The sequence below is a fragment of the Streptomyces sp. M-16 genome (assembly GCF_052114405.1).
Taxonomy (GTDB): domain Bacteria; phylum Actinomycetota; class Actinomycetes; order Streptomycetales; family Streptomycetaceae; genus Streptomyces.
Genome location: NZ_JBFRER010000001.1, coordinates 1 through 57,237, shown reverse-complemented (window position 1 = coordinate 57,237; position 57,237 = coordinate 1). Strand labels below are relative to the sequence as shown.

General features: G+C 74.5%; 50 protein-coding genes (1 of these 50 only partly in view). 23 read left to right on the top strand and 27 right to left on the bottom strand.

The annotated features are described in order from the left end of the window. From AB4039_RS00250 to AB4039_RS00235, 4 genes are all read left to right on the top strand, one after another. Positions 1-1,476: the 3' portion of a helix-turn-helix domain-containing protein gene (locus AB4039_RS00250; protein WP_442269662.1), read on the top strand. Its footprint begins 453 nt before the window's first position; only the last 1,476 of its 1,929 coding nucleotides appear in the window; the start codon falls outside the window, past its left edge; it ends in the stop codon at positions 1,474-1,476. A 108-nt stretch (positions 1,477-1,584) separates the two neighbouring features. Further along, on the top strand, positions 1,585-2,529 hold the full coding sequence (locus tag AB4039_RS00245) for an ABC transporter ATP-binding protein (protein ID WP_442269661.1): 945 nt from the start codon (positions 1,585-1,587) through the stop codon (positions 2,527-2,529). Then, positions 2,526-3,512: an ABC transporter permease gene (locus AB4039_RS00240; protein ID WP_442269660.1), complete on the top strand. Its 987-nt coding sequence runs from the start codon at positions 2,526-2,528 to the stop codon at positions 3,510-3,512. Before AB4039_RS00245 ends, AB4039_RS00240 begins: the two co-directional genes overlap by 4 nt. A gap of 125 nt (positions 3,513-3,637) precedes the next feature. After that, a complete protein-coding gene (locus AB4039_RS00235) occupies positions 3,638-4,021 on the top strand; it encodes a GntR family transcriptional regulator (protein ID WP_266841426.1) in 384 nt (127 codons plus the stop codon). A 142-nt stretch (positions 4,022-4,163) separates the two neighbouring features. Here the strand turns inward: AB4039_RS00235 and AB4039_RS00230 are convergent, their stop codons facing one another. Further along, positions 4,164-4,541 carry a hypothetical protein gene (locus AB4039_RS00230; RefSeq protein WP_371680328.1) on the bottom strand — a complete coding sequence of 126 codons (378 nt, stop codon included), beginning with the start codon at positions 4,539-4,541 and terminating at the stop codon, positions 4,164-4,166. 154 nt (positions 4,542-4,695) lie between these two features. Beyond that, complete coding sequence (locus AB4039_RS00225) at positions 4,696-5,487, bottom strand: class I SAM-dependent methyltransferase (RefSeq protein WP_266836477.1); 792 nt, start codon at positions 5,485-5,487, stop codon at positions 4,696-4,698. A gap of 513 nt (positions 5,488-6,000) precedes the next feature. Between AB4039_RS00225 and AB4039_RS00220 the strand changes: the two genes are divergently transcribed. Then, positions 6,001-7,122 carry a sulfite oxidase gene (locus tag AB4039_RS00220; RefSeq protein WP_442269659.1) on the top strand — a complete coding sequence of 374 codons (1,122 nt, stop codon included), beginning with the start codon at positions 6,001-6,003 and terminating at the stop codon, positions 7,120-7,122. A 20-nt stretch (positions 7,123-7,142) separates the two neighbouring features. Here the strand turns inward: AB4039_RS00220 and AB4039_RS00215 are convergent, their stop codons facing one another. The 3 genes from AB4039_RS00215 to AB4039_RS00205 all read right to left on the bottom strand — a co-directional run bounded on the left by AB4039_RS00215 (position 7,143) and on the right by AB4039_RS00205 (position 9,567). Continuing rightward, positions 7,143-7,553, bottom strand: coding sequence for a GNAT family N-acetyltransferase (locus AB4039_RS00215; protein ID WP_442269658.1), 411 nt, complete (start codon positions 7,551-7,553; stop codon positions 7,143-7,145). 173 nt (positions 7,554-7,726) lie between these two features. Then, entirely contained in the window at positions 7,727-8,467 is a 741-nt protein-coding gene (locus tag AB4039_RS00210) for a class I SAM-dependent methyltransferase (protein ID WP_442269657.1), read from the bottom strand. A gap of 32 nt (positions 8,468-8,499) precedes the next feature. Beyond that, positions 8,500-9,567 (bottom strand): hypothetical protein, encoded by a 1,068-nt coding sequence (locus tag AB4039_RS00205; protein ID WP_442269656.1) that lies wholly within the window; start codon positions 9,565-9,567, stop codon positions 8,500-8,502. 110 nt (positions 9,568-9,677) lie between these two features. On the opposite strand from AB4039_RS00205, the gene AB4039_RS00200 reads away from it, so the two are divergent. Next, on the top strand, positions 9,678-10,325 hold the full coding sequence (locus tag AB4039_RS00200) for a MerR family transcriptional regulator (RefSeq protein WP_266836485.1): 648 nt from the start codon (positions 9,678-9,680) through the stop codon (positions 10,323-10,325). Here the strand turns inward: AB4039_RS00200 and AB4039_RS00195 are convergent. From AB4039_RS00195 to AB4039_RS00180, 4 genes are all read right to left on the bottom strand, one after another. Then, positions 10,309-11,055 carry an SOS response-associated peptidase gene (locus AB4039_RS00195; protein ID WP_266836487.1) on the bottom strand — a complete coding sequence of 249 codons (747 nt, stop codon included), beginning with the start codon at positions 11,053-11,055 and terminating at the stop codon, positions 10,309-10,311. The two genes, AB4039_RS00200 and AB4039_RS00195, sit on opposite strands and share 17 nt — an antisense overlap. 151 nt (positions 11,056-11,206) lie before the next feature. Then, positions 11,207-11,491: an SHOCT domain-containing protein gene (locus tag AB4039_RS00190; RefSeq protein ID WP_266841428.1), complete on the bottom strand. Its 285-nt coding sequence runs from the start codon at positions 11,489-11,491 to the stop codon at positions 11,207-11,209. Between the two features lie 178 nt (positions 11,492-11,669). Beyond that, the gene (locus AB4039_RS00185) at positions 11,670-12,335 is read right to left on the bottom strand and encodes a response regulator transcription factor (RefSeq protein WP_266836489.1); all 666 of its coding nucleotides are present in this window, start codon (positions 12,333-12,335) and stop codon (positions 11,670-11,672) included. Further along, positions 12,332-13,537, bottom strand: coding sequence for a sensor histidine kinase (locus tag AB4039_RS00180; RefSeq protein ID WP_442269655.1), 1,206 nt, complete (start codon positions 13,535-13,537; stop codon positions 12,332-12,334). Before AB4039_RS00180 ends, AB4039_RS00185 begins: the two co-directional genes overlap by 4 nt. A gap of 242 nt (positions 13,538-13,779) precedes the next feature. Here AB4039_RS00180 and AB4039_RS00175 point away from each other — a divergent pair, with 242 nt between their 5' ends. Further along, positions 13,780-14,292 (top strand): hypothetical protein, encoded by a 513-nt coding sequence (locus AB4039_RS00175; protein WP_266836493.1) that lies wholly within the window; start codon positions 13,780-13,782, stop codon positions 14,290-14,292. A 177-nt stretch (positions 14,293-14,469) separates the two neighbouring features. Here AB4039_RS00175 and AB4039_RS00170 read toward each other — a convergent pair whose 3' ends face one another. Next, positions 14,470-15,795 carry a cytochrome P450 gene (locus AB4039_RS00170; RefSeq protein WP_442269654.1) on the bottom strand — a complete coding sequence of 442 codons (1,326 nt, stop codon included), beginning with the start codon at positions 15,793-15,795 and terminating at the stop codon, positions 14,470-14,472. Positions 15,796-16,063: 268 nt separating this feature from the next. Here AB4039_RS00170 and AB4039_RS00165 point away from each other — a divergent pair, with 268 nt between their 5' ends. Beyond that, positions 16,064-18,130, top strand: coding sequence for a phosphocholine-specific phospholipase C (locus AB4039_RS00165; protein ID WP_266836497.1), 2,067 nt, complete (start codon positions 16,064-16,066; stop codon positions 18,128-18,130). Positions 18,131-18,190: 60 nt separating this feature from the next. Here the strand turns inward: AB4039_RS00165 and AB4039_RS00160 are convergent, their stop codons facing one another. Then, complete coding sequence (locus AB4039_RS00160; protein WP_266836499.1) at positions 18,191-19,123, bottom strand: LysR family transcriptional regulator; 933 nt, start codon at positions 19,121-19,123, stop codon at positions 18,191-18,193. Positions 19,124-19,211: 88 nt separating this feature from the next. Here AB4039_RS00160 and AB4039_RS00155 point away from each other — a divergent pair, with 88 nt between their 5' ends. From AB4039_RS00155 to AB4039_RS00145, 3 genes are all read left to right on the top strand, one after another. Next, complete coding sequence (locus AB4039_RS00155) at positions 19,212-20,147, top strand: zinc-binding dehydrogenase (protein ID WP_266836501.1); 936 nt, start codon at positions 19,212-19,214, stop codon at positions 20,145-20,147. Next, on the top strand, positions 20,144-21,220 hold the full coding sequence (locus AB4039_RS00150) for an alpha/beta hydrolase family protein (protein ID WP_266836503.1): 1,077 nt from the start codon (positions 20,144-20,146) through the stop codon (positions 21,218-21,220). The genes AB4039_RS00155 and AB4039_RS00150 overlap by 4 nt, the downstream gene beginning before the upstream one ends. Before the next feature lie 196 nt (positions 21,221-21,416). After that, the gene (locus AB4039_RS00145; RefSeq protein WP_442269653.1) at positions 21,417-23,525 is read left to right on the top strand and encodes a SpoIIE family protein phosphatase; all 2,109 of its coding nucleotides are present in this window, start codon (positions 21,417-21,419) and stop codon (positions 23,523-23,525) included. Between the two features lie 11 nt (positions 23,526-23,536). On the opposite strand, the gene AB4039_RS00140 is transcribed toward AB4039_RS00145, so the two are convergent. The 3 genes from AB4039_RS00140 to AB4039_RS00130 all read right to left on the bottom strand — a co-directional run bounded on the left by AB4039_RS00140 (position 23,537) and on the right by AB4039_RS00130 (position 27,988). Next, positions 23,537-24,715 carry a PP2C family protein-serine/threonine phosphatase gene (locus tag AB4039_RS00140; RefSeq protein WP_266836507.1) on the bottom strand — a complete coding sequence of 393 codons (1,179 nt, stop codon included), beginning with the start codon at positions 24,713-24,715 and terminating at the stop codon, positions 23,537-23,539. Positions 24,716-24,810: 95 nt separating this feature from the next. Further along, positions 24,811-26,880 carry a prolyl oligopeptidase family serine peptidase gene (locus tag AB4039_RS00135; protein ID WP_442269652.1) on the bottom strand — a complete coding sequence of 690 codons (2,070 nt, stop codon included), beginning with the start codon at positions 26,878-26,880 and terminating at the stop codon, positions 24,811-24,813. 172 nt (positions 26,881-27,052) lie between these two features. Then, positions 27,053-27,988 carry an aldo/keto reductase gene (locus tag AB4039_RS00130; RefSeq protein WP_266836511.1) on the bottom strand — a complete coding sequence of 312 codons (936 nt, stop codon included), beginning with the start codon at positions 27,986-27,988 and terminating at the stop codon, positions 27,053-27,055. Between the two features lie 81 nt (positions 27,989-28,069). Here AB4039_RS00130 and AB4039_RS00125 point away from each other — a divergent pair, with 81 nt between their 5' ends. From AB4039_RS00125 to AB4039_RS00110, 4 genes are all read left to right on the top strand, one after another. Beyond that, positions 28,070-29,080: a DUF5937 family protein gene (locus AB4039_RS00125; RefSeq protein WP_442269651.1), complete on the top strand. Its 1,011-nt coding sequence runs from the start codon at positions 28,070-28,072 to the stop codon at positions 29,078-29,080. A gap of 109 nt (positions 29,081-29,189) precedes the next feature. After that, the gene (locus tag AB4039_RS00120) at positions 29,190-29,867 is read left to right on the top strand and encodes a hypothetical protein (RefSeq protein ID WP_266836515.1); all 678 of its coding nucleotides are present in this window, start codon (positions 29,190-29,192) and stop codon (positions 29,865-29,867) included. Positions 29,868-29,912: 45 nt separating this feature from the next. Continuing rightward, positions 29,913-30,527 carry a TetR/AcrR family transcriptional regulator gene (locus AB4039_RS00115; RefSeq protein ID WP_266836517.1) on the top strand — a complete coding sequence of 205 codons (615 nt, stop codon included), beginning with the start codon at positions 29,913-29,915 and terminating at the stop codon, positions 30,525-30,527. After that, positions 30,524-31,876 carry an MFS transporter gene (locus tag AB4039_RS00110; protein ID WP_266836519.1) on the top strand — a complete coding sequence of 451 codons (1,353 nt, stop codon included), beginning with the start codon at positions 30,524-30,526 and terminating at the stop codon, positions 31,874-31,876. Before AB4039_RS00115 ends, AB4039_RS00110 begins: the two co-directional genes overlap by 4 nt. 83 nt (positions 31,877-31,959) lie before the next feature. Here the strand turns inward: AB4039_RS00110 and AB4039_RS00105 are convergent, their stop codons facing one another. From AB4039_RS00105 to AB4039_RS00085, 5 genes are all read right to left on the bottom strand, one after another. Further along, positions 31,960-35,172, bottom strand: coding sequence for a TIM-barrel domain-containing protein (locus AB4039_RS00105; protein ID WP_442269650.1), 3,213 nt, complete (start codon positions 35,170-35,172; stop codon positions 31,960-31,962). A gap of 208 nt (positions 35,173-35,380) precedes the next feature. After that, positions 35,381-36,157, bottom strand: coding sequence for a class I SAM-dependent methyltransferase (locus AB4039_RS00100; protein ID WP_266836523.1), 777 nt, complete (start codon positions 36,155-36,157; stop codon positions 35,381-35,383). 90 nt (positions 36,158-36,247) lie between these two features. Beyond that, positions 36,248-37,201 carry a transporter gene (locus tag AB4039_RS00095; RefSeq protein WP_266836525.1) on the bottom strand — a complete coding sequence of 318 codons (954 nt, stop codon included), beginning with the start codon at positions 37,199-37,201 and terminating at the stop codon, positions 36,248-36,250. Beyond that, positions 37,198-38,151, bottom strand: a complete 954-nt coding sequence (locus AB4039_RS00090; RefSeq protein WP_442269649.1) for an ABC transporter ATP-binding protein — start codon at positions 38,149-38,151, stop codon at positions 37,198-37,200. The genes AB4039_RS00095 and AB4039_RS00090 overlap by 4 nt, the downstream gene beginning before the upstream one ends. Further along, complete coding sequence (locus AB4039_RS00085) at positions 38,148-38,567, bottom strand: GntR family transcriptional regulator (protein ID WP_266836529.1); 420 nt, start codon at positions 38,565-38,567, stop codon at positions 38,148-38,150. Before AB4039_RS00085 ends, AB4039_RS00090 begins: the two co-directional genes overlap by 4 nt. A 249-nt stretch (positions 38,568-38,816) precedes the next feature. Here AB4039_RS00085 and AB4039_RS00080 point away from each other — a divergent pair, with 249 nt between their 5' ends. Next, complete coding sequence (locus AB4039_RS00080; RefSeq protein WP_442269648.1) at positions 38,817-41,483, top strand: serine hydrolase; 2,667 nt, start codon at positions 38,817-38,819, stop codon at positions 41,481-41,483. Positions 41,484-41,511: 28 nt separating this feature from the next. Then, positions 41,512-42,015 (top strand): GNAT family N-acetyltransferase, encoded by a 504-nt coding sequence (locus tag AB4039_RS00075; RefSeq protein ID WP_266836533.1) that lies wholly within the window; start codon positions 41,512-41,514, stop codon positions 42,013-42,015. Positions 42,016-42,036: 21 nt separating this feature from the next. On the opposite strand, the gene AB4039_RS00070 is transcribed toward AB4039_RS00075, so the two are convergent. After that, the gene (locus AB4039_RS00070) at positions 42,037-42,639 is read right to left on the bottom strand and encodes a helix-turn-helix domain-containing protein (RefSeq protein ID WP_266836535.1); all 603 of its coding nucleotides are present in this window, start codon (positions 42,637-42,639) and stop codon (positions 42,037-42,039) included. Between the two features lie 129 nt (positions 42,640-42,768). Between AB4039_RS00070 and AB4039_RS00065 the strand changes: the two genes are divergently transcribed. The 4 genes from AB4039_RS00065 (at position 42,769) to AB4039_RS00050 (ending at position 46,533) form a co-directional block, all read left to right on the top strand. Continuing rightward, positions 42,769-43,569, top strand: a complete 801-nt coding sequence (locus tag AB4039_RS00065; RefSeq protein WP_442269647.1) for an ABC transporter permease — start codon at positions 42,769-42,771, stop codon at positions 43,567-43,569. Beyond that, positions 43,566-44,282 carry an ABC transporter ATP-binding protein gene (locus AB4039_RS00060; RefSeq protein WP_442269646.1) on the top strand — a complete coding sequence of 239 codons (717 nt, stop codon included), beginning with the start codon at positions 43,566-43,568 and terminating at the stop codon, positions 44,280-44,282. The genes AB4039_RS00065 and AB4039_RS00060 overlap by 4 nt, the downstream gene beginning before the upstream one ends. Positions 44,283-44,335: 53 nt before the next feature. Beyond that, positions 44,336-45,352, top strand: coding sequence for an NrtA/SsuA/CpmA family ABC transporter substrate-binding protein (locus AB4039_RS00055; protein ID WP_266836541.1), 1,017 nt, complete (start codon positions 44,336-44,338; stop codon positions 45,350-45,352). A 71-nt stretch (positions 45,353-45,423) separates the two neighbouring features. Then, entirely contained in the window at positions 45,424-46,533 is a 1,110-nt protein-coding gene (locus AB4039_RS00050) for an aryl-sulfate sulfotransferase (protein WP_442269645.1), read from the top strand. 63 nt (positions 46,534-46,596) lie between these two features. On the opposite strand, the gene AB4039_RS00045 is transcribed toward AB4039_RS00050, so the two are convergent. After that, positions 46,597-46,797 (bottom strand): hypothetical protein, encoded by a 201-nt coding sequence (locus tag AB4039_RS00045; protein WP_266836545.1) that lies wholly within the window; start codon positions 46,795-46,797, stop codon positions 46,597-46,599. A gap of 470 nt (positions 46,798-47,267) precedes the next feature. Between AB4039_RS00045 and AB4039_RS00040 the strand changes: the two genes are divergently transcribed. Continuing rightward, positions 47,268-48,863, top strand: a complete 1,596-nt coding sequence (locus AB4039_RS00040; protein WP_266836547.1) for a phospholipase D-like domain-containing protein — start codon at positions 47,268-47,270, stop codon at positions 48,861-48,863. Between the two features lie 25 nt (positions 48,864-48,888). On the opposite strand, the gene AB4039_RS00035 is transcribed toward AB4039_RS00040, so the two are convergent. The 6 genes from AB4039_RS00035 to AB4039_RS00010 form a co-directional block, all read right to left on the bottom strand. Next, positions 48,889-49,275, bottom strand: coding sequence for a hypothetical protein (locus tag AB4039_RS00035; protein WP_266836549.1), 387 nt, complete (start codon positions 49,273-49,275; stop codon positions 48,889-48,891). 337 nt (positions 49,276-49,612) lie between these two features. Then, the gene (locus AB4039_RS00030; RefSeq protein ID WP_266836551.1) at positions 49,613-50,530 is read right to left on the bottom strand and encodes a MurR/RpiR family transcriptional regulator; all 918 of its coding nucleotides are present in this window, start codon (positions 50,528-50,530) and stop codon (positions 49,613-49,615) included. A 125-nt stretch (positions 50,531-50,655) separates the two neighbouring features. Beyond that, positions 50,656-51,450, bottom strand: coding sequence for a hypothetical protein (locus AB4039_RS00025; RefSeq protein ID WP_266836553.1), 795 nt, complete (start codon positions 51,448-51,450; stop codon positions 50,656-50,658). Further along, positions 51,450-52,715 (bottom strand): VWA domain-containing protein, encoded by a 1,266-nt coding sequence (locus AB4039_RS00020; RefSeq protein ID WP_266836555.1) that lies wholly within the window; start codon positions 52,713-52,715, stop codon positions 51,450-51,452. Before AB4039_RS00020 ends, AB4039_RS00025 begins: the two co-directional genes overlap by 1 nt. A 120-nt stretch (positions 52,716-52,835) precedes the next feature. Continuing rightward, entirely contained in the window at positions 52,836-54,029 is a 1,194-nt protein-coding gene (locus tag AB4039_RS00015; RefSeq protein WP_442269644.1) for a cytochrome P450 family protein, read from the bottom strand. A gap of 82 nt (positions 54,030-54,111) precedes the next feature. Continuing rightward, on the bottom strand, positions 54,112-56,373 hold the full coding sequence (locus AB4039_RS00010) for a HelD family protein (protein ID WP_442269746.1): 2,262 nt from the start codon (positions 56,371-56,373) through the stop codon (positions 54,112-54,114). An 88-nt stretch (positions 56,374-56,461) separates the two neighbouring features. Here AB4039_RS00010 and AB4039_RS00005 point away from each other — a divergent pair. Then, positions 56,462-57,237: sensor histidine kinase (locus AB4039_RS00005; RefSeq protein ID WP_442269745.1), on the top strand; the 776-nt coding region annotated here is incomplete at its 3' end.

Sequence of the window (57,237 nt, the reverse complement as noted above, 5' to 3'; positions counted from 1 at the left end):
CGCCCGTACGCGACCGGGGACTACCAGAGCGACCCCCGCTTCCGGCACACCGGTCCCATCGACAGCGCGGTCGCCGAGGAGGACCTGCGGGCGATCCTGGGGGTGCCGTTGCGGCTGGGCCCGAGGGTGATCGGGGTGCTGTTCGCCGCCGAGCGCAGCCCGCGCGCGTTCTCCGCGCGCGAGGTGGCCCTGCTGTCCTCGCTCGCCGACCACGCCGCGATCGCCATCGACGGCGCCCGGCTGCTGGAGGAGACGCGTCAGGCCCTGACCGAGCTGAACGCCGCGTCGCGCACCATCCGGGAGAACAGCGACGCGCTGCGGCGGGCCGAGGAGGCGCACGACCGGCTGACCGGTCTCGTACTGCGCGGCGGGGACATCACCGAGGTCGCGGCGGCGATCGGCACCCTTCTCGACGGCGGCACGCTGATCCACGACGCGGACGGCGTGGAGCTGGCCCGCGTACGGTCGGACCCGCGGCCGCCGACCGCCCGGGCCGTGGTCGCGTCGCGCAGCAGCGGGCGGGCGGTGCCCCTGGAGGGGACCTGGGTGTGCGCCGTGCTGGCCGGCCCCGAGCTCCTGGGCAGCGTCACCCTCACCGGCCGGGCCGGTCTCGACGACGCCGGACGGCGCCTGTTCGAGCGTGCCGCGACGGTCACGGCGCTGCTGCTGCTCCTGCGTCGTTCGGTGGCGGAGACCGAGGACCGGATACGCGGGGAGCTGCTGGGCGACCTGCTCAGCCCGTCGGCGGATCCGGCGGGCCTGGCGGTGCGGGCCCGCCGGCTGGGGGTGGACCTCGGGCGTCCGCACGCCCTCTTCGTCCTGCACAGCGCGGCGGCCCCGCGCCCGCGGCTGCTCGCCGCGGCGGCTCACCGGGCGCGTGAGCGGAGGGGGCTGGCGGGGGTGCACCACGACCACGTCGTGCTGCTGGCACCCTCGGACTCCGAGGCCGCGGACGCACCGGCGCTGGCCGCCGCGCTCGGGCGGGCGGTGGGCGGCCCGGTCACGGTCGGGGCGGCGCGCGCCGACGGCAGTCCCTCGGCGCTGCCCGCCGCGCACGCCGAGGCCCTGCGCTGCCTGTCCACGCTGCGCGCGCTCGGGCGGGACGGGGACGGCGCCGCGCTCGCGGAGCTCGGCTTCCTCGGCGTGCTGCTGGGCGACCGGCCGGACCTGTCGGCCTACGTCCGGGAGGTCCTCGGGCCGTTGCTGGAGTACGACGCCCGGCGCGGCAGCGACCTCGTCCACACGCTGCGGGTCTACTTCGCCTCGGGCATGAGCCAGGCCAGGGCCAAGGACGCCCTGCACGTCCACGTGAACACGGTCGTTCAGCGCCTGGACCGCATCGGCCGTCTGCTGGGCCCCGGCTGGCAGTCGCCGGACCGGAGCCTGGAGCTCCAACTGGCCCTGCGCCTGCACCAGGTGTCCGGCGGGGCGGCCGCGGAGCCGGCCCCGCAGTCTCCTCCCGGCCTCTCCTTCTGACCTCTCGTCTGGCCTCTCGTCTGACCTCTTCGACGCGTGTTGACAGGGCTCCCCCCTGAGTCCATGATTCCACTAGTTATCTAGTGGACTGAAGGAAAGGGGGAAGCTGTGCGAGGCACGACCACCTCCGGCGCGGCGGACGCCCGATGGGCCCTCGAAGCGCGCGGGCTCGGTAAGAAGTACGGGCGGCGCTGGGCCCTGAAGGACTGCTCCTTCCGGGTCCCGGCGGGTCGCATCGCCGCGCTCGTCGGGCCCAACGGCGCCGGCAAGAGCACCCTGCTGAACCTGGCGACCCGCCTGGCCGAGCCCTCGGCCGGCGAGCTGCGGATCTTCGGCGCACCGGCCGACGAACCCGGCACCATGGCCCGGTGGGCCTATCTCGGGCAGGACAAGCCGCTGTTCAAGCGGTTCACCGTGGAACAGACCCTGCGGATGGGCCGGGAACTCAACCCGGGCTGGGACCAGCAGGCGGCCGAGCGGATCGTCCGGTCCGGCCAGGTACCGCTCGGGGCCCGGGTCGAGACCCTGTCGGGCGGCCAGCGCACCCGCGTGGCCTTCGCGCTCGCCTTCGGCAAGCGGCCCGAACTCCTTCTGCTGGACGAGCCCATGGCCGACCTGGACCCCGTCGCCCGGGACGAGATCGGCGCCCTGCTGCTGTCCGAGGCCGCCGAGCACGGCACGACCGTACTGATGTCCTCGCACCTGCTCAGCGAGATCGAGGACATGTGCGACTACCTCCTCGTCCTCGCCGACGGCCGTGTCCGCATGGCGGGTGAGGCCGACGAACTGGTGCCGATGCACACGCTGGTGACCGGAGTGACCGATGAGGGCGCCCTGCCCGCGGCCCTGAACGCCCACACCGTGATCGAAGTACGCACCTCCGGAAGGCACTTCACCGCCCTGGTCCGACGTCAGGGACCGCTGGAGGGGGCGTGGCAACTGTCCGAACCCGGGATGGAGGAGGTACTGCTCGCCTACCTCCGCTCCCCCGCGGCCCCCGCGCTGCTCTCCCCCACCGCCGCCCCCGACCACCGAGAGGAGTCCGCCGCATGAGCACGCTCACCCGAGGCGCTTCCGGCAGGCGTGCCGCGTCCGTCCCGACCCGCAGGCTGCGCGGACTCGCCTGGCTCATGACCCGCCAGCACCGGACGGCCCTCATTGCGTGCGCCGCGGCCACCGTCCTCGGCGCGGCCTGGATCGTGTACCAGCACGGGGCGATGCTGGACGCCCTGCACGGCGCCGGCTGGCCCGGGAAGCCGGGGGCGGAGATCGACGGCAACGTCGTCAACGCGATCACCAACGACCTGAACTCCGTGGGCAGTTCACTGGCCTTCCTGCCCGTGCTGCTGGGCGTGTTCCTCGGTGCGCCGCTGATCTCCGCCGATCAGGAGAACGGCACCGCGCGGCTCGTCACGACGCAGTCGGTCTCCCGTACCCGGTGGCTGGTGTGGAAGGTGGGCTTCGCCCTGACCCTCGCCGCGGCGACGACGGGCGTCCTGGGGCTCTTCTACGCCTGGTGGTGGCGCTCCGCCGGCCCGTTCGTGGCCAACGACTGGCTGAACCACCCGGTGTTCGCGGTCACCGGCCCGACCGGGGTCGCCACGGCCCTGTTCACCACCTCCCTCGGGATCCTGGCCGGGGCGCTGCTGCGCCGCACCGTGGCGTCCATGGCCGCCACCTTCCTGGTCTCGGGCGTCGCGATCATCGCGGCGGGGATCTTCCGGACCCGGCTCGACTCCCCCAGGCGGCTCACCTACCCGCTCACCGCCGAACGGCCCGCCCTGCTCGACCACGTGGTCGTGGTGGACGAGTGGTTCGCGACCGCGTCCGGGAAGCTCTACGGCTGGGGCACCTGCGCGCACGACAGTGCGCCGGAGAACTGCCGGAGCGCTCTCGGCATCGTCGACCGGGTCGCGGACCACTACACCAAGGACCAGATGGCGGGCATGCAGTGGGCCGCCGCGGCGGGGTTCGTCGCACTCGCCGCCGCGCTCGTCGGCGCGCTCCTGTGGCGGGCCCGGCGCCGCGCCCTGTAGGCCGCCGCGGGCCGGGGACCGCCGCGGGCCACCGCGGCGGTGTCGAAGCCCTAGGCTGGAAGAACCCACGAAAGATCAAGGAGGCGGGCACCGTGGTCGTGTTTCGCATCGAACGCCGCAGCGGCATGCCCGCCTACCTCCAGATCGTCCACCAGGTGGAGCAGGCGCTCCGCATGGGCGCCCTGGCCGAGGGGGACAAGCTGCCCACGGCGGCGCAGGTCGCCGCCACCACCAAGGTGAACCCGAACACCACCCTCAAGGCCTACCGCGAACTGGAACGGCTGGAGCTGGTCGAGGTGCGGCAGGGCTCGGGCACCTTCATCACCCGCTCACTGGCCACCCCGCAGACCGCACCGGAGTCCCCGTTGCGGAGCCGGCTCGGGGAGTGGATGCGGGAGGCGCGGGAGCAGGGGATGACGGCGGACGACGTCACGACGCTGTTCGACACCGTGCTCGGGGAGGCCTACCCGGGGATCGCGCCCCGGCCCGCGCACATCCCCGCGAGCTGACCGGGCAGGGGCCCCCGCCACCCGTCATACGCTGCGGGGCTGGCCGCGCCCGCCCACCGGGAAGCGGGTGCGCGGTGAAGGCCGGCCGGGCGACCGCGTCTCGCGCAGGATCCCGAGTCGCTGAACGCGGAGGCGGYGCGGGTCAGTAGGTGTAGCTCAGGCCCGACTTGTACGGGGTCAGGGTCCGCGAGCCGACCACGCCGCGGAACTGGTACCAGCCCCATTTCTTGCACACCGTCTGGTAGCTCAGGGTGTTGTAGGACCCCGAACCCACCCGCACGCGCGGGTAGATGACGTTGTCGCCCCAGTCACCGCCGGCCGGACCGCTGGAATAGGCGTCCACCGCCCAGTAGACGCCGATCACGGACCCTCCCCCCGGGCAGTTCCAGTCGCCGAAGTTGACCCAGACGTTCCCGCCCGACCAGGCACTGGCCGGAGCGGCCGTCAGCCCGACCACCCCCAGGGCCATGGCCGAACCCACCAGCACGGCACGGGATTTACGCAGCAGTGATCCACGCATGAGACCTCCCCGGTGACGGATGCGCGCGCTCTCGCCTCGCGTGAGCAGCAGACTCCCACACGATCCGGCTGATTGTCCGACTTTCGATGGAACACCACAGAAGTCGAACTATGGGCAGACAAATGGGTGTTCGATACCGGCGGGTTTCCGCTGGTCAGACCGCCAGCGCCGTGGTGACCACCAGGGGCGGCCGCTCGCGCTCCGCCGTCCAGTGACGGGAGCGCAGGAGTTCCGGGTCGGCGAGGGACTGCGCCTCCTCCACCGTGGGGTGCTGCTGGACGACCTCCCGGAAGCCCGCGCCCTCCAGCAGCTCCGGATAGATCCCGGGGGGCCAGGCGTGATTGCGGACCTCCTGCCAGGTCCCGTCCGTGCGTCGCAGCCGTACGGTCAGCTCGTCGCCCGGTCCGTACACCTCGCCCGGCTCACCGATCCGCAGGGAGGCGTACTCCCGGCCGGTGCAGGCGGGATCGGTGGCCAGCAGGACGCAGGGGGCGCCGGGGCGCAGCAGGCGGCGGATCTCRGTGAAGACGCCGAGGACGGCCTGTTCGTCGGGCAGCGACGCGATCACGTGGTTGCACATCACCGCGTCCGCGCAGCCGTCCGCCAGGCCGGCCGCCCGCCCGTCCTCGACCAGGTGGAACTCCGCCACGGCGGTGTCCGCGGCCCGGGCCAGCGCCAGCATCTCGGGCGAGGTGTCCACTCCCACCACCCGGGCTCCCAGCACCCGGGCCGCGCGGTCGGCGACCGTGCCCGGCCCGCATCCGTAGTCCACGAGGACGTCACCGCCGCGGATCCTGCGGGCGAGGGCCCGGAAGACGAACGGGTAGCCGAGCAGCCAGTCCGTGGCCGCCTCCACCGCCGCGAAGGCCTCCGCCCCCGCCCGTCCGGACCACGCGGGGTCCCCGGTCCCGCCCGCCTGTCCCCTCTTGTGCGACCTGTCGTTCACAGCCCCACTATCGGCCCATCGGGGCCGCGCCGCCGGGCTACGACACGGCGTGCCGGGCCGGCGGCGCCGTCCGGGAGGCGCGGGCCGTCCGGGAGGTGCCCGCCGTCCGGGCCGTACGGGCGAGCAACAGGTCGCTTGAGTGGTCCATGGCGATGCCCCCGCCGTGCGCGTCCAGCACCCGGCGGTGTCGGCCAGGACCCGCTCGCGGTGGTCCGGGGCCAGGACCCGGTAGCGGGAGAGGGACGCCGGGTAGCCCAGGCAGCGGTCGGTGTCGTAGTACCGGTCCTCGCGGAAACGGACCTCGCACAGGTCGGTGAACCCTCCGTGGGCACGGCACTCGGCCGCCGGCCGGCCCGGCGTCCCGGCCCGGTCGCCCGGTGCCCGACCGTAGGAAGAGGCGAGTTCGCCGTGCGGCGCCCCCGTCATCCCGTGGCGGGCGTCGACCTCGGCCGGCGCCGCGTGCAGCCGCGCGCCGGGGGTGCCGGGGCCGGTGGTGCGCGCGACCATGGGGGTATGGACACGGCCCTGAGCGGGATCAGCGTCCCGGGGCGGCTGGCGGCCGAGGACGAGGACATAGGGGCGGAGGAGCTGGCGCTCGCCGCCCGCAACCACGGGCTGCCCCTGGAGGCCCTGCGCTACGAGGTCACGCCGGCCGGCCTGCACTACGTACTGGTGCACTACGACATCCCGGCCGCTGACCCCGGAACCTGGCGGCTGACGGTCGGCGGCCGGGTCCGCCGGCCGCTGGCGCTGGACCTGGCGGCCCTGCGCGCGCTGCCGGCGGTCACGCGCCGGGTGACGATGGAGTGCGCGGGCAACGGCCGGGCACGTCTGCTGCCCCGGCCCGTCAGCCAGCCCTGGCTGGTCGAGGGGGTGGGCACGGCCGACTGGACCGGGGTGCCGTTGCGGACGGTGCTCGCCGAGGCCGGGGTGGGGCCGGAGGCCGTCGAGGTGGTGTTCACGGGGGCCGACCACGGCGTGGAGCGCGGGGTCGAGCAGGACTACGCGCGCAGCCTGCCGGTGACCGTCGCGGCCGGCACGGAGCCCGAGGTGCTGCTCGCCTACGCGATGAACGGCGAGCCGCTGCCGCCGCAGCACGGGTTTCCGCTGCGGCTGGTGGTGCCGGGCTGGTACGGGATGGCGCACGTGAAGTGGCTGCGGGAGATCACGCTGTCCGACGTGCCCTTCGAGGGGTTCCAGCAGGCGGTGGCCTACCGCTACCGGCGCGACCCCGAGGACCCCGGGGAGCCGGTGACGCTGATCGCGCCGCGCGCCCTGATGGTGCCGCCGGGGTTCCCCGACTTCATGTCCCGCCTGCGCGTCGTGCGCGCGGGGCCCGTACCGCTGGAAGGGCGCGCCTGGTCGGGCCACGGGCCGGTCACCCGGGTCGAGCTGAGCTGCGACGGGGGCCGGACGTGGGCGGACGCCGCGGTGGAGCCGGGTGCGCGGGACGGCCGGCCCCGCGGGGCGTGGCAGGCCTGGCACGGCGTGTGGAGGGCCGAGCCGGGCCGGTACGTCCTGATGGCGCGGGCGACGGACGCCGCGGGCCGCACCCAGCCGCTCGGACAGGCGTGGAACCGCGGGGGCTTCGGCAACAACGCCGTCCAGCGGGTGCCCGTCCTGTGCCGCGGGTGAGCGCCGCGGGGGCGCCGGGCTCACTCCTCGGGGCCGTCGAGGGTCCAGGCGGAGTGGTGCGCGGTGAACCCGACCCGGGGGTAGTAGTCGACGGCCGCCGGGGCGGCGAGCAGGATGATCGTGGCCTGCGGGGCGGCCTCGCCGGTGACCCGGATCAACGCGCGCCCGACGCCCTTGGACTGGTAGGCGGCGTCGACGGCGAGGTCGCTGAGGTAGGTCGCGTACGCGCCATCGGTGACCGACCGGGCGATGCCGATGAGGCGTCCCTCGTCGGTGCGGGCCGTGACGACCAGGTTGGCGCCGGCCAGCATCCGCGCGAAGCGTTCCACGTCGTCGACCGGGCGGCGCTCGGCGAGCGTCGACGCCCGGTAGAGGCCGATGACCTCCTCGACGTCGAGGGCGGATCCGACGACGCGTTCACAGGACCACATGCGGGTGACTCTCCTCGGTGCGCGGCGCCGGCGCGGGCGCCGGCTTTCGATCATGATCGTACGAGCTGCCGGTCGCGCCGCGCAGCATCCGGTGGGTCGCGACGTCCGCAATGCCCGGCCACGGCCAGGACTGCCCCGCGAGGGGATGCCTTCACGTCTCGGCGCGGCGGAACTTACGGTTTGTGGGTGACCCAGAGCAGTTCCGCCGGCCAGCGGTGTGCCCAGTCGGGTGGGTCGGTTTCGTTGTAGCCGTTGCGTGTTCCGAGGTCGGGCCGCGGCTCGATGAGGTCGTCGATGATGAGACCCGCGCCGCGCAGGACCTTGACCCAGCCGCCGTAGGTGAGCTGATAGCTGGTCGCTCCGTCGCCTTCGGCGATGGTGTCCAGCCCGAAGTAGTCCTGCTGCAGCGTCGTGGTCACGCGGCCGGCGGCTTCGTCGTAGCACGCTTCGAACCATGGGCTGGCAACGTTGAACACCAGGCGCCCGCCTCGGCCCAAGACGCGTGCGGCCTGCGGGACGGCCAGGTGCGGGGGCGCCCAGCTGAGCCCACCGAAGTCACAGAACACCAGGTCGAAGCTGTCGTCGGCGAAGGGGAGTTGTTCGGCGGCGCCTTGCACCAGCGGGTAGCGGGCCGCTCCCATCGCGCGGGCCGCTGCGGCGAGTTGGGCTTCGGACAGGTCGAACCCGACCACGGTGGCGCCCTCGGCGGCGAGCGCCCTGGACCACTGGCCGGCGCCGCAGCCGAGTTCGAGGACGCGCTTGCCGGTGACGTCGCCCAGGGCGTTCAGGTGCGCGTCGGGGACGGAGTACATGCCCCACAGCCGGGGCGTGGCGCCGATTTGCGGGTCGTGTTCGTGCTGGTAGGCGCTGCTGATCTGGTTCCAGAGCCGCCGGTTGGCGGGGATGCTGTCCATGCGCCGACTCCAGCACTGCCCGCCGGGGGCGGTCAATACGATGAGGGCACTGACCGGCCCTCGCCTCGGCCTGGCCCTGGCTCGGCCMGTGATCCGCCGGACGAGCCCTGGCAAGGCCCTGGCCAGACCCTCTCCGCCGGCACCGGACGCGCCTTCGTGGCGGGCTCGCGCAGCCGCAGGGCGAGCGTCGCCCCGAGGGCGGCGGCCGCCGCGATCAGCGCGCCGGCGAGCAGCGTGGGCCCGTCCGGGGAGGCCGGCGGTACGCCCCTCTGCGCCTGCCGGACGAGCAGCGCCAGCACCGCCGCGCAGGTGGCGCCGGCCACCAGCGTCAGCCGCAGCCGTACGCGTTCGTCGCGCAGCCGCGCGTACCGGGCGGCGAGGGCCGCCAGCACCAGGACGAACAGCGGCAGCAGCTGGAGGGCGTGCATCCCGAAGAAGTGCGGGACGCGCAGGTCGCCACCGGTGGTGGACCATCCGGTGAGCGGCATTCCCGGCCCGCCGTCGGGTACGCCCACCGCGTGCGCACCGGTCACGGGGGCCACCCCGTCCCGGGCGGCGGCCAGCTGTCCGGGAGTGGCCCGGGTCATCAGGAAGCCCACCGCGGCCCCGGCCAGGGCGAGGAGCGCGGCGATCCGGATCGCCCAGGCGACGGCGCGGTCGGCGAGGGGCGCCCGGAACAGCAGCACCGCGATCACCAGGGTCGCCGTCCACAGCACCACGACGGTCCCGGCCATCGTGTCGTACAGGCGCGCGTCGAAGGGCGTGGCCCGGTTGAAGTGGCTCTGGCGGCCGCGCACCACCTGCCAGGTGATCAGCACCATCTCCACGGCGCTCGCGGCCGCCACCACTGTGCCCGCCCCGCGGGCCGGTCGCCGCAGCCGGGGCCGGGCCTGCTCCAGCAGGGAGATCATCCAGGCCAGGCTCAGGGCGTAGGCGACGAAGGAGAGCGCGAACTTGAGGGGCTTGGCCCAGATCGGGGCGCCCAACAGGACCCGGTCGTCGACGAGCAGCCCCACCGTGGAACCGGCCGCCCAGACGGCCATCAGACCCGCGAAGAGCACCAGCGGGCGGTGCCAGGTCCTTAAGGAAGAGAACGTCATGGAAACCCCGAGTGAGAATGGATAGCGGCACTTACCGCTATCCGGTAGCGCCACTATCTATGATTCGGGGGACGGCGGCAAGGGGCTCACGACGGAGGGACGGCGCGAGGATGCGGATCGGCGAGCTGAGCGCACGGACCGGGGTACCGGTACCGACGATCAAGTACTACGTACGGGAAGGGCTGCTCCCGGCCGGTGAGCTCAGCAGTCCCAACCAGGCGCGCTACGGGGATGCCCACGAGCGCAGGCTGCGGCTGGTCCGCGGCCTCCTGGAGGTCGGCGGGCTCTCCCTGGCCGCCATCCGCGAAGTACTGGCGGCTGTCGACGACACGGAGCGGCCCGTCCACAAACTCCTCGGGGCGGTGACCGACCGGCTGGTGCCGGAGCACGGAGGGGAGGCGGACGCCGAGACCGTCCTCGCACGGGAGCGGGTGGCCCGGCTCATCGAGGCGCGCGGCTGGCGGGCGGCCCCGGGCGGCCCGGCCGGCGAGGCCCTCGCCGCGGCCCTTGCGGCCCTGGCGCGGGCCGGGCACGCCGACTTCGCCGGGGTGCTCGACACCTACGCGGAGGCGGCGGTGCGGGTGGCGGGCGCGGATCTCGCGTCCCTGTCCGGCAAGACCTCCCGCGAGGACCTCGTCGAATCGGTGGCCGTGGCCATGGTCCTGGGGGACAGGATGTTCGCGGCGCTGCGCAGGCTGGCCCAGACGGACGCCTCCGCCCGCGCCCAGGAGGCGTCCGGGGTCAGCGGGTCCGGGTGACCACCGGGTCATCCAGGAGCTCGGGGCCGTTGTTGCGGACGCTGTTGACCGCCGTGCCGACCGCGCGGACCTCCAGGCGGCCTTCGGCGGGGGTGGCGAGGAGGGTGCGCAGGGCGTGCGGGTCCTGGTGCGCGGGGTCCAGCCAGGCGTCGTAGTCGGCGGGGGCGAGGGCCAGCGGCATCCGGGGGTGGACCCGGCCGGCGGCGTCGGTGGCCTCGGTGGTGATCACGGTGCAGGTCGCCCACCAGGCGGCAGGGTCGTCCCCGTCCGTGACGGCGGGGTCCCGCCAGAACTCGTACAGGCCGGCCATCGCCATCACCGTGCCGTCCTGCGGGCTGATGAAGTAGGGCTGCTTGTACGCCTTGGCGGTGGCGGTCGCCGGGACGGCCTGCCACTCGTAGAAGCCGTCGGCGGGCAGCAGGCAGCGGCGTTTGGCGTAGGCGCGGCGGTAGGCCGGCTTCTCGGCGACCGTCTCGACGCGGGCGTTGATCATCCGCGCCGCGCCCCCCGGGTCCTTGGACCAGGACGGCACCAGCCCCCAGCGCAGCGGCCGCAGCCGGCGTTCCAGGAGCCCGGTCTCGCGGTCGGCGCGCTCCAGTACCGCCCACACGGGATCGGTCGGGGCGACGTTCCAGCTGGGCGGGACCACCGCGTCGGGGCCCGGCGCGGCGGCCCCGAACAGGCCGGTCAGGTCCTCGGGGCTGCGGGTGGAGACGTATCGGCCGCACATGCCTCCAGCCTGCCACGCGGACCGCCGCCGGACGGGGCGGCGCGGAGCCTCACGCCGTCCGGAGTCCCGCCTCCGGCCGCTCCCGGGTGACCTTCGCGGCGCAGCGGGCACCGTCCCCACCCGCTCCGCACCCAGGCGCCGGCGGCGGGGCTCATGCGGCGCCGTCCCGGAGGGAGCGGCCGAACTGCTCGTCGAGGACGGACAGCCGGCGCCAGTACTCGTCCTCGTCGATCTCGCCGGAGGCGAAGCGCCGCCCCAGGACCGCGATCGGGGAGTGCTCGCCGTACGCGGCGCCCCGGTTCTGCCACGGTCCGCGTCGGCCGCCGCGCCACACGGTGCGGCGCAGCACGGTGACGACCGTGATCACGACCGCCGCCCACACCAGGGGGAAGAGCAGCAGCCAGGGGGCGGGCCCGTCGTGGGCGAGGGTGGTCAGGGTGGTGTCCATGTCGGTTCGGCTCCTCGGAAGCGGGTGGTTCTCGTCTCGCTTCCGAGCCTCGCTCCGGGAGGGGGCCCGGGTCGTCGTACGGCGGGCTGCACCGGGGGTACTTCCCGGGGAGTACCCCCGGCGCCCGGCGCCGGCGGGGTGGGCCGTGGGCGGTGGGCGGTGGGCCTCAGCCGAGCCAGCCGGGCCGGACCAGCCCGGATTCGTAGGCCAGGACGACGAGTTGGGCGCGGTCCCGGGCGCCGAGCTTGACCATGGTCCGGCTGACGTGCGTCTTCGCGGTGAGCGGGCTGACGACCAGCCGGCGGGCGATCTCCTCGTTGGACAACCCCATGCCGACCAGGGCCATCACCTCGCGCTCCCGCTCGGTGAGCCGCTCCAGGCCCGCCGCGCAGGCGGGCTGTCTGGAGCGGGCCGCGAACTCCGCGATCAGACGGCGCGTGACGCCGGGGGACAGCAGGGCGTCGCCGTCCGTCACCGCCCTGACCGCGCGCAGCAGTTCCTCCGGTTCGGTGTCCTTGACGAGGAAGCCGGAGGCGCCGGAGCGGATGGCTTCGAAGACGTACTCATCGAGTTCGAAGGTGGTCAGCATGACCACCCGCACGGCCGACAGGGTCCCGTCCCCGGTGATCGACCGGGTCGCGGCGAGTCCGTCGAGGCCCGGCATCCGGATGTCCATGAGGACCACGTCGGGGCGCAGGGCCCGGACGAGCCGCACCGCTTCCTCGCCGTCCGATGCCTCGCCCACGACCTCGATGTCGCTCTGGGCGTCGAGCAGGGCCCGGAACCCTGCCCGGACGAGCAGCTGGTCGTCTGCGAGCAGGACGCTGATCACGGTTCCTCCTGATGCGGGGCGGCCGTCGGCGGGAGTCTCGCGATCACCCGGAAGCCGCCGTCCGGGCGGGGACCGGCCTCGATGGTGCCACCCAGGGCGGCGGCCCGCTCACGCATTCCGGCGAGGCCGTTGCCGCTGCCGCCCGCGGGATTCCCGGTGGCCGGGCCGTCGTCGTCCACCCGTAGTTCGAGGCCGTCCGTCCGCCAGGCGAGCCGGATGCGGGCGGTGCGCGAGCCGGAGTGCCGCACCACGTTGGTCAGGGCCTCCTGGAGGATGCGGAAGGCGGCGAGGTCCGCGCCGGGCGGCAGGGTCTGGGGCCGTCCCTCGGCGGCGGCGGTGACGGTCAGGCCGGCGGCCGCGGCCTGGTCGAGGAGTTCGGGGAGGCGGTCCAGGCCCGGGGCGGGCGCGCGCGGCGCGGCGCCGGGGGCCCGGAGGGTGTCGAGGACCAGGCGGACCTCGCCGAGCGCCTCCTTGCTGGCCGCCCTGATCGTGGTGAGCGCGGTGCGCGCCTGCTCGGGGTCGGTGTCGAGCAGGGCCAGGCCGACCCCCGCCTGGACGTTGATCACGGAGATGCTGTGGGCGAGGACGTCGTGGAGTTCGCGGGCGATGCGCAGCCGCTCCTCGTCGGCCCGGCGGCGGGCGGCCGCCGCCCGTTCGAGCCGCTCCCGGGACCACTGCTCGCGGCGGACGCGGACCAGTTCGAAGACGGCGAGCACGGCGAGGATCCAGGCGGTGATGCCCAGCTCCTGCGTCCAGGGCGCCGGGCCGTCCCCGGCGGGTGGCAGCCACCGGTAGAGCCAGTGCCCGATGAGCAGGTGGCCGGTCCACAGCAGTGCCACGGCCCCCCAGGCGGCCCTGCGGTGACCGGAGACGACGGCGGCGAAACAGGCCACGGCCAGGCTGACGAAGACGGGGCCGTAGGGGTACCCGGCTCCGAGGTAGACCAGGGTGACGGCACTCACCCCGCAGACCACGGCCACCGGGTGGCGGTGGCGCACGACCAGCAGGGCCGGCCCGAGCAGGAGCAGGATCCGGGCCCACCCGTCGAGCGGCATGCGACCGCTCTGCGCCTGCGCCGCCCATCCGGACCCGACCTGTGCCAGGACGGCGACGAGCAGCGCGGAGCGCCGGCCCGGGCCCCGCCCGGCTCCTTCCGCCCATCGTCGCCACGGCGGACCGTGGCGTTCGCGCTGCTGTTCCATGACCGCCACGCTAGACGTGGGCCCGCGTCACCGGCGTCACCCCGGCGTAGCGTCTTCGGTGTACTCCCCCGGTAGTACACCCGAGTACGCCGCACCCCTCCCCGCGCGCCCCGCGGCGCAGCACGATCCGGCCAATCCATGATGCGTGCATGACATCTCACGACCCCTGTGGGACATTCCGTGACGCACTCCGCACCGGCCTCGCACCACACCCCCACAAGGACGTGTCAAGGAGGAGCGACATGCTGCACCTCACGCAGCCCCACCGGACGAAGCTCGGCGTCGCCGCACTGGCGCTCGCGGCCACCGTCGCCGGCGTCACGACCGCCACCGCGTCACCCACCGCCGACCAGAAGGTCGACGGCGTCATCGTCGTCGCGGGCAACACCTGCGGCTGGACCAACGCACGGACCGGCGCCAATCCCCCCGCCGCCCTCACCGTCGACCGCACCAGCATCAACAAGCCCGGCGGCAACCTCACCTGCGACGGGGGCATCACCGCCTCCCTCAACAACAACCCGGCCTTCACCTTCGACGACACCGCCGCGACCGCCCGGACCGACCTGATCGACATCACCGGGCAGCAGAGCTTCGTCTCCTGCCGCTACAAGGCCACCAACATCGTGTGGGACCGCGACGGGACGACCAGGAAGTACGTCAACAGGGCCTTCACCGCCACCAAGACCTCGGGCAGCTTCCTGTGCCCGGGCTCCGTCACCACGGCGGCCGGGGGCGCCTCCATGCTCTTCCACTGACCGGCGGCCGGGCCCGCTCGCACCCGCTCGGGCCGGTACGCCGCCAGGGCGGGCGCGAGCGGGCCCGGACCGGAACCGTACGGCCGGACGGGGACCCCATCGGAACCGTACGGCCGGACGGGGACCCCGCACCGCCCGAACCGGAACCGTGCGCCGCAAGGGCCGCCGCCCCCGGCGTCAGCCCAGCGTCGCGGGCGTGGGGCCGTCGGGCCGGACCGTGATGCTGTACGCGGCGCCCTCCGGGACGGAGCGGAAGCGCGGCGCGGGGGCGGGCAGCAGGTGCTCCAGGAGGACGGTCGACTCCAGGAGGGCGAACCGCAGGCCCAGGCAGGCCCGCGGTCCCATGCCGAACGGGAGGTAGCTTCCCGGGTGGGCGGGGCGCCGGCCGGGGACGGTGAAGCGCGCCGGGTCGAACCGCCCGGGATCCTCCCACACCCCCGGGTCGCGGTGCGTGAGGTAGGGGCAGACCAGGACGTCGGTGCCGGCCGCGATCCGGTACCCGCAGAGGACGTCGTCGCGCGCAGCGCTGCGCGGCAGCATCCAGGCGGACGGGTAGAGGCGTAGGGTCTCGTGTACCAGGGCCTGCACCGCCTGCCGCCGCTCGGGCGAGCCTTCGGCGCCCGCGGCCAGGGCCCGTTCCCGCGCCCGCGGGTTCCGGTCCAGCAGGAGGTGGAGCCACGTCAGGGTGGTGGCGGTGGTCTCGTGACCGGCGACCAGGAGGGTGACCAGCTCGTCGCGGACCAGCCGGTCGGTGTACTCGGGGCTCGTTCCCGCCGCGTCGAGCAGCACGTGCAGCAGGCCCGGGCCGTCGGGTCCGGCCGTGCCGTCGCGGGCGGCCTCGATGGCGCGGCCCGCCACGGCGTCGATCCGGGCCAGCTCGGCCGCGACGGCCCCCCGGGCGGCGCCCCCGTCGGCCGGCAGGGTGGGCAGCTCGGCCACCACGTGCGCCACGGCGCCCAGTTCGCGCTCGGTCACGGGGTCGAGGGGATGCCCGGTCAGGGACCGCCAGATGGTGTCCAGGGCGAAGCGGCGCATCTCGTCGCCGACGTCGAAGACCCGACCGGTACGGGCGTACCCGGCCCAGCGCGCCGCGGCGGTCCGGGCGGCTCCGGTGATCCGCCGTTCGTAGCGGCGCATCCCCCGGCCGGTGAACTGGGACTGCAGCAGCCGCCGTTGCCGCTGCCACGCCTCACCGGTGGCGGCCAGGACCCCGTCGCCGATCAGCAGCCGGGCCCGGTGCGAGCGTTTGACGTACCGGTCCGGACGGAGCGCGAGCACGTGCTGGACGGCCTGTGGCTCGGTGACGAGGACCGTCGGCCCGGAACCGGTGCCGAGGTCCAACGCCGCGATGCCGCCGAGCCGTTCGCGCGCCCGGGTGAAGAGGTCGATCGGTTCCCCTCCCCCGGCCCTCCACTCGGCGACGAGGGCGGGGTCGAGGCCGGGGACCGGGCGGTCCGCCGGGGACGGGACGGGGAGGCGGCCGGGGCTGGCTTCGGTGGCCACGGTGGGCTCCTGTTCGGCGGGTGTGCGGCGTCACGTGCCGGGTGCGGGCATCACGCACTGTAGGGGAGCGCGGGCTCCCCGCGACAGGCCGTCCTCCGACGGGGCCGGTTCGCGCCCCTCCCGGTCGCCGTCTGGCCGAACTCCGCCGGAATCCGGCTGCCGTTCGCCTGGTGTATCCGCTGCCGTCACGTCAGGCTCCCTGTCCGGTACCCCGGCCACGCTGTGCTGGGGGCGCTCAACCACCCTCAACCACAGAGGTCGTACCGCCATGGCAGAACTCAACCGCCGCCGTTTCCTGCAGCTCGCGGGCGGCGCCGCCGCCCTGACCATGCTCGACGAGAGCATCGCGCGGGCCGCCGCCATCCCCGCACAGGGGAGCACCGGCACCCTCGCCGATGTCGAGCACATCGTGGTCCTCATGCAGGAGAATCGTTCCTTCGACCACTACTTCGGCGCGCTGCGCGGCGTCCGCGGCTTCGGCGACCCGCGCCCGGTGACCCTGCCCAGCGGCAAGTCCGTCTGGCACCAGTCCGACGGTACGAAGGAGACACTGCCCTTCCGGCCCTCGTCCGACCACCTCGGCATGGAGTTCCTCCAGGGCCTCAACCACGACTGGGCGGGCGGCCAGAGCGCCTTCAACAAGGGCCGGTACGACAACTGGGTTCCCGCCAAGACGCCCACGACCATGGCCCACCTGACGCGCGAGGACATCCCCTTCCACTACGCCCTCGCGGACGCCTTCACCATCTGCGACGCGTACCACTGCTCGTTCATCGGCTCCACCGACCCCAACCGCTATTACCTCTGGTCGGGCCACACCGGCAACGACGGCACGGGCGGCGGCCCGGTCCTCAACAACGCCGAGGCGGGCTACGGCTGGACCACCTACCCCGAGCGCCTGGAGGCGGCCGGGATCTCCTGGAAGGTCTACCAGGACATCGGCGACGGCCTCGACGCGGCCGGCTCCTGGGGCTGGATCAACGACGCCTACCGCGGCAACTACGGCGACAACTCCCTCCTGTACTTCAACAGCTTCCGGGGCGCCAAGCCCGGAGAGCCGCTGTACGAGAAGGCCCGGACGGGCACCGACGCCAAGGCGGGCGAGGGGTACTTCGACCGGCTGCGCGCCGACGTCGCCGCCGGCACGCTGCCGCAGATCTCGTGGATCGCCTCCCCCGAGGCCTTCAGCGAGCACGCCAACTGGCCCTCCAACTACGGCGCCTGGTACATCGCGCAGGTGCTGGACGCCCTCACCTCCAACCCCGACGTGTGGGCCCGTACCGCGCTCTTCATCACCTACGACGAGAACGACGGCTTCTTCGACCACGTCGTGCCCCCGTACGCCCCCGCCGACGCCTCCCAGGGCCTGTCCACCACGCCCACCGCCCTGGACGTCTTCCCCGGCAAGCCCGGGTACGTCGCCGGACCGTACGGCCTCGGCCCGCGCGTCCCGATGCTCGTCGTCTCCCCCTGGAGCACCGGCGGGTACTCCTGCTCCGAGACCTTCGACCACACCTCGGTCATCCGCTTCATGGAGCAGCGCTTCGGGGTGCGGGAGCCCAACATCTCGCCGTGGCGCCGCGCCGTGTGCGGAGACCTCACCTCCGCCTTCGACTTCGCGCGCAAGGACACCGCCTCCGTCCGGCTGCCCGACACCGGGGCCTGGTTCCCGCAGGACCGCGACCGCCACCCCGACTTCCGGCCCGCCCCGCCCGCCGAGGGAGCCGTACCGCGCCAGGAGAAGGGCCTGCGCCCCACGCGGGCGCTGAAGTACGCCCCGTACGTGGACGGCGCCGCGCTGACCGGGGAGGGGAAGTTCCGGCTGACCTTCGGCGGCGGCCCGGAGCTGGGCGCGCAGTTCCACGTCACCTCCGGCAACCGCACCGATGCCCCCTGGACCTACACCGCCGAGGCCGGCAAGTCGATCGCGGACACCTGGAACACGCGGTACTCGTCCGGGGTCACCGAGCTGACCGTGCACGGCCCCAACGGCTTCCTGCGCGGCTTCCGCAACCCCGGCACCACCCCCGGCCCCGAGGTCACCGCGCGCCACAACGCCACCACCGGAAACCTGGACCTCACCCTCACCAACGCCGGGGCGTCGGCGGCGACCCTGACGGTCACCAACGCCTACGGGGGCGGGCCCAAGCGCCTCACCGTCGCCAAGGGCGCGACGGTCACGTACGCCGTTCCGCTGAGGAACACGCGGCGCTGGTACGACGTGACGGTCACCGCGTCCGGGGCACCGGACTTCCTGCGCCGCTTCGCGGGCAAGGTCGAGACGGGAGCGGCCGGCCTGTCGGACCCCGGGATCCTGACCGACCAGTCCTCCTGACGCCCGTCCCGAGCGGTCGCCCGGCGGGCGGCCGCTCGGGTCCGCCCCGCGCCCGTACCCCTACGCGGACTCCGGCTCCGGCAGCCAGTCGCGCGCCGGGTCGTACTCCAGCCAGCGGCTGCGCCCGGCCTCCTCCGCGAGCCCGGCCAGCAGCGCGGGCAGCCCCGGGTGGGGGTCTGCGGCGCGCCACAGCAGCGACCAGGCGTAGAGCGGGGTGGGCCGCACCAGCGGCACGGACCGGATGTCCGGGGTCCGCGGGAGCGGCACGTCCGCCGGCATCAGCGTGAAGCGCCGCGGGTCGCCGCGGAGCCCGGACAGGAAGTGGTCGGGGCCCAGGTTCGGGCTCTCGGCGTGCTCGGCGACGCCGAAGCGGCGGGCGAAGCGGTGCAGGAAGTCGAGGCGGTCCAGCGCCCCGGGGGTCCACAGCACGCCGCCCCGCAGCTGTTCGGGCCGCAGCTCGGGCTCCGCCGCCAGCGGATGGTCCGCTCCCAGGACCGCGTCGACCGGCTCCAGGCGCACCAGACGGTGCGTCAGTCCCGTAGGCAGCGGCGGGTGGACGCGCCCGAAGGCGGCGTCGACGTCCCCGTGCAGCAGCGCGGCGGCCACCGAGGGCAGGTCCCGGCCGTGGCCCGGTTCCAGGGCCGCCTCCCCGGCGGCCGCCGCCACCGGGGCCAGCGTCCGCATCGGCGCGTACAGGTGGCCCCACACGTCGACCCTCAGCGGCCGGTGCCCGTCCCGTACGGCGGCCACGGCGCGGTCGGCGGCGGCGAGGGTCCGGCGCGCCGGTTCGAGGAACCGGCGCCCCGCGTCGGTCAGCCGGACGCCCTGGCCGCCACCCCGGTCGAACAACGGCGTGCCGAGGGCGGACTCCAGGCGGGCGATCCGTTTCGACAGGGCCTGCTGGGAGACGGCGAGCGTCCCGGCGGCCCGGCCGAAGTGCAGTTCCCGTGCGGTACCCACGAAGGCGCGCACCTGCGCGAGATCAAGATCCACGCCCTCACCTTAGGCGACAACCCCTGGTTGTCGTCCGCTCCCGCGGGTTGTTGGACCGCTCCGCGGGCCCGCCGCTTCCATGGCGGGCATGAGGAGACTGATTCCCACGGGAGATCCGGCGCGGCCGGTGGAGTTCGCCGAGGACGCCCAGCCGGTACCGGCCGACGGCGAGGTGCTGGTCCGTGTCGAGGCGTTCGCGCCGAACCGCGGCGAGACGTTTCTGCTGGAGCGGCCGAAGCCCGGTCTGCTCCCCGGCAAGGACGTCGCGGGGCTGGTGGTGCAGGCGGCGGCCGACGGTTCCGGCCCGCCCATCGGGACCCGGGTGGTGGGCCATCCGCCACTGGGCGGCTGGGCGGAGTACGTGGCCGTACCCACGCATGCGCTGGCCGTCCTGCCCGACGGCATCGACGCGGTCCGGGCCGCGGCGCTGCCGCTGGCCGGGATCACGGCCCTGCGGCTGCTGCGCACGGTGGGGAGCCTGGCGGGCCGCCGCGTCCTGCTGACCGGCGCTTCGGGTGGCGTGGGGCACTACGTCACCGAGCTGGCGGCAGCGGCGGGCGCCGAGGTCACCGTGGTGACGGCGACCGCGGCGCGCGGGGAGCGGCTGCGGCGGCTGGGCGCGGCGGCGGTCGTGCACGAGGTGGCCGCGGCGCGGGGGCCGTTCGACGTGGTGCTGGAGTCCACCGGCGGGCCGGCCCTGGCGGTGGCGCTGTCCCGGCTCGCGCCGGGCGGGCTGCTGGTGTGGTTCGGGCAGGCCTCCAGGACCGCGGCGACCCTGGACTTCTTCGACTTCTTCGCCGGTCCGGAGGGCGCCTCGATCCGGCACTTCCACTACGCCGGGGCCCCGTACGCCGGCGATCTGGACACCCTCGTACGCCTGGTGGGAGCCGGGCGGCTGCACCCGGAGATCGACCGGGTCGCGGACTGGGAGCGGACCGCGGGGACGCTGGTGGACCTGCGGGAGCGGCGGATCCGCGGCAAGGCCGTGCTGACGACGGGCCTGGCGACGGGGGCGGCCCGATGAGCCGGGCACCGGCCGCGGCCACGGCCACGGACACGGCCACGGCCACCGCATCCCCCGAGGACGTCCTCGTCGCCACCGCCGCTGTCGCCGAGGAGCGGTTCAGCCGGGCCACGGGGGCCGGGCTCGACCCGCACGAGTACCGGTGGGTGACGGGCGGGCCGGCTCTGGCCGACGGCTGGGCCGAGGCGTTCGCGGCCACGGGCCGGCGCCACCTCGCCCGCGCGGAGCGGGCGGCCTCGACCGTCTCCGAGGGCGGGCACCTCCAGGTCGCCGCCCGCTGGTTCCACTTCGCGACGCTGGGCCCGGACCCGCGGGGGCGGGCCCAGGCGCGGGCCGCCGCGGAGGCCGACGCGGCCATGGGACGGGCGCTGGCCCTGCTGGAGCCGGGGGCGCGGCGGATCGAGGGGGCCTCCTTCGCCGGCTGGCTGCGCGGTGCGGCGGACGCGGCGGCCACCGTGGTGGTGGTTCCGGGCCTGGACTCCGGGAAGGAGGAGTTCCACGCGGTCACCGGGGCGCTGCTGGACCGGGGGCTGGCGGTGTTCGCCATGGACGGGCCGGGCCAGGGCGTGCTCGCCCCGTACAGCACCCTGCGGCCGGACTACGAGCAGGTGGTGGCCGGGGTCGTCGACGCGCTCGGCGTCGACCGCGTCGGGCTGATCGGCCTCAGCCTGGGCGGCTGGTACGCGGCGCGCAGCGCGGCCCTCGAACCCCGCGTGGCCGCGGCGGCCACGGTGAGCGGGCCGCTGCGGCTCGAATGGGACGGTCTGCCGCCCGTCCTGCGGGAGCTGCTCGCCCGGCGCTCCGGCGGGGTGGGGCGGGCACGCGCCTTCGCCGGCCGGGTCGACCTGTCGGGGGTGGCGCCGGACATCGCCTGCCCGCTGCTGGTGGTGGACGGCGGGCGGGACGTCATCCCGGGTGTGGCGAACGGGGCGGGGCTGGCCGCGCTCGCCCCGCGCGGGGAGTACCTCCTGGTCCCGCACGGCGACCACCTGCTCGGAAACGCCCACCCGCACTGGCTGGCCCGCACCGCGGACTGGCTGGCCGAAGCACTGACGGCCCCCGGCCGGCCCTGACCGGACCTGACCGGCCCCTCCGGCCCAGGACCCGGACCCGTGCCCCTGCCCTGCCCCCGGACCGGGCGCCCGACCCGCACCCCGCCCCCCGGCACGCTCCGCTCCCTCCCCGCCACCCCCGGTGCCCGGCACGGGTCGCAGGGGCGGGAGCGGGGACGCAGCATGGAAGGAGGTCCGTCCGGGTGAGGAGGTCTGCATGACCGATGGGCAGCCCGCGCCCCGCGCCCCGCGCGCCGGGGCACGGCGCGGGGCGGTGAGGTCCGCGGCGGCCGGGTCCTTGGCCGCGGGCGCTCTGCTCGACGTCCTCGGCGTGGCCGCCATCGTCCTGGACGCCGCGGGCCGCATCACCCTGTGGAGCCCGCAGGCCGCCACCCTCTTCGGATACACGGCCGAGGAGGCCCTCGGCCGGTACGCGGCGGCCCTGCTGGTCGCGGACGAGGACCGCGAGGAGGTGCTGGGGCTGTTCGCCCGGGTCATGGCGGGCGGGGACTCGGGCTCCTGGGCGGGGGTGTTCCCCGTACGCCACCGGGACGGCCGTACCGTGCTGGTGGAGTTCCGCAACATGCGGCTGCAGGCCGACAACGGCCGGTTCTTCGCGCTGGGCCTCGCCTCCGAGCAGGCCACCCTGCGCCGGGTCGAGCGGGACCTGGCCCTCTCCCTGCGCCTGGTCGACCAGTCCCCCATCGGGCTGGCCGTCCTCGACACCGATCTGCGCTACGTGCTGGTCAACCCGGCGCTGGAGCGCATCAACGGCGTCTCCGCCGACCGGCACCTGGGGCAGCGGATCGCCGAGATCCTGCCCTTCCTCGACGGCTCGGCCATCGAGGCGCRGATGCGCGAGGTCATGGCGACCGGCGTGCCCGTGCTGGACGAGTTCACCACCGGCCGGATCGCCGCGGACGACGAGGGCGAGCGCGCCTGGCTGGTGTCGCTCTACCGGCTGGACGACCAGGCTCACCGGGTGATCGGCGTCGCCGTGTCGCTGATGGACGTGACGGAACAGCACCGTACGGCCGTGTCCGCCGCCCACGCCCGGCGGCGCCTGTCCCTGATCGCGGACGCCTCCGTCCGCATCGGGACCACCCTCGACCTGGACATCACCGCCCGGGAACTCGCCGACGTCGCCGTCCCGGAGGTCGCGGACATCGCCGCCGTCGACGTCCTCGACACGGCTCTGACGGGTCTGCGGCCGGGCGGGGATCCGGGCGATCTGAGCGTACGGTTCCGGGCGCTGGCGGTGAAGTCCGCCTACCGCACCCCCGCCGAGGCGGCCGCCGACCCCGTCGGGGACGTCGCCCTGTACGGCCCCGCCCGGCTGGTCTCCCGCTGCGCCCGCACCGGTCGGCCCGTCCTCGTCCCGCACGTGCTGCCCGAGGACCTGCCCCGGATCGCCCGCGACGAGGACGCGGCCCGGCTGCTCGGCGAGGCGGGCCTGCACTCGTACCTGGCGGTGCCGCTCATCGCCCGGGGGCAGGTCCTGGGCGCCCTGGACCTCAAGCGGGCGCGCAACCCGGCGCCGTTCGGGCCGGACGACGTGCTGCTCGCCTCGGAACTCGCGGCCCACGCGGCGGTGTCCATCGACAACGCGCGCTGGTTCCAGCGCCAGCGGCAGGCCGCCCTCACCCTCCAGCAGCACCTGCTCCCCCAGTCTCCGCCGGCGGCCCCGGGCCTGGACATCGCCTACCGGTACCAGCCGGCGGGGGCCGCCGACGAGACCGGCGGCGACTGGTTCGACGTCATCCCCCTCACCGGGGAGCGCACCGCGCTGGTCGTCGGGGACGTGATGGGCAGCGGCATCAACGCCGCCGCCACCATGGGCCAGCTGCGGGCCACCGCCCGCGCCCTGGGCCGCCTGGGTCTGGATCCGGCGACGGTCCTGACCCACCTGGACGCGGCGACCACCGACCTCGGCGAGGCGATGGCCACCTGCGTCTACGCCGTCTACGACCCGCACACCCGGCTGTGCCTGTTCTCCACCGCCGGTCACCTGCCCCCGGTCCACCTGCGCGTCGGTCGTCACCCGCAGCTCCTGCGCCTGAAGTCGGCGGTCCCGCTGGGCGTCGGCGGCATCCCGTTCTTCACGACCTCGCTGACCCTGGCCCCCGGGGACGAGCTGGTGCTGTACACCGACGGGCTGGTCGAGACCCGCGACCAGGACATCGACACCCGGCTGCTGACCCTCACCGACCTCCTGGCCGGCCCGCACCGCCCCATCGAGGAGACCTGCGACCTGCTCCTGTCCGCCCTGCGCCGTCCCGACACCCACGACGACGTCGCCCTCCTGATCGCCCGCACCCTCTCCTGACGGAGCCCGGGTCAGGGGTGGGGGGAGCGGGAGCGGATGCGGGCCGCGAGGACGGCGACGTCGTCCTCGGCGTGGAGGGCGTCGAGGCCGCCGACGATCGCGTCCGCGGCTTCGGCGATGCCGGCGCCGCGCGGCAGCCGCACGGCGGTGAGGCGGGCCAGGGAGGTGTCGATGTCCTCGCCCCGGCGTTCGACCAGCCCGTCGGTGTAGAGCAGGAGGGTCTCGTCGGGGGCCAGGGGGTGGGCGGCGGACTCGTAGCCGCCGAGGCCGGTGCCCAGCGGGGGGCCGACGGGGACGTCGAGCAGCCGGCCGGTGCCGTCGGCGGCGAACACCGCGGGCGGCAGGTGGCCGGCGCTGGCGTAGACCGCGGTCCCGCGGGCGGGGTCGACCCGGACCAGGAGGCAGGTCGCGGGGCGCCGCCCGGCGTCCTCGGAGACCACGGCGTCGAGCTGGCGCAGCACCCGGTGGGGGGCCAGGTCGGTGGAGGCCACCTCGCGCAGGGTGGAGCGGTAGGCGTTCATGTCGACGGCGGCGTCCAGGCCGTGGCCCATGACGTCCCCGACGACCAGCAGGGTCCGCCCGTAGTGCAGGCGCACGGTCTCGAACCAGTCGCCGCCGACGAGCGCGCTCGGCCCGACGGGCAGGTAGCGGCCCGCGATGAGGAGGTTGGGGTGCGGCCGGCCGGGGTCCGATACGAGGGCCCGCTGGAGGTCGAGCGCCACGCTCTCGGTGGCGGCGAGCCGCCGGGCGTGCCGGACGTGCACGGCGGCGACCCGCGCCGCGAAGTGCAGCGCGGCGGCCTCCCGGTCGGTGAAGGCCGCGCCGGTGCGCGCCACGAGGAGGATCCCGTACGAGGTCCCGTGGCGGGCGAGCTCGACGGACAGGCCGTGCACGGGGGGACCGCCCGGCCGCAGCGTCCAGCTGCGCAGCGGGTGCCCGGCGTCGACCGCCCGGACGGCCGCGCCCGCTCCGGGGCCCGGGGGCCGCAGCAGGCCGGAGGCGCCCGCCTCGGCCACCCGCTCGACGCGGCCGGCCTCACCGGTCAGGTCGACGGCCACCGCGTCGCAGAGGGCGCGGAAGAGGAAGGCGGCGAGTTCCCGGCAGGTGGTGTGCTCGTCGTCGGTCGTGCCGATCGCGTCGAGGATCTCGTCCGGCGCCGGGACCCACGCGCGGCTGTCGCGATCCGACACGGTGCCTCCGCCCGCCGGGCGGCCCCGTGCGGGCCGCCGGTGGTTCCATTCCACCAGTCCCCGCGCGCCGGGCGGGGCAGCGCGCCGGACGGCCTTCACCTGCGCGGGGTCAGCCGCTCCCACAGGAAGGTGTGCACGAGGGCCTCGTTGAAGGCGGTCTGCCGGTGGTCGGTGGCGCCGCCGTGGCCGCCGCCGAGGTGCTCGTGGAAGAGGACGGGGTGGCCGAGTTCGCGCAGCCGGGCGGCGGCCTTGCGGGCGTGGCCGGGGTGGACCCGGTCGTCGCGGGTGGAGGTGAGCAGGAGCAGGGGCGGGTACGCGGGCCCGTCCGCGCGCATCCGGTGGTACGGGGAGATGTGCTCCAGGTGGGGCCGGTCGGCCGGGTCGTCGGGGTCGCCGTACTCGGCGGTCCAGCTGGCTCCGGCGAGGAGCTTGTGGAAGCGGAGCATGTCCAGCAGGGGCACGTGGGCGACGACCGCGCCGAACAGTTCGGGGTCGCGGGTGAGCATGGCGCCCATCAGCAGGCCGCCGTTGCTGCCGCCCTCGATGCCCAGCTGGGCGGGGGTGGTGACGCCGCGGGCGGTGAGGTCGCGGGCGACGGCGGCGAAGTCCTCGAAGGCGCGGACGCGGTTGGCGCCGAGGGCGGCCTGGTGCCAGGCGGGCCCGTACTCGCGGCCGCCGCGGATGCCGGCGACCACGTAGGTCCCGCCGCGCGCGAGCCAGGCCCGGCCGGTGACGGCGCTGTACTGCGGGACCATGGAGATCTCGAAGCCGCCGTACCCGTAGAGCAGGGCGGGGCCCGGGCCGGGGCGGTCCTCGGGGCCGATGACGAAGTAGGGCACCCGGGTGCCGTCGGCGGAGGTGGCGAAGTACTGGCTCACGGCCAGGCCGGCGGTGTCGAAGAGCGCGGGTCCCCGCTTGACGGCCTCTCCCCCGTCGGCCGCTCCGGCGGTGCCCCGGTGGAGGGTGGAGGGCTGGAGGAAGCCGGTGACATTCAGGAAGTACTCGTCGCTCTCGTCCGGGTCCGTGCACACCACGGAGGCCGTGGACAGCGGCGGTACGCCGGCGAGCGGGGCGCGGGTCCAGCCGTCGGGGCCGGGGGTGAGGAGCTCCAGGCGGGAGGAGACGTCGGCGCGGGTGGTGAGGAGGAGGTGGTTGCGGGTCCAGCTGTGGCCGCCGAGCGCGGTGTGCGCGTCGGGGGTGAACAGCACGTCGGGCTCGCGCCCGCCGGCCCGGAAGGCGTCGAGGTCGAAGGCGAGGAGGCTGCCGGGGGCGTGGCCGAGCCAGGGCGAGCGGGGGGTCACCATCAGCCACTGGCGGTGGACGGAGGCGACGGYGTCGTCCGGCACGTCGATCTTCTCGGGCGGACCGTCGGGGTCCGCGGGGAGGAGGAACAGCTCCTGGTTCCAGAAGTCGATCTGGCGGGAGACGAAGTCCCGTTCGAAACCGGGTGTGTGGTCGCGCCAGCCGGAGGCGGAGAGGTCCGAGGGGCGGCCCTCGTAGACGGTCTCGGCGGACTCGACGGGCGTGCCGCGGCGCCAGCGGCGGACCTGGAGGGGGTAGCCGGAGGGGGACATGGATCCGGGGCCGAAGTCGGTACCGATCCACACGTGGTCGTGGTCGATCCAGCCGATCCGGGTCTTGGCCTCCTCGACGGCGAAGCCGCCGTCCACGAAGCGGAGGGTCTCCAGGTCGAACTCGCGCACCACGCAGGCGTCGGCGCCGTCCCGGGACAGCATGACGAGGGCGTGGCGGTGTCCGGGGGCGAGGACGGCGCTGCCGGCCCAGGCCCACTTCTCGCCCTCGGCCCCGGCGAGACCGTCCAGGTCCAGGACGGTCTCCCAGGCCGGGTCGTCGGTGCGGTACTCCTCCAGGGTGGTGCGCCGCCAGACGCCGCGCAGGTGGTCCGCGTCCTGCCAGAAGTTGTAGAGGTGGGGGCCCCGCCGGACGACGTACGGGATGCGCCCGTCGTCGTCGAGGACCTCGCGCACCTCGCGTTCCAGCACCTTGAAGTCGGTGCCGGTGGTCAGCGCGTCGACGGTCTCGGCGTTGCGCTCGCGGACCCAGGCGAGGGCGGCCTCGCCGGACACGTCCTCCAGCCAGAGGTACGGATCATGGTCGTGCGGACCGGAGGGCTCACGGGTCACGCCGGGGGCTTCGTCGCTCATCCGTCGATTGTGCCCGACCGCCCGCACCCCGGGCCCGACCGCGGGCCGTGCGCGGCCCGGTCCCCGTCCTGGGCGGCAGGGTGGTCACGGTGCGGGCGGTGGTCATGCCGGCGGCGCTCCGCGCCCTGGCCGCGACAGGGGCCGCCCGCACACACGACTCCGTGCCCCGCCGTCAGGCCGAGGCCTCCTCGGTGCGCCGGTGGACGGCGTCCAGGGCGGTCAGTTCCGCTTCCGTCAGGCGCAGGGCTGCGGCGGCCACGTTGGCGGTGAGGTGRTCGGGGTTGCCCGTGCCGGGGATGGCGAGGACGTGCGGGCCGCGCTGCAGGGTCCAGGCCAGCCGGACCTGGGCGGGGCTCGCGTCGTGCGCACGGGCCACGGCGAGCAGTTCCTCGCCCTCCGTGCCGCTCGCGCCGCCCTCGCGGCCGGTGGTGGCGATCGAGTAGAAGGGCACGAAGGCGATCCCCTCCTCGCCGCAGAAGCGGACGAACTCGTCCTGGTCGGGCCGCATCCCCATGCCGTACGGGTTCTGCACGCACACCACCGGGGCCACGGACCGGGCCTCCGCGAGCTGTTCGGGGGTGACGTTGGAGACGCCGAGGTTCCGGATGAGCCCGGCCTCGCGCAGCTCCGCCAGCACTCCGAAGCGCTCGGCGACGGAGGCGCTGCCGCCCGGGATCCCGGACACCCGCAGGTTCACCAGGTCCAGGTGGTCGCGGCCGAGCTGGCGGAGGTTCTCCTCGACCTGGCCGCGCAGGCCGTCGGGTCCGGCGTGCTCCGCCCACTCCCCCGACGCCCGGCGGGCGGGGCCGACCTTGGTGGCGATGACCAGGTCCTCGGGGTAGGGGCCGCCGAGGGCGCTGTTGATCAGCTCGTTGGCGGAGCGGAGCGGGGAGAAGTAGAAGGCGGCGGTGTCGATGTGGTTGACGCCGAGTTCGACCGCGCGGCGCAGGACGGCGAGGGCCCGGTCCCGGTCGCCGGAGACGGCAGCGGCGCGCAGGGCCGCGCCGTTCTGGGGGATGCGCATCGCTCCGAAGCCGAGGCGGTTGACCTCCAGGTCTCCGAGCTTCCAGGTCCCCGACGCCGCGGCGGTGATCGTTTCAGTGGTCATGCCGGAATGATCCACCAGCCGGTACGCTCACGGCCACGGATTAGGGCATGTGTGAATCCATGGGAAGGCAGGGGCGTCTTGATGCGGCGCGAGGGACCGGCCGGGCCGGTCAGGCTGGCGTTCTCCGCCGGCGACCTGGCACAGATGCGCTTCGCCGTCTCCCCGATGTGGGAGGTCGGGACGAGCATGCGGCTGCTGAGGTCCGGGGCCGTCCATCCCGTGCACGGCCGGTGGACGGCACAGGTCCGGCCGCGGCTGGCGGCGGCCGGGCTGGACCGGGGCTGGCTGGCCGAACTGGTCGCGCCGAAGGGCTTCGTGCCGGACTTCCTGAACCCCGCCCCCGACGGGCCCGCCCCCACCCTGGCCCAGGAGCTGGCCCGCGTCAGGGCCGCGCCCGCGGCCGCGGTGCGCCGGGACCTGGACCGGCTGGCCCGGGAACAGGGGCGGCTCGGTCCCCGGTCGCGGGCGCTGTACGCGGATCCGCAGGGGCGGCTGGCCCGGGTGGCGGAGGAGGTCGAGCAGTACTGGGAGCTGGCTCTGGGCCCGTACTGGGCGCAGCTGCGCACCGTGCTCGACGCGGACGTCTTCCACCGTTCCCGGCAGGTGGCCGAGCAGGGCGCCGCCCGTCTCCTGAACGATCTGCACTCCTCGCTGAGCTGGTCCGACAACGCGCTGCGGCTGGCGCTGCGGCAGCGTTCCCTGTCCCGCAGGACGGCGGGGTCCGGGCTGGTGCTGATCCCGTCGGCCTTCACCGGGCCGGTGCCGCTGACCCGGGTGGCGCCGCCGGAGCCGCCGCAACTGGCCTATCCGGCACGGGGTACCGGCGCGCTGTGGGCGTCCCGCCCGGCCGTCGCCGGCACCGCTCTGGAGGCCGTGCTCGGCCGTTCGCGGGCCCGGCTGCTGGCGGAGCTGGACACTCCGGCCTCCACCACGGAGCTGGCGGCCCGTACGGGGCTCTCGCCGGGCGGGGTGTCCGGGTACCTGAGGGCCCTGCGTGACGCCGGCCTGGTCAGCGCCCACCGCGCGGGCCGCTCGGTCCTCTACGCCCGTACGGTGGTGGGCCAGTCCCTGCTCACGGCGGGCTCCGCCTGAAGGTTGCGCATTCACCCTCCTCGGCGGAGCACGGAGCGTTAGGGTCGGCACCGCACAGCGTCGCCCCGGCGGCCGAGGGCAGGCCGGGGCCGGGGAGGAAGAGGCCGCTTTGAGTGGTGGGCAGACAAAACTGGCCGAGCACCCGGTGCTGGTCGTCATCGGCGTCATCGCCACGATCATCGGCGCGGTGGCGGCGGGCAAGGACCTGTTCTCCTCGGAGGATCCGCCGCCCAGGGCCTCCGCCCCGGCTCCGGCCGTCCCGGGGCCCGCGTCGACGCCGGACGGCACGGCCGACACGCCCACGCCGTCGCCGACGCGGACGCGCACGGCCGAACCCGAGCCGGGCCCGGAGACCGAGGAGCCCGACCCCGGGCGCTCACTGCCGGAGTCCCGGACCTCGGCGCCCGAGGCCCCCCGCGTACCGAGCGCCAAGGCCCAGCCCCCCGCCCACGCGGGCCCCCTGCTCGTGCGCATCGACATGGGCACGACCGGGAAGGTGGGGCCGAACACCTATCGGGCGCGGTCCACGCCCGGCGCCGACACCTACGTCCAGGACTCGGGGGGCCGCCTGGACCGGGGCTGCTACGTCCAGTGGACGCTCAAGCGCGGTGGCGAGGTGGTGCAGCTCGCGCGCAGCGAGCGGTGCAGGCCGCCGAGCATCACGCTCTTCAACTTCGACAGCGGCAGCCTGGGGGAGGTCGGTTCCTACACCCTGACGGCCGACGTCACCACCGACTGGAGCCAGACGGCGAGCAGCACGGTCACGTTCGAGGTCGTCCCCCGGTAACCCAAGCGAGTAGACACTGTCTACCGAGGCTGGTAGACAGTGTCTATGGATGAGAGCCCGCTGCGCGAGCGGCTGATCGACGTCGGTGTGGAGATGGTCACGGCGGAGGGGACCGCCGCCCTCGGGCTGCGGGAGATCGCCCGGCGGGCCGGGGTGTCGCACGGGGCTCCCCGGCGGTACTTCCCCACCCACCAGGCCCTGCTGTCGGCCATCGCCCGGCGCGGGTTCGCCGATCTCGGGGCCCGCTTCGCGGCGGCCGGCACCGGGCAGGACACGCCGCGGGAGCGGGTGCGGGCGCTGGCGACGACGTACGTGGCCTACGCCCTGGAGCAGCGCGGGATGTTCGAGCTGATGTTCCGCCACGATCTGCTGGACAGCACCGGGCAGGAGGGCTCCGACGGGCCGCGGCTGCGGGAATCGACGCGGCCGCTGTTCGCGATGCTCGTCGGGCTCGTGTCCCGCTGTGGTGCGGCCGATCCGGAGGTCACGGCCGCCGCGCTGTGGGCGAACCTGCACGGGGTTGCCCAGCTGTGGGGGGCGGGCAGCCTGCCCCTGGTGCTCGGGGGCGGGGCGGACGGGGCCGGTACGGACACGGGGGCCTACATCGGCCGGCTCGTCGGCGCCGCGCTCGACGCGCACCTCGGGGCGGACCCCTCGTGAGGCCGTCGATCGCACTGCTGGCCAGCGCGGCCGGGGCGGCGCTCGTGGCCCTCGACGGCACCGTGCTGATCGTGGTGCAGCCCGCCCTGCGCCGCGATCTGGGGGCGAGCGCGGCCCAGGTGCAGTGGACCAGCACCGCCTACCTGCTCACCGTCGCCGCCTTCCTGGTGATCGCCGGACGGCTCGGGGACCGGTACGGGCACCCCCGGCTGCTGCTGACGGGCTCGCTCGGCTTCGCCGCCGCCTCGACGGGGATCGCGCTGGCCCCCGGAGTCGGCTGGGTGATCGCGCTGCGCGCCGTCCAGGGCCTGTTCGGGGCACTGTTGCAGCCCGCCACGCTGGCCCTGCTGCGGGTCGCGTACCCGCGGGAGCGGCTGGGGTCCGCGGTCGCCGTGCGGACCGGGACGATCGCGGTGGCCGCGGCGGCGGGGCCGCTGATCGGCGGGGTGCTGGTCGCGCGGGCGGACTGGCGGTCGGTGTTCGTGCTCAACGTGCCCGTGGCGCTGGCGATCGCGGTGCTGACCTCGGCCCTGCGGGTCCCGCCGCCCGCGCGCGCCGACGCCGGTGCCGGCCGGCTGGGGACGGCCGCGCCCGCCCTGCTCGCGGCGGCGCTCGGAGCCTGCGTGTACGCGCTGTCCGGCGTACCGGAGCACGGCTGGACGGGGGCGCCCACGTTGCTCGGTTCCGCGGCGGCCGTGGGGCTCGGGGCGCTGTTCGTCCGGGTCGAGCGGCTCGGTAAGCGGCCTCTGGTGCCGGCCGCGGTGGCCCGGTCCAGGCCGGTGGCGGCGTCGATGGCACTGCTGATGGCGGTCTCCGCCGGGATGTTCGGGGCGCTGTTCACGGCCACGTTCCTGCTCCAGGACGTACGGGGGCTCGGTCCGCTGGAGACCGGGGTGCGGGTCCTGCCGCTGACCGCGCTGATGGTGGCCGGGGCGCCGGTGGCGGGCCGGGCCGTGCGCCGGTACGGGGCGCGGGCGACGGCGCTGACCGGGACGGGGCTGGTGGTGGCCGGGATCGCCGGCCTGGGCTCGGGCGGGCCGGTGGCGTTCGGGGTGCTGGGCGCGGGGTTCACCGCGGTGATGGTCACGGCCACCGGGACGGTGGTCGGGGACGCTCCGCCCGGGTACGCGGGGGTGGTGGGCGGGCTCAAGCAGACGGCCGCGAACGTCGGCCCGTCGCTGGGGATAGCGGTCGCGGCGGGCGCCGGAGCGGCGGGCACGGGGCCGGAGGCGGGACCGGCGCTGCCGGTGCTGGCCGGGGTGGCCGCCGTAGGGCTGGCCGCGGCGGCGCTGCTGCCGGGCCGGACACCCGTGGGGGCGGTGTCCGACCCGGCGGGGGTCAGCGGGTGAGGGTCCGGCGCCGGCGGGGGTCAGCGGGTGAGGGTCCGGCGCCGGACGGGGGTCACGGGGGTGAAGGTCCGGCGCCGGGGGGGTTACGGGGTGAGGGTCCAGCGCTGGGCGGCGGTGCCGGCGCAGGCGGTGCGGGTGAGGGCGGTGCCGTCGGCTGTGCCGGATCCGGCCGGCGTCAGGCACTGGCCGCCCGTACGGAGACTGCCGTCCGGGCCGGGCTGCCAGCTCTGGCCGGGGGTGCCGGCGCAGGTCTGGACGGTGACCGCGGCGGGGTCGGTGCCGTCGAGGCAGACCCCGGCGAGGCCGGTGAGGCGGCCGTCCGGCTGGAGGGTCCAGCGCTGGTTCGGGCCGCCGTGGCAGGTGTACAGGGTGGGCCGCGTCCCGGGGGCAGTGGCGCTGTGCGGGAGGTCCAGACAGCTCGTGGAGGCGGAGTTGACGAGGGTGGCGTCGGCGGGGAACGGCGTCGGCCGGCCGGTGAGCGTGAGTTCGGCGGCGCTGGTCCACGGGCCGCGCCCGCCGGCTTCGGTCAGGGCCCGCAGCCGCAGGTAGCGGCCCGTTCTGGGGGCGAGGGGGACGGTTTTGGCGGCCGGGGTGTCCGCGAGCGTGCCGGTGGCGGCCGGGGTGCCCCAGTCGGCGGTGGTGTCGGAGACGTAGACCTCGTACCCGCCGATCCGGCCGTTGACCCCGCCGTCCTGCCGCGGGAGGTAGCCGAGGGAGTCGACGGTGTACCGGGCACCGAGGTCGATGCGGATCTCGTGCGGGAGGGCCGCCGGCTTGCCGGAGGACCAGGCCGTGTGCCAGATCGTCGACGGGTCGCCGTCGAAGGCGTTGCGGGCGGCGCCGTTCTCGGCGGCGGTCTCCTGGCTGTCGGCGGAGACCAGGCTCCAGGCCGCCTGCGGGATCGGCGCGGAACCGGTGGGGATCGGGTCGGCCGCGGGGACGGCGGTACCGGTGGCGGTCACGCTGAACGCGCCGCTCTTCGTGCCCGTCTTGACCCACAGGACCCCGGAGCGGTCGGCGGGGTCGAAGAACCAGCCGGTGTCGGCGGAGTCGTAGGCGGCCTTCGACCCGAGGCGGGACAGCACGCTGCCGTCCACGGTGAGCGCCCCGGGGGCGGAGGACACGTGGAGGGTGAACTCGTAGCCCCGTGAGGCAGGTTGTCCGGCGTAGGAGCCGGCGGGCGCGCCGACGGAGACGGTGACCGTGCCGGGGCCGGTGGTGGGCGCGGTGACGTCCACGCGCTGGCGGGCGTACGCGCCGGACTCGAACGCGCGGGTGCGGCCGTCGTCCTCGTAGAGGCTGAAGGTGGAGTTCCCGCGCGGGTGGACGTCGTAGGTGAGGGTGGAGACGGGCTTCTCCCCCGTGTGGTTCATCTGCGGCCACATCGGGACGACGGCACCACCCTTGACGAACAGCGGGAGCGTGTCGAGGGGGGCCTGGTAGCCGTTCAGCCAGCCCGGTCCGGCGTACGTCCTGCCGGTCCAGTAGTCGGTCCAGGTCCCGGCGGGCAGGTAGATGCCGTCACGGACGGAGGTGTCGGAGACGACGGGGGCGACGAGGAAGGAGTCCCCGGCCATGAACTGACCGCTGGTGAGGTTCCCGCGGGCGACCGGGTCGTCGGGGTATTCCAGGACCATGGCGCGCGTGCTGGGGACGCCGGTGTCGTGGGCGGCCCGGCTCATCGTGTAGAGGTAGGGCATCAGCCGCATCTTGAGCTGGAGGTACTTGCGGTTGACGGACAGGTACGGCTCGGCGAAGCGCCAGGGCTGCTTGTCCTGGTAGCCGGCCGAGGGGTTGGTGGCGCCCCAGCCCGACATGGTCATGAAGGCGGGGGTGAAGGCCTTCCACTGCAGGTCGCGGACGTAGGTCTTGGGGCTGCCGCCGAAGATGCCGTCGACGTCGCCGGAGGCGTAGTTGAGGGCGGACAGGCCCGCCCCGGCGATGGCGGGGACGTGCCAGCGCATGGCGTCCCAGGTGCCGCTGGTGTCACCGGTCCAGACGACGGCGTTGCGCTGGGTACCGGCCCAGCCGTCCACGGTCCACACGTAGCGGCGGGCGTCGGAGTTCTTCTCGATGCCGTCGACGGCCTGCTGGACGCCGTTGAAGGCGTACTTGTAGCCGCCGCCGATCCAGGCCACGTCGGTCTTGACGCCCCGGCTGCCGGCCGTGCCCACCTCGTCGGCGATGGCGCCCAGGCCGGTGGAGGTCCACAGGCCGGTCTGGAAGCCCTTCGCCTTCAGGGCGTCCACGGTGGACTTGAGGGGGGCCGTATAACCGCAGCCGTAGCCGTCGTTGGGCAGGAACCAGCCCGAGGGCATGTCGGCCGCGCGGGCGTCGGCGGCATAGCCGGCCACGTCGGCGGTCGTCTGGTGGCGGAGGCGGTTGTGGTCGCCCTGGTAGTCCGGGTTCGAGGCGTTGAAGCAGTCGGCGTTGCCGAGCTCGAAGCCCCAGGCCGGGGCCAGGAAGGGTTTGCCGCTGACGTCGGTGTACGCGTCGAGGACCGACTTGAGGGAGTCGCCGGTGAAGTACCAGGCGTCGAAGCGGTTCTCGTCGTGGGTCAAGGTGGTGGGGGCGTCGAAGGCGTACGAGCCCGGGGCCCAGGTGTTGCGCATGACGCCGTAGCGGTTGGTGGACATGTAGAAGGGGGCGGGGCTGGCGTTGTCGTTCTCGCGCCACTTGTTGTCGACGGCGACCGGGACGGTCTTGCCGCGCAGCGCCCACTCGCCGAGGCGCAGCCCGGTGCCGTAGAACTGCTCGTCGGCGCCGCGGGCCAGGTACTGGGTCGTGTGGCCGCCGCCCCAGCTGGTGGGCTGGGTCTCCTCCCAGACGGGGGTGGAGTCGTCGGCGCGGTAGACGGAGAAGCGCAGGGGCGATTTGTTGACGTGGATGGAGAGGCCGCCGGTGGTGATCCGGTAGTACGTGCCCGCGTCGGTGGAGTTCGCGGCGATGGGGCCGAAGTCGGTGGTGGGAGCGAGGTCGGAGCCGGCCGGATCGTCGGAGAAGGAGCCGTCGGGGGACAGCCAGAGCCGGAAGATGTCGGCGCGGGCGACGACCACGCGGGCCTTCGCGCCGCTGGTGGTGCTGACGGTGAAGGTGCCGCCCGCCTGCGCGAGGCCGGTGACCGAACCGGCCGTGGAAACCGGGGCGGCGGGCGCCGGTGCGGCCGCGGCGCGGGCGGGACCGGCGGCGGCGAGTCCGGCGATCGCGAGGGCCGCGGCGAGCAGGGCCGCGAGCGGGGACCGGCGGGCGGGTCGGGCGGGGCGGCGGGGCTGGGGTGGCGGGTCGATGACACTCATCGGGCAGCTCCTCGTGCGGTCCGGGTCGCGGACACACCGCTTTGGCATGCTCTCGGCAAGATAGCGGACCCCGGTGGCGTTTTTGAAGGAAGCTGCTCGAAGTGGTCTCCATGCACGCAGTTTTGAGCATGTGACACCACGGTCCGGGCCGGGGAGCCGTAGCGGCGGCTTCCCGGCCCGGACCGTGGTGCGGTCTCAGGGTGCGGTCTCAGGCGGCGGTGACGCGGATCTTGGACTGGCCGTGGCCGAGCTTCTCCCAGTCGTCCATGAACCGGGCCTTGAGGCCGTGCTGGGCGGCCAGGTCGACGAGGGTCTGGGTGCGGTAGTAGAAGTCCTCGCGCAGGACCTGGTGTTCGGTGCCCTCGGTACGGTCGAAGGTGAAGTCGAAGCGGCCGCCCGGCGCCAGGACCCGTTCCACGTGGGCGAGGCACTCGTCGATGATCGACAGCGGCGAGTGGGAGAACACGCTGTGCGCGTGCACCACGTCGAAGTGACGGTCGGGCAGGAAGTCGAGGGTCAGGTCCTGGGTGATGGTCAGGTGCGGCAATTTGGCCTGAAGTCCCCGGTCCGTCAGCGTGCGCTTGGCTGCGATGAGGATGTCGGGCGAGATGTCTATGCCGTAGTAGTGGCCCGTCTCCAGGTGGTCGATGAAGCGCCAGCCCGCCCGCAGGTTCCCGCACCCGATGTCGAGCATCCGGTGGCGCGGGGCGAGCCCGTGCTCCAGGAGGTAGTCGAACTGCATCTTCCCGAGGGCCAGCCAGCGGTCGTGGGTCTGGCTGCCGACCGCGGCCTCCGGGTTGCGGCCGGTGTCGGAGGCCATGACCGCCCGGTAGTAGCCCACGTGGTCGGGGTGCTTGAAGCGCAGCCAGCTGTCGCGCGCGGCGCGCTTGACGTACGGGGCGATGCGGGTCGGGTTGCTCAGCGCGTAACGGACCTTGTGCCCGACGCTCGCGCGGTCGGCGGTGAGGTTCTTCTTCGTTGCCATGAGGGGTCCCCCCTGGGATGCGGACGGAAGGCGGACTGGGCGGTGCGAGGTGGTACGGGGCCGCCGCGGCGGGTCGGGCCGCGGCGGCCGTCAGGCGATGCGGCGGCGCAGCAGGACGACGGTGACCGTGAGGAGCAGGACGGCGCCGCCCGCGTAGAGGGCCGTGTCGATCCACTGGAACGTCCAGAAGTCGCCGCTGGGGTAGACCTTGTGGTACCGGGCGACGAAGCCGTGCTCGGCCATGCACTGCCGCAGCTCCTCCCCCGAGGTCTGGCAGACGTTCCAGATGGAGTGCTCGCGCCCGTCGGGCGTCAGGTAGCCGAACTCCCCGGTGGACCAGGCGCTTCCGACGGGCCGCTTGGGCGTCATGCCCGGGGTGATCCGGGTCTCGGGGTCGATCCAGCTGCGGCGGAAGTAGGTCACGAACGTCATGACCGTGCCGATCGCCACCAGGGCCGCGCCCATGGCGGGCAGCACCCGGCGCACCAGCAGTCCCGCGAGGGTGCCGACGGTGAGCGCGAAGAGCGCGCAGGCCACGGAGGCCGGGCCGGTGGCGTTGTAGATGGAGGGGTCGTGCCAGTACGGACCGTCGAGGGTGTTGGCGATGGGGGCCCACCACCAGGCGACGAGGGCCGCGATGACCGTCGAGGCGAGCAGGGTGAAGAGCGCCGCGAGACCGAAGCGGGCGGCGAACCAGCGGCGCGGGCCGACCCCTTGGGTGAGGGCCGGCTTGATCGTGCCGGTCTCCAGTTCCCGCCCGATGAGCGGGGCGCCCCAGAACACGCCGATGAGGGTGGGCAGTGCGAGCCCGAGGGTGCCGAGCGCGCGGATCCCGGTGGAGTTGCCGTCCATGATCTGGAAGGTGGCGGGGCTCTCGCAGCCGCCGTTCCAGCCAGGACAGGGCACCCATCCGGTGGCGTCGATCAACGACACCATCTCCGAGCGCCGGTACACCACCCAGGCCGTACAGGCCACCAGCACGGCGGCGCCCGCCAGGATCATCAGCCGCTGCTGGCGCCAGGCCAGCCAGAGGACGCCCTTCACGCGGCGGCCTCCTCGGGGGTGGTCGGGGCGGTGGTCACGGAGGTCGCGGGGGTCGCGGCGCCGCGGAGGTGAGCGAGCAACAGGGTTTCCAGGGAGGGGGTTTCGGCGATCCAGCGCCCGTCGGTTCCCGCGGGCAGCGGGGCGCCGGGCGCCGTACGGACGAGGGCGGYGACCTGACGGCCGCTGACGGCGGAGTGCACGACCGCGCCGCGGTCGAAGGCACGGGGCAGTCCGTCCTCCTCCATCGGGTCGGCGCGCCCGGTGAGCCAGGTGTGCCCGTCGCAGAGCTCCTGGATGTCGCCGGACAGGCGGGGGACGCCGCCCTTGAGGAGCAGTACGCGGTCGCACACCTCGTCCAGTTCGGCCAGGACGTGCGAGGACATCACGATGGTCGTGCCCCGCTCGGCGGCCTCGGCCATGAGCAGGGACATCACCTCGTGACGGGCGAGCGGGTCGAGGTCGGCGAGCGGCTCGTCCAGCAGGAGCAGGTCGGCCCGCTTACCGAGGACCAGGGCCAGGGCGACCCTGGTGCGGTTGCCTCCGGAGAGGGCGCCGACGCGGGCGTTCAGGGGGATGTCCCCGGAGCGTACGAGGCGTTCGGCGACGGCCTGGTCCCAGCGGCCCGGGTTCAGCATGCGGCCCAGGCGCAGGGTGTCGGCGACGGTGAAGCGGGCGTGCAGCGGCTTCTCCTGCGCGAGGAACGCGGTGCGGTGGCGGGCCTCGGCGGTGCCGGGGGCGTGGCCGAAGACGCGTATCTGCCCGCTGCCGGGGCGGAGCAGCCCGGCGCCGAGCTGGAGCAGGGTGCTCTTGCCGGCCCCGTTGGGGCCGACGAGGGCGGTGATGTGCCCGGCGGGCAGTTCGACGTCGCACGCGTGCAGGGCCGGCCGGCCTCCGTACGCCCGTCCGAGCCGCGTTGCCCGTAGTGCCGGCGCGTGGGTCGGATCGCTCACGCCGTGTCCTCTCTCGACGGTCCGGGCCGGGGCCCGGAGTTGTTGAAACTGTCCTCCACGGCGGCCGTGATGAGCGCCGTGATGTCCTCCCGGTCCAGTCCCGCCTCGCGCGCCCGGACCATCCAGGCGGCCAGGGCGGTTCGCAGCGGGGAGTCCGCCGCCGCCTCGGGGCGGGACAGGGACCGGCGTACGAAGGTGCCCGCGCCGGGGCGGGGCTCCACGAGCCCTTCGCGCTCCAGCTCCCGGTACGCCTTGAGGACGGTGTTGGGGTTGATCGCGGTGGCCGCGACCACTTCACGGGCTGTCGGCAGCCGGTCCCCCGGTTCCAGCACGCCCAGGCGCAGCGCCTGCTTGACCTGGGTCACGAGCTGCAGGTAGGTGGCGACGCCGCTGCGCCGGTCGACCCGGAACTCCATGCCTCCACCTCATTCCACTAACACGTTAGTGGAATAGTGCAGAGTGATCGCGGGCGCGTCAAACCGGAGGCCGAAGGGAGCGGCGGAGGCGGAGTATGACCGAACGGTCACAGGTTCGAACGGGGGGAACGCGCAGGGTGCCCGGCCCATCTAGGTGATCGGCGGGCCGGCCGACGGCCGCGCCGATGGCGATGACGACTACGGCGAGAACCGGCCGGGCCGGGTGTGAGCAGCAAGGTGGGGCGCTGGATGAAGGCGGAGACGGTGACGGAGCGGACGGGCCCGGAGGGCGTGCCGGGTGCCCTGGGGGCGGCTGAGGGGGACGGTGTGACCGAACCCGGCACCCTTCGGGAAACTCCGGACGAGACCCCGGCGGACCCCGCCGGGGTCACCGAGGCCGATACCGACACCACTGCGGATGCGGATGCGGACGTGGAGGAGGCCGGTACCGGCCCTGCCTCCGACTCCGCCCCGGCCGGGCGGGAACGGCCTGCCGCCATGCCGCGGACCGACGGAGCCAACCCGTCGGAGGAGACCCCCGAGCGGCGCCCGGACCGGGACGGCGTCGACGGCGCGGGCGCGGCACCCGCGAAGTCCGACGGGACCTCCGCCGAGGGCGACCCCGCCGAAGGGAAGCCCTCCGCCACCGGGAGGCCGGCCCCTTCCTGGGCCAGGAGCGGGACGAAGGAATCCGCTCCCGCCCCGCGTGACGGCACGGCGTCCGCCGACGAGGCGAACCCCTCGACGCCGGACGCCGAAGGCGCCGCCGGGGACCGGGAGTCCGACGGGCCCGGCACGGCGGAGCCCCGGCTCCCGGAGGCGAAGACGGCCCCCGCACGGGACGCCGACGGCGACACCGACGCCGCGCCCACCGCGAGCGACCCCGAAGACCAGGAGCCCGCCGGGCCCCGGGACCCGAACGCCACGGCCGCCACCGCCCCGCAGGGCGACGGCCCGGCCGATCCGCGGTCCCCGGCAGCGGCGACGGCCGGGGCCCCCGACGACGTGAAGGACACCTCGGCCACCGCCACCCGCCCGGAACGCGGCGACGGCGACGGCGACGGCGACGGCGACGGCGACGGCGACGGCGACGGCGACGGCGACGGCGACGGCGACGGCGACGGCGACGGCGACGGCGACGGCGACGGCGACGGCGACGGCGACACGAACGAGCCCGCGGACAAGCCGGCGGACAAGCCCGCCGCCGGGAAGTCCATCCCGCCCGGCGACCTGGACTCCGCGACGGACGCCGCCGAGGAAGCCTCCGCCCGCCCCGCGCGGGACACGGACGCCGCCGGCCCGGAGGCACCCGAGGAGGACGGTCCCGGCACGGCCGACGAGCCGCGGAAGCCGGCCGCGGCAGGCGCCGCCGCTGCCGCCCCCGCCGTGCCCGCCGCACCCGGTACCGCCGGCGGACCCCGGACGAAGGGCGACGGCACCGGCGCCGCTCCCGCACGCCGGGCCGACGGTGACGAGGAGAGCGACGCCGAGCGGACCAGTCGGTTCGTCGCGCTCAAGGAGCTCGACGGCGGGGCGGCGCCCGCGCCCAGGTCCGTCGAGCCGCCCCGGCCGCAGCCGCCCGCCGGGCCGGAGGTGACGCGGGAGGCGCCGCTGCCCCCGCTCGATCTGCTGGCCGAGCTGACCAACACCGCTCCCCCGTCGGAGACCCCCCGCCGCACCCTCACCCGCCGGGTCAAGGTGTGGACCCCGATCGTGCTGCTGCTGGGCGGCGTCGCCGTCGCCGCGCAGCTGGTGCGCCCGTTGCCCGCCCCGCGGCTGGCCGGCGGCGAGTCCTCGTACACCCTGGAGGGCAACACCCCGATCCCGTGGCCGGCCAAGGGTCAGGGCGCCGTCCGCCTGTCCGGCTCCGGTGACGTCTCCACCTTCGGCGAGCAGAAGCCGATGCCGACGGCCAGCGTGGCCAAGGTGATGACGGCGTACGTGATCCTCAAGGGCCACCCCCTGCGCAAGAACGAGCCCGGCCCCCGTATCGAGGTGGACGCGGCGGCCGTGGCCGACGGAAACTCCCTGGACGAGTCCCGCATCATGGGGCTCACGGCCGGGTCGAAGTACAGCGAGCTCGACATGCTCAAGATGCTGATGATCCCGTCCGGCAACAACATCGCCCGTCTGCTGGCCCGTTGGGACAGTGGCTCCACCACCACGGACGCGTTCGTCGCGAAGATGAACGCCACCGCGAAGTCGCTCGGGATGAACGACACCACGTACACGGACCCCAGCGGGCTGGACGCCGGCACCGTCAGTACCGCCGCCGACCAGCTGAAGCTGGCCGAGGCGGTGATGAAGAACGAGGTGTTCCGCGCGGTGGTCGCCCTGCCGCAGGACACCATCCCGGGTCTGTCCGAGCCGCTCCTCAACAACAACGGCAACCTGCTCCTCGCCCCCGGCCTGAGCATCAAGGGCATCAAGACCGGTTCGAGCACCCCCGCCGGCGGCACCCTGATGTGGGCCGCCTACAAGACGGTCGGGACACAGACCCAGCTGGTCCTCGGCACCATGATGGACCAGCACGTGGACGGGCCGGACCCGGAAGCCCGACGGAGCCTGGAGCTGGTGAAGGAGAACAGCCGCAAGGTCATCGAGGCCGTCCGCGCGGCGCTCGCCGAGGCCCCGGCCGTGCACAAGGGGCAGTTGGTGGGTTACGTCGACGACGGGCTCGGCGGCCGCACCCCGCTGGTGGCCACGAAGGACCTCTCCGTGATCGGCGTACCGGGGCAGCAACTGCGGGTCTCGCTGGGCGCGGGCGGCAAGTCCCTGCCGCACGAGGCGAAGGCGGGCACCGAGGTCGGCGTGCTGACCGTCGGCGACGGGGACGGGGCGAGGAGCGTCCCGGTGGCGGTGGGCAAGGACCTGGTGGAGCCGTCGTTCGGCGCGCGGGTGACCCGGCTGTCCTGACGGCGGGACCCCGTGGTTGCATGGCGGCATGGACGTCCGACGCCGTGAACCCGGTGACCTCGGCGCGTGCGCCCGCGTACTCGCCGAGGTCCACCGCACCGACGGCTATCCCGTGGACTGGCCGGAGCTGCCCGAACGGTGGCTGTCGCCGCCGGCCCTCATCGGCGCCTGGGTGGCCGAGCACGAGGGGGTGACGGCCGGCCATGTCGTGCTGTCCCGCGGCGAGCCGGACGACGCCGCGCCCGCACTGCTGCGCCGACGGGACGGCGTGCCCGTCGAGGCCGTGGCCGTGGTCGGCCGGCTCTTCGTCGCGCCGACCGCACGGGGGCTGGGGGCCGGCGCCCTGTTGATGGCCCGGGCCGGGCGAGAGGCTCAGGCGCGCGGACTGCGTCCCGTGCTCGACGTACTGGCCTCCGACACGGCGGCCGTCGCCCTCTACGACCGCCTCGGCTGGAGCCCGCTGGGCAGCGTCGAGCAGCACTGGGGCCCCGGGCGCACGGTGACCGTGCGGTGCTACGCCGCCCCCGCGTGAGGGACGCCGCCAGGCCGTTTCCTACCGGTCATCCGATCGGTGAGAAACGGCCTGGGCGTTGGCGATGACCAGCAGGGTGCGGGCCGCCGAGCCGCCCTCCGGCAGTGAGCAGCGGTGCGGCACGTCGCCGCGGTGGTGGGCGCTGCGGCCCGCTCGCAGCAACAAGGGCTCCTCGCCCTCGACTTCGAGCAGGACCTCGCCCTCCAGTACGTAGAGGAAGTCCTCACCGGGGTGCGCGAACCAGCCGCGCTCGCCCCGGCCGGGCTCGAAGTGGTGTTCGTAGGCCTCCATCAGGCCGCTGCGTCCGCCCGGGATGAGCACCCGCGCCAGCTGTCCGGCGGCCTCGCTCACCCTGATCACCTGCGGGTCGCTCTCGTGGCTGACGACTCCGGGGCGCTCCGGGGGGCGCAGGAAGGTACCGGGCGTGACGTCGAGCGCCTCGGCGATGCGGTAGATCGAGCTCAGGCTGGGGGTGGCCAGTCCGCGTTCCAGTTGGCTGAGGAAGGGCTGGGAGAGGCCCGAGCGGGTGGCGAGCGCGGCCATGGACACGCGGCGCGCGGTGCGGCACTCGCGGATCGCCCGGCCGACCTCCAGCGCTTCGGGTGTGGGTTCGGGTCGAGACACGCAGGTGAACGTATCCCATCGCCCGCGCGGGCCCGGGTGGACCCGGACGGTTTCACACCGCCGCAACACCCCGTTGATAAGCGTGGTCAATTATTGACCTCACTTATCAACACACCGAGGAGTCGTCCCGTGCAAGCCTCCCCCTCCCCCGCCGGCCGGACCCTCGGCCGGCTCGGCCCGGCCCTGGGCCGGCTCGGCCCGGCCCTGGGCGCGGCCGGTGCCGTCCTCGCGCTCTGGTACCTGCTCGCCCGGTCCGGGGCGGTGGCCCCGGGACTGCTGCCCTCCCCCGCCGACACCGCGGCGGCGCTGGCGGACAGCGCCCGCGAGGGGACCCTGGCCACCGACCTCGGCGCCAGCCTGGCCCGCGCGGGGCAGGGTTTCGCGCTCGGGGCGGTGATCGGCGGCGCCCTCGGCTTCGCGACGGGGTACCTCCCCCGGCTGTCGGCCGCCGTGACGCCGGTGGTCTCCTTCCTCCGCCCGATCCCGGCCGTCGCGCTGGTGCCGCTGGCGACCGCCTGGTTCGGCATCGGCGAGGACGCCAAGCGGCTGCTGATCGCCTACGCCGTCCTCCTCGCGGTCTGGCTCTACGTGCACGACGGGGTGTCGCGGGTACCGGTGTCGCACCTGCGGGCCGCCCGGTCGCTGGGGGCGCCCCTGCACCGGCGGTTCACCGAGGTCCTGCTGCCCGCCGCCGCTCCCGCGCTGCTGGCCGCCCTGCGCTACGGGGCCTCCGTGGCCCTGCTGGCGCTGGTCGCCGCCGAACTGGGCGGCGCGGACAGCGGTTTGGCGTACCGGCTGCAGGTGGACGGCCAGTTCCTGCGGGTGGACCGGATGTTCGCGGGACTCCTGGTCCTCGGACTGCTGGGCGTGGCCGCCGACCTGCTGCTGGCCGCCGTCGGGCGCCGCTGGGTGCACTGGAGCGCGTCATGAGCCTGGAGGTACGGCTGGAGGGACTGTCGGTCGGGTACGGGGCCACGCCGGTGTTGGGGCCGACGGACCTGGAGTTCCCCGCGGGGTCGTTCACGGCGCTGCTCGGGCCGAGCGGCTGCGGGAAGTCCACGGTGCTGAACACGGTCGCCGGTTTCGTGCGGCCCACGACGGGACGGGTGACGGCCGGCGGCACCGAGGTGGCGGGGCCGGGCCCGGACCGGGGCGTGGTCTTCCAGCACTACGCGCTCTTCCCCTGGCGCACGGCCCGCGGCAACGTGGAGTTCGCCCTCAAACGGCTCGGACTGCCGCGTGCGTGCCGGCGCGAACTGGCCCTGGCCGCGCTGGCGGAGGTCGGGCTGGCGGACGGCGCAGAGAAGTATCCGGCGCAGTTGTCCGGCGGGATGCAGCAGCGCGTGGCCCTGGCGCGGGCGTTGGCCGCGCGGCCGGAGGTCCTGCTGATGGACGAGCCGTTCGGGGCCCTGGACGCGCTGACGCGGACGCGGATGCAGGCGCTGCTGCGCGAGCTGTGGGAGCGCAGCGGCACCACCGTGCTGTTCGTGACGCACGACATCGACGAGGCGCTCGCCCTGGCCGGGCGGGTGGTCGTCCTCGGGGGTTCCCCGGGCCGGATCCTCGCGGACCACCCGGTCCCCCCGGGCCCCCCGGACCCGGCCCTGCGCGAGAGCGTCGCGGCCCACCTCACCGCCCCCTGAAGCGCGATCACCACCCTCTTCTCCCTCCTCTCCCCGCCCCGGAAGGACCCACCATGTCCAGACCCCGCACGCTGGTCGGCGTACTGCTGGCCGCGCTCCTCCCGCTCCTCGCCACCGCCTGCGCGGACGGCGGGCCCGGCGCGGCGGGCGCCGGCGCACACGCCGGACGGCGCGCCGTGACCCTGGCCGGCAGCGACCGGCTGGCGGCCGCCCCCGTGTACCTCGCGCAGGAGCGCTCGCTCTGGGCCGCCGAGGGCCTCGACGCCACCGTGACCACGCTGCCCACCGGCCGCGACGCGCTGAACGCCGTCCTCGGCGGCCAGGCGCGGTTCGGCGTCGTGGGCGATCTGCCCGCGGTCACGGCCGCGCTCGGCGGGCGCGACGTACGGATCGTGGCCGACCTGTCGCGCTTCTCGGACTGGCGCCTGCTCACCCGCACCGACCGCGCCGTCACCGGTTTCGGCGCGCTCAAGGGGCTCAAGGTCGGGGTTCCGCAGGGCACGAACGTCGAGTACGCCCTGTCCCGGATGCTCGCCTCCGCGGGGCTGACCGCGGCGGACGTGACGGTGGTCAACCTGGCCCCGAACCAGGTCGCCCCCGCCCTCGCCCGCGGCGACGTCGACGCCGGCGTCACCTTCCCCAGCTTCTACGACGCCGCCCGCACCGCCCTCGGCAGCCGTTACGCCGAGCTCCCCTTCACCGGCTACACCGCCCACACCCTCCTCGTCGCGGACCCCTCGGCGGGGGACGAGGAGACCACCGCCGTCCTGCGTACGGTGCTCGGCGCGCAGCGCGCCGCCGCCGCCGATCCGGCCGCGGCGCGGGCGGCCGTAGTGGCCCAGTCCAAGGGCGCGCTCCAGGCCGGGTACGTCGAGGTCTTCCAGCCCCGCTACGCGTACGGGGCGAGCCTGACGCCCGAACTGCTCGCCGATCTGTCGGACGAGGCCGCCTGGGCCAAGACGGCCCAGTCCCTGCCGGGCGCCGCCGACCGGTCGGCGCTGTCGGCCCGGCTGCGGCCGGGCCCGCTCCGGGCGGCCGATCCGGCCGCCGTCACGGTCACCACCCCCTGACCCGTCACCCCCGATCCCCGATCCCCGACCCACCACGCGACCCACCCCACCCCACCCCGGGAGGACCTTCCATGAGCGTCGACCAGAACACCCTGCGCCGCCGCGGCACCGGCCTGCGCGCCCACGATCCGGAGCGGAGCTTCGGCGGCTACACCCTCTACACCCCGATCACCGGCGACGGCCGGATCCACCTCGTCGACATCGACGGCCGGACCGCCCACACCTGGAACTCCCCGCACCCGCCCGGCCGTCAGGCGCAGCTGCTCCCGGGAGGCACCCTCTTCTACGCGGCCAAGGACACCACCGGCCCGAGCCTCTTCCCCATCTGGGACGTCTACCACGGCGGCATCTTCCAGGAACTCGCCCCGGACTCCACCGTGCTGCGCGAGGTCCGCCACCCCTTCCACCACCACGACGCCTCCGTCCTGCGCAACGGCAACCTGCTGATCACCGTCGTGGAGCCGCTGTCACCGGCGGACGCGGCCCGGATCCGCGGCGGCATCCCCGGCTCGGAGGCACCGGGCGGGGTGATCTACGGGGACGTGGTGTACGAGCTGACCTGGGAGGGCGAGGTGGTGTGGCGCTGGGCGGCGATCGAGCACCTCGACCCGGAGGAGGTCCCGCTGAACCGGCACTTCGCCCGCGAGCACTGGCCGATGGCCAACACCGTCAACGAACTCGCCGACGGCGGGATCGTGGTGGGCTTCCGCAGCGCGTCGACGACGGTGGCGGTGGACCGCGCCGACGGGTCCGTGCGCTGGCGGATCGGCCCCGACGTCCTCGCGCAGCAGCACCACCCGCACGAGTTGCCGGGCGGCACCATCCTGGTGTTCGACAACGGGACCTACCGCGACACCACGTCCGTGCCGTACTCGCGGGTGCTGGAGCTCGACCCGACGACGGGCGAGCAGGTGTGGTCGTACGAGGACCACCCGCCGCAGAACTTCTACAGCCCCTACATGTCCAGCGCCMAGCGCCTGCCCAACGGCAACACCTTCATCGCCGAGGGCTCCTTCGGGCGGCTCTTCGAGGTGACCCCCGAGGGGGACGTGGTGTGGGAGTTCGTCGTCCCCGAGTTCGGCTCGTTCGATCGCGGCACGGGCCTGGAGTCCTCGCGCGGCGCGCAGAACTCCGTCTTCCGCGCGTACCGCTACGGGCCCGAGCAGGTCCCCTGGCTCTGACGCGGGACGGGCCCGGCCGCCCCGGCACCGCCGGGGAGGAACGGGCCCGGTCGGCCGGCGACGTCAGTTGTTGGAGCCGACGGTGTTGTTGTGGCCGGCGTTGAAGACGTCGTCGCCGGCGAACTGCAGCCAGTTGCCGAAGACGAGGGTGTAGCTGGGGCCTTCCGGGATGGTCACGTTCACGTCGGCGCTCGCGGCACCGGCGGCGCCGAGGACGATGGCGCCTGCGGCGAGGACGGCGAAGACGGAGCGGACAGATCGCATGGGTACACCTTTCGGGAGGGAGGGGGTACGCCCCGAAGGTAGGCGGACGGACTGCCCGTGTCCCGGTGGCGTTCCGCTGCGGTGCGAGTCCTATCCGAATGGCGCAGCCCCAGGGTCCGGTGCCCGGGCGCCGCACCCAGGATCCGCGCCACGGAGCCGGACGGAGGGCCTGATTCCGCCGATCGTTTCCGGCCACCCGGCCCACGCCCCACAGAAAACCCACAGCCGCTCCACAGTCACCGCACAGCCACTGCACAGCAGCGCCACAGCCGCTCCACGGCCGAGCGGACCGTGCGGCGGCGCCGCTGCGGGGCAGGTGGACACCGACGCCCCGTCGCGGGCAGTGGCCGGAAGCCGACCGGGGCGGATGAACAGCGCCCTACGCGCTGGTAACTTGCGGGAGTTGATCAAGGCGGGGGCCCGGTTCTCGGTGCCGCCCGGCCGGAGCCACCCCCATCCAAGGAACCACATTGGCACGCACCGTCCGCACGACGGCCCTCACGCTCGCGCTCTCGCTCTCCTCCTTCGCCCTGCTGTCCGCCGCCCCGGCGCACGCCGACTCCCCCACCCCGCACCTGGACGCGGTGGAGCAGGCCCTGCGCCAGGTCTCACCCGGTCTGGAGGGCTCCGTCTGGGAGCGCACCGCCGGAAACCGCCTCGGCGCCTCCGCTCCCGGCGGTTCCGACTGGCTGCTGCAGAGCCCCGGCTGCTGGGGCGACCCGTCCTGCGCCGACCGCCCCGGCTCCCGCCGGCTGCTGGAGAAGATGCGCGAGGACATCGCCCAGGCGCGGCAGAGCGTGGACATATCCACCCTGGCCCCCTTCCCCAACGGCGGGTTCCAGGACGCGATCGTGGCCGGTCTGAAGGAGGCGGCGCAGAAGGGCAACCGCCTCCAGGTGCGCATCCTGGTCGGTGCCGCGCCGGTCTACCACGCCAATGTGATCCCGTCCTCGTACCGCGACGAGATGGTGGCCAAGCTGGGGCCCGCGGCGGCGAACATCACGCTCAACGTGGCGTCGATGACGACCTCGAAGACCGGCTTCTCCTGGAACCACTCCAAGCTGGTGGTGGTGGACGGCGGTTCGGTGATCACCGGCGGCATCAACAGCTGGAAGGACGACTACCTCGACACCGCCCACCCGGTGAACGACGTGGACCTCGCGCTGTCCGGTCCGGCGGCGGGCTCGGCCGGCCGCTACCTCGACACCCTGTGGGACTGGACCTGCCGCAACAAGAGCAGCTGGGCCAGCGTCTGGTTCGCGTCCTCCAACAACGCGGGCTGCATGCCCACCCTGCCCCGCCCCGCGGCCCCGGCGGGCGGCGGTGACGTCCCGGCCCTGGCGGTCGGCGGCCTCGGCGTCGGCATCCGGCAGAGCGACCCGGCCTCGGCGTTCAAGCCCGTCCTGCCGACGGCCCCCGACACCAAGTGCGTCATCGGGGTRCACGACAACACCAACGCCGACCGGGACTACGACACGGTCAACCCGGAGGAGAGCGCGCTGCGGGCGCTGGTCGCGAGCGCGACCGGGCACATCGAGATCTCCCAGCAGGACCTGAACGCGACCTGCCCGCCGCTGCCCCGCTACGACATCCGGCTCTACGACGCCCTCGCCGCGAAGCTGGCGGCCGGGGTGAAGGTGCGCATCGTCGTCAGCGACCCGGCGAACCGGGGCGCGGTCGGCAGTGACGGCTACTCCCAGATCAAGTCGCTGTCCGAGGTGAGCGACGTCCTGCGGGGCCGCCTCCAGGCCCTGACCGGAGACGCGGGCCGGGCGAAGGCCGCGATGTGCGACGGTCTGCAGCTGGCGACGTTCCGCGCCTCGGACAAGGCGACGTGGGCGGACGGCAAGCCGTACGCCCAGCACCACAAGCTGGTCTCGGTGGACGACTCGGCCTTCTACGTCGGCTCGAAGAACCTGTACCCGTCCTGGCTCCAGGACTTCGGCTACGTCGTCGAGAGCCCGGCCGCCGCTCGGCAGCTGGCGGACGGCCTGCTCGCCTCGCAGTGGAAGTACTCGCAGGCGACCGCCACGTACGACTACGCGCGCGGCATCTGCCAGGGCTGACGCCCGGGCGGCGGGGCGCCCCGGGTCAGCGCTTGCGCTGGGCCGGGGTCCCCACGAGGAGCGCCTCGGAGACGAGGCGGACGCCCCGGGAGAGGCGGCCGAGCTGTTCGAGCTCGATGGCGTACATCCTGATGGTGTTCTCGATCACGGACTCGGCGACGCCCATCATCGGCAGCTCGGCCCGGCTGGTGTGCAGGGCCACGCGCACCGCGCGCATCTCGTGCTGCAGCTGGAGCTGGACGTGGCGGGCGAGCAGGGCGTGGTGACGGGTCAGCGTCAGGTAGCTGCCGTAGCGGGCCGGGAGCAGGTCCCGCAGCCAGCGGGTGGCGCTGCGCTCCCAGTCGTACGAGCCGGGGGACTTCACCTGGAGGGGCCAGTCCGGGCTGCGCGTGAGGGTGGCCGTCTGGGACATTCTCGTCACTTCCGAGTGGTGGTCGAAGCACTGATCGAGACACTGCGTAGGGGGGCGGCCTCGGCCCAGGGGTTGACCGAGGCCGCCAGGGGGGCGCTCCGCCGGATCCGAAAGCCCTGACCCGTCACCCGGTCGCGCCGTGAGGAGGAGCGGCGTACTGGGTGGCTGTTCGAAGAGGACGTGGGGTCGCCCTCCCTGGCATCTGGTGGATCCGGAACGCCGCCGTCAGTAAACATATATACCGTCGAGTATGCAAGGGTATGAAAAATTTCATACATGACCGGGCAGTGAATATCCGCCTGCCGGGAGGGGTCCCCCAAGGCCTCCGCGGAGCCCGCTAGAGGAAGAATCCGTGCTGGTCAGCGACCTGCTCGTACTGTTCGAGCCGCGCCTGGGTCCGCTCGGGATCGGCGTCGGCCATCGCCTGGAGCAGGGCGGCGGAGAGCATGCCGGGAGCCGCGTACGAGTCGAAGACCAACCGGGACCCGGTGCCGGCCGTCAGCACCACGTCCGCTTCCTCCACCAGCGGGCCGAGGGTGGGGTCGGTGATCAGCACGACCCGCAGGCCGGTGCTGCGGGCCGCCCGCAGGGCCGCCAGGGTCTCGTTGGCGTGCCGGGGCATGGCGAAGGCGATCACCCAGCTGCCGCCGGCCGCCCGGGACTGGAGCAGGGCGTCGTAGGCCACGCTGCCGCCCCGGGTCACCACGCGGACGTCGGGGTGGATGCGGCGGGCGGCGTAGGCGAAGTATTCGGCGAGGGACACCGAGATCCGCAGGCCCAGGACCGTCAGCGGGACCGAGTGGGCCAGGTCCCGGCCGATCTCCAGCACCCGGTTGGTGTCGGCGAGCAGTCTGCGCACGTTCTCCAGGTTCTCGATCTCGGCGTCGACGGCGGCCTGGAGCTCGTTGTGGCGGATCTGCTCACGGCTGTCGGGGGTGCCGGCCACCGCGCTCAGCGCCATCGGCTGGAGCACCTCGCGCAGCGCGGGATAGCCGCTGAATCCGAGCGCGGAGGCGAAACGGGTCACGGAGGGCTGGCTGACGCCGACGCGTTCGGCGAGCTCGGTGATGGAGAGGAACGCGGCCTCGGTGAGGTGGTCGATCAGGTACTGGGCGATCCGCCGCTGGCCCGGGGACAGCCGGTGGCCGTCGAAGAGCGCGAGCAGCCGGTCGGCCGGCGGCTTCTCCCGCTCCTGCGGGAGCGTGCCCGGCGTGATCGCGGCCGCCTGTGCGCGCGCCTGCTGCCCCGATGACACCGGAGGGCCTCCTTCTCACGTCACTCTTCTTCCAACATAGCCCACGCTCCGTGGCCGGTTGATCATTGTGCCGTGCGGGGCCGTCCCGTCCGCGGACGGGACGGCCCCCTGTCCCTCCGGTCCCGTCAGGCCTCGGACCGGGGCCGTCCGGGCCGGCCCGAGCCCCGGGTCAGGGAGTACCCGTAGATGCCCGCGAGGGCGCCGAGGATCCCTCCGGCGGCCGTCCACAGCCAGCGGTCGGACCACCAGCCGCCGGACCAGCCGTCCTCGGGCGCGCGCGCCGCGCGCTGCTGCTCGGAGGCGCCCGTGATGCCCGGGACCAGGGGTTCGGCCAGGGCCGCGTCCACCGCCGTGGCGCCGCCCATCTCCTTGATCTCGGCCTCGACCTGGGCCCGTACGGGCAGGCCCAGGTCCTCCTCTGGGAGCCCGGCCACCGTGAGGCGGACGTAGTAGCTGCCCGGCAGGGGGTCGTTGGACCAGGCCTCGGCCCCGGAGCGGACCGTGCGCAGCACGCAGTCGAGCTCCACGGTGGCGGCCTCCCGGGCCGCCGCGGCGGTCTGGGTTCCGTAGGTGCAGGCCTGGCGGCGGCGCAGCCCGTCGTAGACGTCGAGGCGCCAGGTGGAGGCGCCGTGCCGGGCGGCGGACTCCGGGAGGGTCACCGAGGCCCGTACGGTGGCCCGTTGGCCCGCGTCCACGGGCAGGACCCAGTACAGGTAGTCACCGGTGGAGCCGGCGGCGGTGGCCTTCTGGCCCGGACGGAACGCGGTCGCCGTGCGGAAGCCGGTGCCGGCCTCGGTGGGACCCTCGCCCTTCTGGCCCGCGCTCGGCGTGGGGCTCGGGGCGGCGGTGGCGGCGGACGCCGGGGCGAGGAGGGCGGCCCCCGCCAGCAGGGCGGCCGTCAGGGTGCGTACGGTACGCATCAGTTGGTCCTCCAGACGGAGATGCGCCAGCGCGAGATCCAGCCCCAGACCAGCCCGGCGAGCAGACCGGTGAGCACCAGCAGGCCCAGCAGCCACCAGCCCCGGCCGAGGCCGAAGGAGGCCACGTCGGAGGGCTCGTCCGGGCCGTCGACCAGGTCGATGGTCAGCTCGACGGGCATGCCGGGCGCGGTCTTGACGGCCGGGCCGGCGGAGAAGGAGTTGCTGACCTGGAGGCAGACGGTCTCCGGGGTCTGCGGGGCGTCCCCGTCCAGGGGTGCCTTCGGGTAGCGCAGGCCGGTCGAGACGACGTCGGTGCGGCCGTCGCCGGCCTCGGAACCCCGGACGATCTCCCGCCCGTGGACGGTGGACGCGCGCAGCAGGACGCCGTAGTCGTTGTTGACGGCGCGGTCGGCGCCGATGCTGACCGAGGCGCGCAGTTCCTGTCCGGGGCGGACGTCGACGCGGTACCAGCGGTGCTCGCCGAAGGTCTCGCGGTCGCTGTAGAGGCCGGCCTTCAGCTGCGGGGCGCCTTCGCACTGCTTGGCGCCCTCGGTGGCCACGGGGGTGACCACGGGGTCAGCGGCCCGGTCGACCAGCTGTCTGACCCTGCCGGAGAGTTCGGCGGTGTGCGCCACCGAGGTGTACGTGCCTCCGGTGGCCTCCGCGATGCAGGTGAGCTGGGCGCGGGTCTTGGCGTCGGGGACGAGGCCGAGGGTGTCGACGACGAGGTGAATGCCCTTGGCCGCGATGTCGCGGGCCACTTCGCACGGGTCGAGCGGGGCGCAGGTGTCCTCGCCGTCGGTGATGAGCACGATGCGGCGGGTGGCGTTGCCCCCGTCGAGGTCCTGGGCGGCGGCTTGCAGGGCGGGGCCGATCGGCGTCCAGCCGGTGGGGGCGAGGGTGGCGACGGCGGTCTTCGCCTCGGTGCGGTTGACCGTGCCGACGGGGTAGAGCTGCTTGGTGTCCTTGCAGCCCAGCGCCCGGTCCTCACCGGGGTAGGTGGCCCCCAGGGTCCTTATGCCGAGCCGGACTTCGTCGGGCACCGCGTCCAGGACCTCGTTGAAGGCCTGCTTGGCGGCGGCCATCCGGGACTGGCCGTCGATGTCGGTCGCGCGCATCGATCCGCTGACGTCGAGCACCAGCTCGACCTTGGGGGGCTCTTTGGCGGGCCCGTCGGCGGCGACGGCGTTCGTGGGCAGGAGCCCCGCGGTCAAGGCGACGAACAGGCCGCAGGCCCCGGCCGCCAGCCGTTTTCTTGTGATCATCGCCGGATCGTATTGAGGATCCGACGGCAATCCAAAACGTCGCCCGGCGGGCGGCGTTCACCCGTGGGGCGGCCCGGTACGGCGGCCGGGCCGCCCCCGGCCGCCGGTACGGAGCGCGGGCTACCAGCGCACCGGGAGGCTGCTCACTCCGCGCATCAGGCTGCCGGGCAGCCACTGCGGGGGCCCGGCGGCCGGGTCCTCGGCCAGGCCGGGGAAGCGCTCCAGCAGGCCGCGCACCGCGATCCGGCCCTCCATGCGGGCCAACGGGGCGCCGATGCAGAAGTGCAGCCCGTGTCCGAAGGCGAGGTGGCCCTGCGGGGCCCGGTGGATGTCGAAGACGTCCGGGTCGGCGAAGCGGCCGGGGTCGCGGTCGGCCCCGGCCAGCGAGGCGAGCACGACGGACCCGGCGGGGATGACCACACCGCCGAGCTCCACGTCGGTGGCGGCGTAGCGGTAGGTGGAGTTCTGTACGGGGCCGTCGTACCGGAGCATCTCCTCCACCGCCCCGTCGAGCAGCTTGTCGGGGTCGGCGCGCAGCTCGGCCAGCTGGGCGGGGTGGGCCAGCAGGGCGCGGACGCCGTTCGAGATGAGGTTGACGGTGGTCTCGTGGCCGGCGACCAGCAGCAGGAAGGCCATCCCGATCAGCTCGTCGGGCGAGAGCGAGTCGCCGTCCTCGTCGCGGGTCCRGATCAGAGCGCTGAGCAGGTCGTCGCCCGGGTGGGCGGCCTTCCGGGCGACGAGCTCCGTGAGGTAGCCGCTCAGCTGCCGGTGCGCCTCGTTGCCGACGGTGCCCGGCAGTGGGGTGACGACCTCGTTGGACCAGTGGCGGAAGCGGTCGCGGTCGAGGTCGGGGACGCCGAGGAGCTCGCAGATCACCGTCATCGGCAGCGGGAAGGCCAGCGCCCTGACCAGGTCGGCGGTGCGCTCGGGGCGGGCGGCCATGGCGTCGAGGAGCTCGCCGGTGGTCCGTTCGACGAGCGGGCGCATCGCCCGGACCCGGCGGCCGGTGAACTCGCGGGCCACCAGGCGGCGCAGCCGGGTGTGCTGGGGCGGATCGGATTCCAGCATGTTGGAGTTGACCGCGGTGGGCTCGATGCCGGGGAACGTCCCGGCGATGCGCCAGTCCTTCAGCAGGGACGGGTGGCTCAGGGCCTGGCGGGCCTCCTCGTACCCGACGACGATCCAGTACGGGCCGTCGTCGGGGGAGCCGCCGCCGACCCGGTGGACCGGTCCGGCCGCGCGCAGCGCCGCGTAGAAGGAGTAGGGGTCGGCGGCGAAGTCCTCGGCGCCGGAGCTGATGTCGACCACGGGCATCCGCTCACGGTACGACGGCCCGCGCCCCCTGGAGACGGGCGGATCCGGCCACTTGTCGCGCGGGTGGCCGGTCCGCCGCGGCTCAGCCGTCCAGTCCCTCGGGCAGGCGGCCGGTGTGCAGCACGCCCAGGTGCTGGGTGGCGCGGGTGAGTGCCACGTAGAGGTCGCTGGGCGGGAAGTCGGCCGGCTCGGCCACGATCACCGTGTCGAACTCCAGCCCCTTGGCCTGGCGCGGGTCGAGCAGCACGACGGGCCGTGTGAGGTCGGGCTCCTCTCCCGCCCGTACGCCGGGCAGGGCCACGGCCAGCGCGGGGTGCAGGGGGYGGGGTGCGATCACCGCGAGGCGGCCCTCGGCCGGGGCGTCGGTGCGGACCGCCTCGGCGACGGCCCCCGGCAGGTCCCCGGTCTCGCGCACCCAGGGGCGCACGCCGGTGGAGCGCACCGAGCTCGGCGGTTCGAAGCCGGGGTGGTGGGCGCGCAGGACGGCGGCGGCGACCTCCATGATCTCGGCGGGCGTCCGGTAGTTGACGGCGAGCCGGACGCGTTCCCAGCGGTCGCCGACGTACGGGTCCAGGATCTGGTGCCAGGAGCCGCAGCCCGCCTCGTCGCCGGTCTGGGCCGGGTCTCCGACGAGGGTCATGGAGCGGGTGGGGCAGCGGCGCATCAGCAGGCGCCAGGCCATCTCGGACAGCTCCTGTGCCTCGTCGACGATCACGTGGCCGAAGGCCCAGGTGCGGTCGGCGGCGGCGCGTTCGGCCGTGGTGCGGCGGTCGGCCTCCTCGTGGCGCTCGGCCATCCGTTCCGCGTCGATGATGTCGTGGGCGGCGAGGTATTCGTTCTCCATGTCCTCGAACTCGTAGGACTCGGAGCCCTGGGAGAGGTCCAGGACGCCCTGGGCGTAGTCGATGCGCTCCAGCCGGGCCCGCTCGGCGGCGGCGCGTTCGGCACTGTCGTCGGTCCCGAGCAGTTCCGCGGCCTCGTCGAGGAGGGGGACGTCGGCCGGGGTCCACTCCCCCGCGGGCCGGCGGATCAGGTCGGCGTCCGCCTCGGCGAGGTGGGAGGGTTCGGCGAGGAACTCGGTGACCAGCTGCTCCGGGGTGAGGGGCGGCCAGAGGCTGTCGATGGCGGCGTGCACGTCGGCGCTGGTGGCGATCTCCTTGCCGAGCTGGGCGGCGTCGTCGGGGCCGAGCAGGTTGGGGCCGCCGTAGGGGTCGGCGCCGAGCCGGTCGACGAGCTGCGCGGTGAGGGCGTCGATGACGGCGAACGCGAAGTAGGGGCGGGCCAGGTTGTGCGGCAGGGCAGTGGCGCGGGCCCGGTCGCGCGCGGCGTGGGCCATGGTCCGGTCGAGCAGGAGCGTCCCGTAGTCCTCGTGGTCGATCTCCAGGGCCGGCTCCGGCACCGTGTCGCTGTCCTCGCCGCTGCCCGCGGGCACTCCCTCGGGGAGGGTCTGGCGCTCGGCGACGACCCGGGCGAGGACGTCGGCCATGGCGGCGCGGCCCTTGACCTCGGCGGCTCCGGGGCGGTCGGTGCCGGTGGCGCGGACGCCGGGGAAGAGGTCGCCGGGGGAGGACAGGAGCACCCCGGTCTCGCCGAGGGAGGGCAGCACCTCGCCGATGTAGCCGAGGAAGGCGGGGTTCGGGCCGACGATCAGTACGCCCCTCCGGGCGAGGAGCTCGCGGTGCGCGTACAGCAGGAAGGCGGCCCGGTGCAGGGCGACGGCGGTCTTGCCGGTGCCGGGGCCGCCCTCGACGACCAGGACGCCGCGGTGGGAGGAGCGGATGATTCCGTCCTGTTCGGCCTGGATGGTCTGCACGATGTCGTGCATGCGGCCGGTGCGGGCGGCATCGAGGGCGGCGAGCAGCACGGCGTCCGCGTCGGCGCCCTCGTGGCCGGTGCGTTCGGTGTCGGCGAGGTCGAGGATCTCGTCGTGCAGGGCGGTCACCTCCCGCCCCCGGGTGGTGATGTGCCGACGGCGGCGCAGCCCCATCGGGACGTATCCGGTGGCGAGATAGAACGGGCGGGCCGTTTCGGCGCGCCAGTCGAGTACGAGGGGCGTGCGTTCAGCGTCGTCCTGCCTGATTCCGATCCGGCCGATGTGGTGGTCGCGGCCGTCCGAGAATTCCAGTCGGCCGAAACAGAGACCGTGTTCGGCGGCGTTGAACGCGGCGAGGAGACCGGACTGTTCGGCGACGGCCACGTCGCGCTCCAGCCGTTCCTGAAATCCGTTGCCGCCCTGGCGCAGCGCCGCCCGGACTGCGCGATCGGCCCGGTCCCGCAGATCTTCGAGGCGCGCGTACAGCTCGGTGACGAATCGCTGCTCACTCTGAAATGYGATGTTTGACAATTCCACTCCCGGCGCGATACGATGCCTCTACACGGCATAACCACGCCCTCATTCAATAGGGCGCGAACCCTTGAATATACGCGAATGCATGCCCCGGACGCCAATTCGTCCGGGGCATTTCCTGTATTCCGGGGCAGGTGCGTCGCGGGGGCGTTCGCCCCGGGGCCTGGCCATGGCGGCCGTGGCCGTCCGGGAGCAGCGGGCCCGTGACCGGCTGGAGGGCACCCTCGGGCAGGTGGCGGAACTGTCCGCGGCGCGTGAGCGCAACCGGCTGGCCCGCGAGATCCACGACAGCCTCGGCCACCACCTGACCGCGATCGGCATCCAGTTGGAGAAGGCCGAGGCCTTCGCCGACCTCGAACCCGCGGCCTCCGCGCGGGCCGTCGGCCACGCCCGCTGGTCGGCGAACCGCGCGCTGGACGAGGTACGGGCCTCCGTGCGCACCCTGGGCCCGGAGGCCCGCCGCCCGCCCCTACCTCAGCGAGGGCACCGTCAAGAACCACATCTCCCGTCTCCTGGGCCGGCTGGGACTGCGCGACCGCACCCAGGGCGCCCTGTACGCCCGGGACAACGGGCTGCTCTGAACCGGCCCGAGGAGGAGATGCGCCGCCGCGCGCGGCCGGCATCCCGTCGGCGGTCCCGGAGAAACACACTCGGGCGGTATGAGGCGATTCATCCCGTTTCTTCTAGCATGGGCCGTCCCGACCCGGCGGTTGCCCACCGAGGAGACGCATGCCCCGAGCAGCACACCGGTCCGCCGTACGATCCGCCGTCCTGTCCGCGGGCGCCCTCGTCTCCGCGCTGGCCGTGGCGGCCTCGGCCGCCGTCCCGGCCGTGGCCGCCGCCGACGGGCCGCGCCGGCCC

Excerpts from the sequence above, each read along its gene's own strand:
- AB4039_RS00240 (WP_442269660.1), top strand. The coding sequence starts at position 2,526 with ATGAGCACGCTCACCCGAGGCGCTTCCGGCAGGCGTGCCGCGTCCGTC.
- AB4039_RS00235 (WP_266841426.1), top strand. The coding sequence starts at position 3,638 with ATGCCCGCCTACCTCCAGATCGTCCACCAGGTGGAGCAGGCGCTCCGC.
- AB4039_RS00230 (WP_371680328.1), bottom strand. The coding sequence starts at position 4,541 with ATGCGTGGATCACTGCTGCGTAAATCCCGTGCCGTGCTGGTGGGTTCG.
- AB4039_RS00220 (WP_442269659.1), top strand. The coding sequence starts at position 6,001 with ATGGACACGGCCCTGAGCGGGATCAGCGTCCCGGGGCGGCTGGCGGCC.
- AB4039_RS00215 (WP_442269658.1), bottom strand. The coding sequence starts at position 7,553 with ATGTGGTCCTGTGAACGCGTCGTCGGATCCGCCCTCGACGTCGAGGAG.
- AB4039_RS00210 (WP_442269657.1), bottom strand. The coding sequence starts at position 8,467 with ATGGACAGCATCCCCGCCAACCGGCGGCTCTGGAACCAGATCAGCAGC.
- AB4039_RS00200 (WP_266836485.1), top strand. The coding sequence starts at position 9,678 with ATGCGGATCGGCGAGCTGAGCGCACGGACCGGGGTACCGGTACCGACG.
- AB4039_RS00195 (WP_266836487.1), bottom strand. The coding sequence starts at position 11,055 with ATGTGCGGCCGATACGTCTCCACCCGCAGCCCCGAGGACCTGACCGGC.
- AB4039_RS00180 (WP_442269655.1), bottom strand. The coding sequence starts at position 13,537 with ATGGAACAGCAGCGCGAACGCCACGGTCCGCCGTGGCGACGATGGGCG.
- AB4039_RS00175 (WP_266836493.1), top strand. The coding sequence starts at position 13,780 with ATGCTGCACCTCACGCAGCCCCACCGGACGAAGCTCGGCGTCGCCGCA.
- AB4039_RS00165 (WP_266836497.1), top strand. The coding sequence starts at position 16,064 with ATGGCAGAACTCAACCGCCGCCGTTTCCTGCAGCTCGCGGGCGGCGCC.
- AB4039_RS00155 (WP_266836501.1), top strand. The coding sequence starts at position 19,212 with ATGAGGAGACTGATTCCCACGGGAGATCCGGCGCGGCCGGTGGAGTTC.
- AB4039_RS00150 (WP_266836503.1), top strand. The coding sequence starts at position 20,144 with ATGAGCCGGGCACCGGCCGCGGCCACGGCCACGGACACGGCCACGGCC.
- AB4039_RS00125 (WP_442269651.1), top strand. The coding sequence starts at position 28,070 with ATGCGGCGCGAGGGACCGGCCGGGCCGGTCAGGCTGGCGTTCTCCGCC.
- AB4039_RS00115 (WP_266836517.1), top strand. The coding sequence starts at position 29,913 with ATGGATGAGAGCCCGCTGCGCGAGCGGCTGATCGACGTCGGTGTGGAG.
- AB4039_RS00105 (WP_442269650.1), bottom strand. The coding sequence starts at position 35,172 with ATGAGTGTCATCGACCCGCCACCCCAGCCCCGCCGCCCCGCCCGACCC.
- AB4039_RS00100 (WP_266836523.1), bottom strand. The coding sequence starts at position 36,157 with ATGGCAACGAAGAAGAACCTCACCGCCGACCGCGCGAGCGTCGGGCAC.
- AB4039_RS00085 (WP_266836529.1), bottom strand. The coding sequence starts at position 38,567 with ATGGAGTTCCGGGTCGACCGGCGCAGCGGCGTCGCCACCTACCTGCAG.
- AB4039_RS00080 (WP_442269648.1), top strand. The coding sequence starts at position 38,817 with ATGAAGGCGGAGACGGTGACGGAGCGGACGGGCCCGGAGGGCGTGCCG.
- AB4039_RS00075 (WP_266836533.1), top strand. The coding sequence starts at position 41,512 with ATGGACGTCCGACGCCGTGAACCCGGTGACCTCGGCGCGTGCGCCCGC.
- AB4039_RS00060 (WP_442269646.1), top strand. The coding sequence starts at position 43,566 with ATGAGCCTGGAGGTACGGCTGGAGGGACTGTCGGTCGGGTACGGGGCC.
- AB4039_RS00055 (WP_266836541.1), top strand. The coding sequence starts at position 44,336 with ATGTCCAGACCCCGCACGCTGGTCGGCGTACTGCTGGCCGCGCTCCTC.
- AB4039_RS00045 (WP_266836545.1), bottom strand. The coding sequence starts at position 46,797 with ATGCGATCTGTCCGCTCCGTCTTCGCCGTCCTCGCCGCAGGCGCCATC.
- AB4039_RS00035 (WP_266836549.1), bottom strand. The coding sequence starts at position 49,275 with ATGTCCCAGACGGCCACCCTCACGCGCAGCCCGGACTGGCCCCTCCAG.
- AB4039_RS00025 (WP_266836553.1), bottom strand. The coding sequence starts at position 51,450 with ATGCGTACCGTACGCACCCTGACGGCCGCCCTGCTGGCGGGGGCCGCC.
- AB4039_RS00020 (WP_266836555.1), bottom strand. The coding sequence starts at position 52,715 with ATGATCACAAGAAAACGGCTGGCGGCCGGGGCCTGCGGCCTGTTCGTC.